This window comes from Polaribacter sp., from assembly GCF_051251875.1.
Classification (GTDB): domain Bacteria; phylum Bacteroidota; class Bacteroidia; order Flavobacteriales; family Flavobacteriaceae; genus Polaribacter.
Window position 1 is genome coordinate 1 of sequence record NZ_JBPOGL010000029.1, and the last position, 57,112, is coordinate 57,112.

General features: G+C 30.7%; 47 protein-coding genes and 1 tRNA gene. 22 read left to right on the top strand and 26 right to left on the bottom strand.

The window, feature by feature from the left end; genetic code table 11:
- Positions 1–108 precede the first annotated feature (108 nt).
- Positions 109–181: transfer RNA gene (locus ACSHW5_RS12585), tRNA-Met, on the bottom strand.
- Between the two features lie 182 nt (positions 182–363).
- Between ACSHW5_RS12585 and era the strand changes: the two genes are divergently transcribed.
- Entirely contained in the window at positions 364–1,251 is an 888-nt protein-coding gene (era, locus tag ACSHW5_RS12590; RefSeq protein ID WP_435676493.1) for a GTPase Era, read from the top strand.
- A gap of 77 nt (positions 1,252–1,328) precedes the next feature.
- On the opposite strand, the gene ACSHW5_RS12595 is transcribed toward era, so the two are convergent.
- On the bottom strand, positions 1,329–1,838 hold the full coding sequence (locus ACSHW5_RS12595; protein WP_435676494.1) for a GTP-binding protein: 510 nt from the start codon (positions 1,836–1,838) through the stop codon (positions 1,329–1,331).
- Between the two features lie 172 nt (positions 1,839–2,010).
- On the opposite strand from ACSHW5_RS12595, the gene der reads away from it, so the two are divergent.
- Entirely contained in the window at positions 2,011–3,321 is a 1,311-nt protein-coding gene (der, locus tag ACSHW5_RS12600; protein ID WP_435676495.1) for a ribosome biogenesis GTPase Der, read from the top strand.
- Positions 3,322–3,398: 77 nt separating this feature from the next.
- On the top strand, positions 3,399–5,786 hold the full coding sequence (locus ACSHW5_RS12605; RefSeq protein ID WP_435676496.1) for a GAF domain-containing protein: 2,388 nt from the start codon (positions 3,399–3,401) through the stop codon (positions 5,784–5,786).
- Between the two features lie 116 nt (positions 5,787–5,902).
- Here the strand turns inward: ACSHW5_RS12605 and ACSHW5_RS12610 are convergent, their stop codons facing one another.
- Entirely contained in the window at positions 5,903–7,111 is a 1,209-nt protein-coding gene (locus ACSHW5_RS12610) for a Pycsar system effector family protein (RefSeq protein ID WP_435676497.1), read from the bottom strand.
- A 191-nt stretch (positions 7,112–7,302) separates the two neighbouring features.
- Between ACSHW5_RS12610 and msrB the strand changes: the two genes are divergently transcribed.
- From msrB to ACSHW5_RS12675, 13 genes are all read left to right on the top strand, one after another.
- Entirely contained in the window at positions 7,303–7,746 is a 444-nt protein-coding gene (gene msrB, locus ACSHW5_RS12615) for a peptide-methionine (R)-S-oxide reductase MsrB (RefSeq protein ID WP_435676537.1), read from the top strand.
- 220 nt (positions 7,747–7,966) lie between these two features.
- Positions 7,967–8,455: a peroxiredoxin family protein gene (locus ACSHW5_RS12620; RefSeq protein WP_435676498.1), complete on the top strand. Its 489-nt coding sequence runs from the start codon at positions 7,967–7,969 to the stop codon at positions 8,453–8,455.
- Positions 8,456–8,458: 3 nt separating this feature from the next.
- Positions 8,459–8,713: a glutaredoxin domain-containing protein gene (locus ACSHW5_RS12625; protein ID WP_435676499.1), complete on the top strand. Its 255-nt coding sequence runs from the start codon at positions 8,459–8,461 to the stop codon at positions 8,711–8,713.
- Positions 8,710–10,266 (top strand): protein adenylyltransferase SelO, encoded by a 1,557-nt coding sequence (locus ACSHW5_RS12630; protein ID WP_435676500.1) that lies wholly within the window; start codon positions 8,710–8,712, stop codon positions 10,264–10,266. The genes ACSHW5_RS12625 and ACSHW5_RS12630 overlap by 4 nt, the downstream gene beginning before the upstream one ends.
- Positions 10,266–11,024, top strand: coding sequence for a peptide-methionine (S)-S-oxide reductase MsrA (msrA, locus tag ACSHW5_RS12635; protein WP_435676501.1), 759 nt, complete (start codon positions 10,266–10,268; stop codon positions 11,022–11,024). Before ACSHW5_RS12630 ends, msrA begins: the two co-directional genes overlap by 1 nt.
- Before the next feature lie 80 nt (positions 11,025–11,104).
- On the top strand, positions 11,105–12,049 hold the full coding sequence (locus ACSHW5_RS12640) for an aldo/keto reductase (protein WP_435676502.1): 945 nt from the start codon (positions 11,105–11,107) through the stop codon (positions 12,047–12,049).
- Positions 12,040–12,558: a peptide-methionine (S)-S-oxide reductase gene (locus tag ACSHW5_RS12645; protein WP_435676503.1), complete on the top strand. Its 519-nt coding sequence runs from the start codon at positions 12,040–12,042 to the stop codon at positions 12,556–12,558. The genes ACSHW5_RS12640 and ACSHW5_RS12645 overlap by 10 nt, the downstream gene beginning before the upstream one ends.
- A 14-nt stretch (positions 12,559–12,572) precedes the next feature.
- Positions 12,573–13,790 carry a bifunctional alpha/beta hydrolase/OsmC family protein gene (locus ACSHW5_RS12650; RefSeq protein ID WP_435676504.1) on the top strand — a complete coding sequence of 406 codons (1,218 nt, stop codon included), beginning with the start codon at positions 12,573–12,575 and terminating at the stop codon, positions 13,788–13,790.
- 176 nt (positions 13,791–13,966) lie between these two features.
- Entirely contained in the window at positions 13,967–19,003 is a 5,037-nt protein-coding gene (locus ACSHW5_RS12655; RefSeq protein ID WP_435676505.1) for a translocation/assembly module TamB domain-containing protein, read from the top strand.
- A gap of 7 nt (positions 19,004–19,010) precedes the next feature.
- Positions 19,011–21,314 (top strand): BamA/TamA family outer membrane protein, encoded by a 2,304-nt coding sequence (locus ACSHW5_RS12660; RefSeq protein WP_435676506.1) that lies wholly within the window; start codon positions 19,011–19,013, stop codon positions 21,312–21,314.
- Positions 21,315–21,431: 117 nt separating this feature from the next.
- A complete protein-coding gene (locus ACSHW5_RS12665; protein ID WP_435676507.1) occupies positions 21,432–22,451 on the top strand; it encodes an XdhC family protein in 1,020 nt (339 codons plus the stop codon).
- A gap of 1 nt (position 22,452) precedes the next feature.
- A complete protein-coding gene (locus tag ACSHW5_RS12670; protein ID WP_435676508.1) occupies positions 22,453–23,052 on the top strand; it encodes a nucleotidyltransferase family protein in 600 nt (199 codons plus the stop codon).
- Between the two features lie 158 nt (positions 23,053–23,210).
- Complete coding sequence (locus tag ACSHW5_RS12675; RefSeq protein ID WP_435676509.1) at positions 23,211–23,912, top strand: hypothetical protein; 702 nt, start codon at positions 23,211–23,213, stop codon at positions 23,910–23,912.
- 72 nt (positions 23,913–23,984) lie between these two features.
- On the opposite strand, the gene rsmG is transcribed toward ACSHW5_RS12675, so the two are convergent.
- Positions 23,985–24,614: a 16S rRNA (guanine(527)-N(7))-methyltransferase RsmG gene (gene rsmG / locus ACSHW5_RS12680; protein WP_435676510.1), complete on the bottom strand. Its 630-nt coding sequence runs from the start codon at positions 24,612–24,614 to the stop codon at positions 23,985–23,987.
- 124 nt (positions 24,615–24,738) lie between these two features.
- Here rsmG and ACSHW5_RS12685 point away from each other — a divergent pair, with 124 nt between their 5' ends.
- Both ACSHW5_RS12685 and ACSHW5_RS12690 read left to right on the top strand, forming a co-directional pair.
- Positions 24,739–25,830 (top strand): fatty acid desaturase family protein, encoded by a 1,092-nt coding sequence (locus ACSHW5_RS12685; RefSeq protein WP_435676511.1) that lies wholly within the window; start codon positions 24,739–24,741, stop codon positions 25,828–25,830.
- 26 nt (positions 25,831–25,856) lie between these two features.
- Complete coding sequence (locus ACSHW5_RS12690; RefSeq protein ID WP_435676512.1) at positions 25,857–27,044, top strand: pyridoxal phosphate-dependent aminotransferase; 1,188 nt, start codon at positions 25,857–25,859, stop codon at positions 27,042–27,044.
- A gap of 1,784 nt (positions 27,045–28,828) precedes the next feature.
- Here the strand turns inward: ACSHW5_RS12690 and ftsZ are convergent.
- The 13 genes from ftsZ to mraZ form a co-directional block, all read right to left on the bottom strand.
- Positions 28,829–30,733: a cell division protein FtsZ gene (ftsZ, locus tag ACSHW5_RS12695; protein WP_435676513.1), complete on the bottom strand. Its 1,905-nt coding sequence runs from the start codon at positions 30,731–30,733 to the stop codon at positions 28,829–28,831.
- Between the two features lie 68 nt (positions 30,734–30,801).
- Positions 30,802–32,154 (bottom strand): cell division protein FtsA, encoded by a 1,353-nt coding sequence (gene ftsA / locus ACSHW5_RS12700; RefSeq protein ID WP_435676514.1) that lies wholly within the window; start codon positions 32,152–32,154, stop codon positions 30,802–30,804.
- A 6-nt stretch (positions 32,155–32,160) separates the two neighbouring features.
- Positions 32,161–32,886, bottom strand: coding sequence for a cell division protein FtsQ/DivIB (locus ACSHW5_RS12705; RefSeq protein WP_435676515.1), 726 nt, complete (start codon positions 32,884–32,886; stop codon positions 32,161–32,163).
- Positions 32,876–34,228 (bottom strand): UDP-N-acetylmuramate--L-alanine ligase, encoded by a 1,353-nt coding sequence (gene murC / locus ACSHW5_RS12710; protein WP_435676516.1) that lies wholly within the window; start codon positions 34,226–34,228, stop codon positions 32,876–32,878. Before murC ends, ACSHW5_RS12705 begins: the two co-directional genes overlap by 11 nt.
- Positions 34,225–35,316 (bottom strand): undecaprenyldiphospho-muramoylpentapeptide beta-N-acetylglucosaminyltransferase, encoded by a 1,092-nt coding sequence (gene murG, locus ACSHW5_RS12715; RefSeq protein ID WP_435676517.1) that lies wholly within the window; start codon positions 35,314–35,316, stop codon positions 34,225–34,227. The genes murC and murG overlap by 4 nt, the downstream gene beginning before the upstream one ends.
- Entirely contained in the window at positions 35,303–36,493 is a 1,191-nt protein-coding gene (locus ACSHW5_RS12720; protein ID WP_435676518.1) for an FtsW/RodA/SpoVE family cell cycle protein, read from the bottom strand. The genes murG and ACSHW5_RS12720 overlap by 14 nt, the downstream gene beginning before the upstream one ends.
- Positions 36,494–36,563: 70 nt before the next feature.
- Positions 36,564–37,949, bottom strand: coding sequence for a UDP-N-acetylmuramoyl-L-alanine--D-glutamate ligase (gene murD, locus ACSHW5_RS12725; RefSeq protein WP_435676519.1), 1,386 nt, complete (start codon positions 37,947–37,949; stop codon positions 36,564–36,566).
- Between the two features lie 73 nt (positions 37,950–38,022).
- Entirely contained in the window at positions 38,023–39,249 is a 1,227-nt protein-coding gene (mraY, locus tag ACSHW5_RS12730; protein ID WP_435676520.1) for a phospho-N-acetylmuramoyl-pentapeptide-transferase, read from the bottom strand.
- A gap of 2 nt (positions 39,250–39,251) precedes the next feature.
- Positions 39,252–40,718: a UDP-N-acetylmuramoyl-L-alanyl-D-glutamate--2,6-diaminopimelate ligase gene (locus ACSHW5_RS12735; RefSeq protein ID WP_435676538.1), complete on the bottom strand. Its 1,467-nt coding sequence runs from the start codon at positions 40,716–40,718 to the stop codon at positions 39,252–39,254.
- A 1-nt stretch (position 40,719) separates the two neighbouring features.
- The gene (locus ACSHW5_RS12740) at positions 40,720–42,681 is read right to left on the bottom strand and encodes a penicillin-binding protein (RefSeq protein WP_435676539.1); all 1,962 of its coding nucleotides are present in this window, start codon (positions 42,679–42,681) and stop codon (positions 40,720–40,722) included.
- A 59-nt stretch (positions 42,682–42,740) separates the two neighbouring features.
- Positions 42,741–43,067, bottom strand: a complete 327-nt coding sequence (locus ACSHW5_RS12745) for an FtsL-like putative cell division protein (RefSeq protein WP_435676521.1) — start codon at positions 43,065–43,067, stop codon at positions 42,741–42,743.
- 79 nt (positions 43,068–43,146) lie between these two features.
- Complete coding sequence (gene rsmH / locus ACSHW5_RS12750) at positions 43,147–44,046, bottom strand: 16S rRNA (cytosine(1402)-N(4))-methyltransferase RsmH (RefSeq protein WP_435676522.1); 900 nt, start codon at positions 44,044–44,046, stop codon at positions 43,147–43,149.
- Positions 44,033–44,500 carry a division/cell wall cluster transcriptional repressor MraZ gene (gene mraZ / locus ACSHW5_RS12755; RefSeq protein WP_435676523.1) on the bottom strand — a complete coding sequence of 156 codons (468 nt, stop codon included), beginning with the start codon at positions 44,498–44,500 and terminating at the stop codon, positions 44,033–44,035. The genes rsmH and mraZ overlap by 14 nt, the downstream gene beginning before the upstream one ends.
- Before the next feature lie 202 nt (positions 44,501–44,702).
- Between mraZ and ACSHW5_RS12760 the strand changes: the two genes are divergently transcribed.
- Genes ACSHW5_RS12760 through ACSHW5_RS12770 form a run of 3 tightly spaced genes read left to right on the top strand, consistent with a single transcriptional unit; the run spans position 44,703 to position 46,829 of the window.
- A complete protein-coding gene (locus tag ACSHW5_RS12760; RefSeq protein WP_435676524.1) occupies positions 44,703–45,461 on the top strand; it encodes an alpha/beta fold hydrolase in 759 nt (252 codons plus the stop codon).
- 32 nt (positions 45,462–45,493) lie between these two features.
- Positions 45,494–46,105 carry a ribosome biogenesis GTP-binding protein YihA/YsxC gene (gene yihA / locus ACSHW5_RS12765; RefSeq protein ID WP_435676525.1) on the top strand — a complete coding sequence of 204 codons (612 nt, stop codon included), beginning with the start codon at positions 45,494–45,496 and terminating at the stop codon, positions 46,103–46,105.
- Between the two features lie 37 nt (positions 46,106–46,142).
- Positions 46,143–46,829, top strand: coding sequence for an RluA family pseudouridine synthase (locus ACSHW5_RS12770; protein ID WP_435676526.1), 687 nt, complete (start codon positions 46,143–46,145; stop codon positions 46,827–46,829).
- Here ACSHW5_RS12770 and ACSHW5_RS12775 read toward each other — a convergent pair.
- The 9 genes from ACSHW5_RS12775 to htpG form a co-directional block, all read right to left on the bottom strand.
- Complete coding sequence (locus ACSHW5_RS12775) at positions 46,826–47,341, bottom strand: GNAT family N-acetyltransferase (RefSeq protein WP_435676527.1); 516 nt, start codon at positions 47,339–47,341, stop codon at positions 46,826–46,828. The two genes, ACSHW5_RS12770 and ACSHW5_RS12775, sit on opposite strands and share 4 nt — an antisense overlap.
- A 34-nt stretch (positions 47,342–47,375) precedes the next feature.
- On the bottom strand, positions 47,376–48,614 hold the full coding sequence (locus tag ACSHW5_RS12780) for a DEAD/DEAH box helicase (RefSeq protein WP_435676528.1): 1,239 nt from the start codon (positions 48,612–48,614) through the stop codon (positions 47,376–47,378).
- 79 nt (positions 48,615–48,693) lie between these two features.
- Positions 48,694–49,593, bottom strand: coding sequence for a KPN_02809 family neutral zinc metallopeptidase (gene ypfJ, locus ACSHW5_RS12785; protein WP_435676529.1), 900 nt, complete (start codon positions 49,591–49,593; stop codon positions 48,694–48,696).
- 501 nt (positions 49,594–50,094) lie between these two features.
- A complete protein-coding gene (locus tag ACSHW5_RS12790) occupies positions 50,095–50,826 on the bottom strand; it encodes a DUF3800 domain-containing protein (RefSeq protein WP_435676530.1) in 732 nt (243 codons plus the stop codon).
- Positions 50,827–51,068: 242 nt separating this feature from the next.
- The gene (locus ACSHW5_RS12795; protein WP_435676531.1) at positions 51,069–51,830 is read right to left on the bottom strand and encodes an SMI1/KNR4 family protein; all 762 of its coding nucleotides are present in this window, start codon (positions 51,828–51,830) and stop codon (positions 51,069–51,071) included.
- 374 nt (positions 51,831–52,204) lie between these two features.
- Positions 52,205–53,017, bottom strand: a complete 813-nt coding sequence (locus ACSHW5_RS12800) for an amidohydrolase family protein (protein WP_435676532.1) — start codon at positions 53,015–53,017, stop codon at positions 52,205–52,207.
- A 110-nt stretch (positions 53,018–53,127) separates the two neighbouring features.
- Positions 53,128–53,304, bottom strand: a complete 177-nt coding sequence (locus ACSHW5_RS12805; protein WP_435676533.1) for a hypothetical protein — start codon at positions 53,302–53,304, stop codon at positions 53,128–53,130.
- Positions 53,305–53,382: 78 nt separating this feature from the next.
- Entirely contained in the window at positions 53,383–53,748 is a 366-nt protein-coding gene (locus ACSHW5_RS12810; protein ID WP_435676534.1) for a hypothetical protein, read from the bottom strand.
- 144 nt (positions 53,749–53,892) lie between these two features.
- Positions 53,893–55,797 carry a molecular chaperone HtpG gene (htpG, locus tag ACSHW5_RS12815; RefSeq protein WP_435676535.1) on the bottom strand — a complete coding sequence of 635 codons (1,905 nt, stop codon included), beginning with the start codon at positions 55,795–55,797 and terminating at the stop codon, positions 53,893–53,895.
- Between the two features lie 184 nt (positions 55,798–55,981).
- On the opposite strand from htpG, the gene ACSHW5_RS12820 reads away from it, so the two are divergent.
- Positions 55,982–56,989 (top strand): 3-oxoacyl-ACP synthase III family protein, encoded by a 1,008-nt coding sequence (locus ACSHW5_RS12820; protein WP_435676536.1) that lies wholly within the window; start codon positions 55,982–55,984, stop codon positions 56,987–56,989.
- The last annotated feature ends 123 nt before the right edge of the window (positions 56,990–57,112 follow it).

A 57,112-nucleotide genomic window follows, 5' to 3' on the forward strand; every position in this document is an offset into this window, starting at 1 on the left:
GTGTTAAAAATGTAGAATTTTTCCTATTTAGATTAACAACAATTTTTGCCTAAACACAACAATTGCGAATGATCCACTAAACTGTTGTTTTATACTGATTTAAAATAGTAGCGGGAACTGGACTCGAACCAGTGACCTTCGGGTTATGAGCCCGACGAGCTACCTACTGCTCTATCCCGCGTTGTAATTTCAGAAATAATGACTTAGCTTTTAACTTTCGACTCATAAACTCGACACGTTATTTCCGGGTTGCAAATATACAACATAAAGAAACTTCTAACCAAACTTTTTACTACTTATTTTTTCAATATTTTTTAATGCACTAAATTCTAATCAAATATAAAAAGGAATTATCTTTGCAGCATGACGCATAAAGCAGGTTTTGTAAATATTATCGGAAATCCTAACGTAGGTAAATCAACATTAATGAATGCCCTTGTAGGCGAAAAACTGTCTATTATTACAGCAAAAGCACAAACTACCAGGCATAGAATCTTAGGAATTGTGAATGAAGACGACTTTCAGATTGTCTTTTCTGACACTCCTGGTATTTTAAAACCCGCCTACGAGTTGCAATCTTCTATGATGGATTTTGTAAAATCTGCCTTTGAAGATGCAGATGTACTTATTTATATGGTAGAAGTTGGCGAAAAAGAATTAAAAAACGAAGCCTTCTTTAAGAGAATCATACACAGTGAAATTCCTGTTATGCTACTTTTAAATAAAATTGATAAATCTTCTCAAGAAGAAGTGGAAGAAAAAATTGAATACTGGAAAAATAAAGTTCCTAATGCAGAAGTGTTTGTAATTTCTGCACTAGAAAAATTTAATGTTCCTGCGGTTTTTGAAAAAATAAAAGAATTACTACCAGAAGGTCCTCCTTTTTACCCAAAAGATCAATTAACAGACAAACCAGAACGTTTTTTTGTAAACGAAAAAATTAGAGAAAAAATTCTAATGCATTACAAAAAAGAAATTCCGTATGCTGTAGAAGTAGAAACTGAAGAGTTTGTTGAAGAAGAAAACATAGTTAGAATTAGATCTATTATTATGGTAGAAAGAGAAACTCAAAAAGGTATTATCATTGGCCATAAAGGATCTGCTTTAAAACGAGTTGGCGCAGAAGCTAGAAAAGATTTAGAAAAGTTTTTCGAGAAAAAAGTATTTATAGAATTGTATGTAAAGGTGAATAAGAATTGGCGAAGCGATAAAATTCAACTGAAACGTTTTGGTTACAATCAAGGTACCTAAAAAAAATTAAAAGTTACTAGTTAAATAATCATTCCCGTTACGCTACCCAATTGAGTAACGGGAATTTATTTTATATCTTATTGCTCAATAATACGTATTAAAAAATCATGTAGTTCTTTCATTTGGTTTTTCCCAGTTTCTTTTCCTATACTTCCTAAAAAGTACAACAATACCCAAATTAAAGGCAGTACAACCAACATTGCTATCGGAAAAACCAAACTTTCATCTAAACGATAACGAACATAGGCGAATACCCCAAATCCTAAAAATAAAGTGGCTACCACAAAATGGACAAACATAAAAAGAGTCCAAACTTGTGATTTAGGACCAAATAATCCTTTTAATGTTGATGCGTTTTCACCAACTTCTACAACTTCAAAATGCAATTGAGGCGACCAAAAATGACTTTTCTTAGCAGGAATATCAATAAAAACATGCCTATCTACTATGCTACTTTTAAACTCACAATCATCGGTTTTTAAAAAAACCTTAATTCTGTGCAGCAATACTTCAGCATTTTCTTCCAAATCAATAGAAAACCTCGGGCGTAGAAAGAATTCACTATTTCTTTTTTCTTTAACAGTCATTATTCGAATATCATTTTTTAAATGTACTAAAAAATTACGTTTTGTTAACAAAACAATTAAAAACAGTTTGTTTTCATAATAATTTAGTACTAATTATTAGTGATTTAAAGACTTTCTTTTTTACATCTTTCTTAAAAGTGTATGTTGTATCTTTGCAAAAATTTCAATTCAAATGAATAGTATTGTTGCCATTGTAGGAAGACCAAACGTAGGAAAGTCAACACTTTTTAACCGTTTAGTTCAAAGAAGAGAAGCTATTGTAGATTCCGTAAGCGGAGTTACAAGAGATAGACATTATGGAAAATCTGACTGGAATGGAAAAGAATTTTCTGTAATTGATACTGGTGGATATATTACTGGTTCTGATGATATTTTTGAAGGTGAAATTAGAAAACAAGTAAACCTTGCTATAGAAGAAGCAGATTTAATTGTTTTTGTTGTAAATGTTGAAGATGGTATTACTCCTATGGATGCAGAAGTTGCCAAACTTTTGCGCAAAGTAAAAAAACCAATTTTTACTGTAGTTAATAAAGTTGATAACGCAATGCGTGAACCTGATGCCGTAGAATTCTACAATTTAGGTTTGGGAGAATATTTTACAATTGCATCAATTAACGGTAGTGGAACTGGAGATTTATTAGACGCGTTAGCAGAAAAAATGCCAGCGCCAGAAGAAGTAGATTTAGAAAAAGAAGAATTACCAAGATTTGCTGTTGTAGGAAGACCCAATGCCGGAAAATCTTCTTTTATAAACGCTTTAATAGGTAAAGATAGAAATATTGTTACCGATATTGCTGGTACAACAAGAGATTCTATAGACACAAAATACAACAGGTTTGGATTCGATTTTAACTTGGTTGATACCGCTGGTATTCGTAAAAAATCGAGAGTAAAAGAAGATTTAGAATTCTACTCAGTAATGCGCGCTGTACGTACCATTGAGTATGCAGATGTAATTCTTTTAGTAGTTGATGCCACTCGTGGTTTTGAAGGTCAAGATCAAAATATTTTTTGGTTGGCAGAAAAAAACAGAAAAGGAATTGTAATCTTAATCAATAAATGGGATTTAATTGAAAAAGAAACAAATACCATGCGAGATTTTGAAGCTATGGTTAGAAAACAAATAGAACCTTTTACAGATGTGCCAATTGTATTTATTTCTGCATTAACCAAACAACGTTTACTAAAAGCGATGGAAACCGCTGTGGAAGTTTTTGAAAACAGAAAAAACAAAATACAAACTAGCAAGTTTAACGAAACAATGCTAGAGATTGTAAAAAGCTATCCGCCACCTGCTACAAAAGGGAAATTTGTAAAAATAAAATACTGTATGCAATTGCCAACGCAAACACCTCAATTTGCATTTTTCTGTAATTTACCGCAGTACGTTAGAGATCCATACAGACGTTTTGTAGAAAACAAATTAAGAGACATTTATAACTTTACAGGCGTACCAATTACTATTTATTTTAGACAGAAATAACACTATTCTGTAACTTTTGTTACTTTAATACGTCTAAGCTATTAGTAGTATTGTAATTTATTTACTATTTTTAAGACATGAAAATTATAGAATCAAGGTTAGTTTCAGAAGTTGAATTACCATTGCAACTAAACGTATCTTTTAACAAGGTTTTTAACTTGTTTCAAAAATATGCGCAAAAAGAATATGCAAATCACCCATTTCACAGTTCTGCAAAAGAAATGGTGGTGCTAATTAACAAATACCCAGAACTAAATGAAGGATTTTCAGATTATACTTTATTAGAAAAATATAAAGAACAAATAAACCTATTATTAAACCCTTTATTTCCAGAACCTTTATTATTAAATGAGATAAAAGCAGCAAGCATACCTTTCTCTTTTACCTCTTTTAAATTTACAGAACGTTTTGAAAATATATTAAAAAATGCCGGCGAAGATTTTCAACTAAGTGTTCGTAATTTTGAAGATGATGGTATGTACATTATGGCATGTACATTTATTTTAGGGTATGTTTATAACTTTAATGTGGATGTAAAAAGACCTTTTTATTTTGATATTCCAGACACCAACACTGGAACAATGAAATATTATAGAACCACTTTTAATGCAGATTTTTCTGAAATTACACCTGCAGAAAATGCACCAAAATTAACAGAAAAAGACTTTAAAGAATTACTAAACAATTTTGACAATATAGCTTTATGGAGAGAAAAATTCCCTCCAAATAGTTATATTTTTAAAGGCTTCGGACTTATCAGTTTGTTTGACGTTACCTCAGAAGAAATGCTTTCTTCTATAAAAGCCAATTTATTAGCTGGTGGCGCTAATCTTATTCCGAAACTTCAAAGTAATATAAGAGATTTTTACAGCATCAAAGATTTAAGATTAGGGTATTCTATTTTTGATAATAATAACATTAAAGTTTGTGAAACAAAATTAAATAAGTCTAATAGTTTAATCTTAAATCATGGAGCTGAAGTAAATTGTGAGTCAGAGTATTTTTGTAATGCAATTATGGAAAAAGTATTTCATAAACATGAGACTTTTATCATTTCTGATGTATCTCAATATGGCCTAAACACCAATCACAATCTTTTTTCTCAAAACCTTCAAGAAAATGGCATTCAAAGTATTATTTTAATACCTATAAAAGCTACCAATAATGGAGATTTAGCACTATTAGAAATTGCATCGCCAAGACCTTATGATTTAAACTCTGTAAACATTAACAAATTAAAAGACATTATTCCTGTATTTGAAGCTGCTGTTAAAAGAAGTTCAGAAGAAAGACAAAATATATTAGAAGCAACCATACAAGAAAACTACACCTCTATACACAGTGCTGTAAAATGGCGTTTTTATGAAGCTGCAGAAAAATATTTTGTAGCATCTGAGAACGACAAAAATGCAAAATTAGATGAAATTGTTTTTAATGATGTTTATCCTTTATTTGGACAAAGTGATATAAAAGGATCTTCTGTAGCTAGAAATAAAGCCATTAAAGAAGATTTAATTACTCAACTTACACTCGCAATTTCTGTATTAAAAGATGCATGTAAATCAGAAAAATTATCTATTTATGATGAGTTAATGTATCGTGTTTCCACCTATTTAATTGAAGTAAAAAAAGGCTTAAATGCAGGTGATGAAGTAAATATATTAAATTTTCTAAAAAGAGAAATATATCCTGTTTTTAAACATATTAAAGAAATCAACAAAGAACTTGATACCAAAGTTACCATTTACATGAACCGTTTAGATAAGGATTTAAACGTTGTTTATGAAAAACGAAAAGAGTATGAAGATAGTGTTATGCACCTTAATGATAAACTAGCAAATTTTTTAGACTTTAAACAAAAAGAAGCGCAAGAAATGTTTCCTCATTACTTTGAGAGATACAAAACGGATGGCGTAGAATACAACATGTACATTGGTAAATCTATTACCAATAGTAAAAAATTTGACAGCATCTATTTATACAATCTTCGTTTGTGGCAATTACAAACCACCTCTGAAATGGAAAACATAGCTTTTTATGAGCGTGAAAATATGACCAACGATTTACGCGTTGCCTCATTAATATTAGTGCACAGCAACCCCATGGCTATTAAATTTAGAATGGATGAAAAACAATTTGATGTAGATGGTGCTTATAATATTAGATACGAAATAATAAAAAAGAGAATAGATAAAGCACATATAAAAGGCACTAATGAGCGTTTAACCATTCCTGGGAAAATTGCTATTGTGTATTCTCAAGAAAAAGATGCATTAGAATACGCAAAATACATTTCTTATTTGCAATCTAAAAATGTACTTGGAAAATTAGAATATCTAGATTTAGAAGATTTACAAGGTGTTGCTGGATTAAAAGCTATGCGTGTAGAAGTTATATATCAAAAAGAATTTAATGAACATAAAACCTTCACTTTTAACGAATTAATTAAAGAAATTGAAGCGTAAAAACATGTTCTTTTCAAGGATACATTCTTAAAAAAACACATCCTTTTTCAGAAATTATTAAGCTGATAATCATTGGTTTATTAGTGCTAAATATCCTATTAAATAAAATAGCATTCCTACAAGATATTAACGGCACCTTGTACTTTAAAAGCAATTGCAAACGCAATTACGCTAACTAAAATACCTACCATAAAAACGGTATATGTTAATCTTAAAATGCTGTATTTTCTATTCAACACCAAGCCCAAAAAGTATAAATCTTTGGTTAAAGAACTATATAAATAATCTTTATCTTTCATCATTTCTATCATAGCCCATTCAAATTCTGGTAAACTCATTTTATGAAAATTACCAAAAAACAAAAGGTTTACTTTTTTGTTAGCAACGTCTTCTTTTGTAAACTTTCCTTGCGTAACATTTGGTCTGGTAGCAATCACAGATAAAACAATAGATGCCACCGTAAATAATATAAAAATGATAGATGGTGTTATTAAATACGTGTTAGAAGGATTGTCTAATTTTGGTATTAATGTAGACAAGGTCATAGAAATTATAATGGCATTTACAGATAGTAAAATATTTGCTTTTGTATCTGCTATATCACTAAGTGTTATATGGTTACGCAAAGCAACCCTAAACATAGTTTCTATACCACGTTCTGGCGCATCAACTTTTTCTTTCTTTAATTCTAGCGCTTCTTGTTTCTGATTAAACTTTTTAAGATCGTCTTTTAAACTTTTTTGATTTTTAAGCAATTTTGCTAAATTTTTGCCTTTGGTTTTCGTCCAATTTTTTAAAGCATAATCCGTATTAAATTTATGTTGTTCAGTAAAAAAATTAATATTATCTACAATCCATTCTGTATCAGAAAACTTTTTTAAACCTGTTAATTCCCATTCCTTTCTTAAAAGCGCAGTATAATCGAAAAAATTCTTAGATGCCAAATGAGCGCAATCTGCGTCTGTAATTATTTTTTCTAATTCGGTTTTAGGAGTACATCCCAATTTAGTTGCTAAAATTAAACTTGTAATTTTCTCAATTCTATCCTCAGCAACTTGCTCCTTTTGTAAAAAACTACTTACAATTTTAGCACTTTCTTCTTCATGGTTTTCTCCTCCTTTTATAAAACCGGTATCATGAAACCAAGCTGCAACTTGTAAGTTTTCAGCATCTAATTCATCAACTTTTAAGTTGGTAATTAACTCATTGGTTTTTTCAACTACCCTTTGAGTATGCTGTAAATTATGATATACATAAATGGTATCTAATTCTCTATTTAATAAATCGAAAACAAATTTTTCTGCGTTTACTAATATTGTACTCATGGAAATGTAATTTTAAAAACAAAAATAGTTAAAATATAATTTGTTTTATTCTTTGTGTCTTTTGTCGTAAATTGAAGCATAACTTTCAGCCACACAAGTTAAAGATAATTTGTAAGGTAAAAGGTATTTTTGCGTCTAAAAATAGATTGGATATTATCATTAATAATTTTAAAATAGGAAATGTAAACAATATGCTAACATGGAAAGAAGTGATTAAATTCACTACAAAAGGAAATCCAATTCCAGACAAAAAGGTTGAGAAATCAGAAACAGAATGGAAAGCGCTATTAACTCCAGAACAGTTTAGAATTACCAGGAAAAAAGGCACAGAACACCCACATACTGGCGCTTTATGTAGTATTTATGATGAAGGACAATACAATTGTATTTGTTGCAATACACCGTTGTTTGATTCTACTATTAAGTTTGATTCTAGCTCTGGATGGCCAAGTTTTACGCAACCAATTAAGGAAAATGCAATAAAATATCATAAAGATGTTTCTTTAGGAATGATTAGAGTTGAAGTAATGTGCAACACTTGCGATGCTCATTTAGGCCATATTTTTCCTGATGGTCCAGAACCAAGTGGATTGAGATATTGTATTAATTCTGAATCTATGCAATTAGAAAAGTAACCATAGAAATACAAATGCTGCTATCCCTATTTTTTAAATCAATATAAAATAGCAATTCCTATAATATAGTGATAAAACATTATTAAAAACACTTCATTTGTATAAAGCATTTTTAGGTATTAGACAAAATGAAACTTTTTCTAAAGAAATTACGTAATTTGTAAGAGCATAGGAAATTGAATTATGAATGTAGGTTTATTAAAGACAAAATCATTAGAATATGCCAGATTATGCCCATAACCAGCAAATGTTTAAAGCTCCAGAGTTTCTTGTTAAACGCTGGGTTGATAGCAATGGAAATGAGACTGAAACCGTAAAATTATCAGATTTTAAAGGCAAATTCAAAATAATATTCTGTTATCAAAGTTGGTGTCGTGGTTGTCACAGTAAAGGTTTACCTCAACTAAAGAGAATGGTAGATGCTTTACAAGAAAATGATACTGTTATTTTTTTAGCCATTCAAACGGTTTTTGAAGGTTTCGAAGCCAATACGTATGAAAAAATGCTAGAAATTCAAAAGTGGTACAACTTAAAAATACCTTTTGGACACGATGCAGGAAATGATGGGAAATCAAAATCAAATATAATTACAAACTATAAAACAGAAGGAACACCTTGGTTTATTTTTATTGATAAACAGGATTACGTTGTATTTTCAGATTTTTATATGTATCCTAATGCCGCAATCAAATTTCTGAAAACGCTTTAAAAAATGAATAAACCTCCAATTATAAAATTATATGGCGCAGAAAAATGTCATAAAACTCAATATTACAAATCATTTTTAGAAGCGCGTAATTTAGATTACGCGTTTTTAGATGTAAAAGAAAGCGAAGAAAATGCCCAAGAATTACGTAATTTGTATGAAAGTAGAAAATTAAATTTCCCTACTATTTTAATGAACAATAAAAAATTAAGAAATCCTTCTGATAGAAACCTTCAAAAATGGATTGATAAAGAATTATGAAACTCAATATAAAAAACACATTTACATCAGAAAACCCAGCAGATACAAACCTTGAAAACTCAAGAAGACAAGTTACCGAAGCAGTTTTTTCTTTTGCAAAACCCAAAAAAACCAAAGCCCCAAAAGTGCTACATGTTTCTCTAGAAATGGCTACGGAGTTAGGTATTTCTGAAGAAGAAATACAATCTGAGTTTTTTAAAAACATTGTTACAGGTAATGAAATTTATCCGAATACAAAACCTTTTGCAATGTGTTATGGCGGACATCAATTTGGAAATTGGGCAGGACAATTAGGAGACGGTAGAGCTATTAATTTGTTTGAAGTTGAGCATCAAAATAAAAACTGGAAAGTACAATTAAAAGGCGCTGGAGAAACTCCCTATTCTAGAACTGCAGATGGTTTGGCGGTTTTACGTTCTTCAATAAGAGAATATTTATGTGCAGAAGCAATGTTTCATCTAGGCGTTCCAACTACAAGATCTTTATCCTTAAGTTTATCTGGCGATGAAGTTTTACGCGATGTTTTATACGATGGAAATCCTGCGTATGAAAAAGGCGCAATTGTGTCTAGAATTTCACCTTCTTTTTTACGTTTCGGAAATTATGAAATTTTTGCTGCTAGAAAAGACGTAAAAAATCTAAAAAATTTGGTGAATTACACCATCAAACATCATTTTTCTCATTTAGGTGAACCATCCAAAGAAAATTATATCAACTTTTTTAAAGAGGTTTCTGAAAGCACTTTAGTCATGATTATTCATTGGCAACGCATTGGTTTTGTACACGGAGTAATGAATACAGATAACATGTCTATCTTAGGTTTAACCATAGATTATGGTCCTTATGGTTGGTTAGAAGGTTTTGATTTTAGCTGGACACCCAATACAACCGACAGGCAACAGAGACGATATCGTTTCGGAAATCAGCCAAATATTGGTTTGTGGAATTTGTATCAATTAGCAAATGCATTGTATCCAATTATAGAAGAAGTTGCTCCTTTAAATGCTATTTTAGAGCAATATAAAATAGATTTTGAACAGCAATCTTTGCAGATGATGAAATCTAAATTAGGTTTATTTGTAACGGAAGAAAATGATACAAAACTAATTCAAGAGTTAGAAGATGCGTTACAATTAGTAGAGACGGACATGACTATTTTCTTTAGAAATTTAAGTAATTTTACAAATGAAAAAACAGGCTTAGAATTGATAAAAAACTCGTTTTATAACTTTGAAAATATTTCTGATGAAGTAAAAAACAATTGGAATATTTGGTTTAAAAAATATGAGAAAAGACTTCAGATAGAAAGAGTTTTACCCAAAGAACGAAAAGAAAAAATGAACGCTGTAAACCCTAAATATGTATTGCGAAACTACATGGCACAATTAGCTATTGACGCTGCTAATGAAGGTAATTATACTGTAATAGATGAATTATTTCAACTTTTAAAAAAACCGTATGCAGAACAACCAGAAAATGAAAAGTGGTTTGCAAAAAGACCAGAATGGGCACGGAATAAAGTGGGTTGCTCTATGCTTTCTTGTAGTTCTTAATGGAAGTTTTAGCAGCTATTTTACAAATTCCTGAAGGATTTTCTACAGGAATATACAAAAACAAAAAGTACAGCATTACAAAAGAAATATTTAACAACGGAAAATCTTTTAAAATCTTTGGCAAAGCGTTAGAAGACACAGATTTTATCAGTTTAAATTATTATATCACCTCAAAAAATGAATACTTAAAACCTTGCGAAATGCCACAAGAAAAAGTAATTCACTTTTTAAAAAACGTACAATTAATCAATAGAACATTAAAAATGAACACACATAAAAAAGCATATATTGCGGGCGGATGTTTCTGGGGAATGGAAGATTTATTTAGAGTGAGACCAGGAATTATAGACACAGAAGTTGGATACATTGGCGGGCAAAATGAGAATCCTACCTACAGAAATCATCCTGGGCATGCAGAAGGAATAGAAATAATCTATAATTCTGAAGAAACAAATTTTAAAGAAATTTTAGATTATTTCTTTAGAATTCACAATCCTACAACTATAGACAGACAAGGAAACGATATTGGATCTAGTTATAGATCGGCAATTTTTTATCAAAATGAAGAAGAATTAAAAGCCGCTAAAGAAATAATAGCACTTGTAAATAATTCTGGAAAATGGGAAGGAAATGTAGCAACAACTTTAGAAGCATATTCTAAATTCTGGGACGCAGAACCTGAACATCAAGATTATTTGGTAAAAAAACCTGACGGATATACCTGTCATTTTGAAAGATTTAGTGAACCATTTATTTAATAAAAGTATCATTTAAAATTTTCGCTAAATGCTAAAAAGGTGTTAGTATTTAGCGAAATTTAATTTAAAATAAAAACAACATGCAATTAGGATTAGGAACCGCAGCTTTAGGAAGACCACAATACATTAATGTTAGAACAGAAACTTGTGACAACTCAAATTTAGCTGAATTTAGAAAACAAAGTTTTGCTGTTTTAGAAGAAGCATATCACTTAGGAATTAGATATTTTGATACGGCTCCTGGTTATGGTTTGGCAGAAGAATTAGTACTAGAATGGTTGCAAACAAAAAATGATAAATCCATTGAAATTGCTACAAAATGGGGGTACACATATACTGCAAATTTTGATGCAAATGCAACAATACACGAAGTAAAAGAACATAGTGTATCTAAATTAAAAGAGCAATGGAATTTTTCTAAAAAGCTCCTACCCTATTTAAAAGTGTATCAAATTCATTCGGCAACTTTAGAAACGGGTGTTTTAGAAAACCAAGAAGTCTTAGCGCAATTAGCATTTTTGAAAAAAGAATTTAACATTAAAATTGGGTTAACTACTACGGGTACAAATCAGGTTGAAGTAATTAAAAAAGCGTTAACTGTTTTGGTTGATGAAGATACCGTTTTTGATCTATTTCAAGTAACTTATAATTTTTTAGATCAAAGTTTAAAAGAAATTTTAGACGAATTAATCAGTAAAAATAAATCGATTGTAATTAAAGAGGCTTTGGCCAATGGAAGAGTTTTTAAAAATGAAAACTATCCTCATTATAAAGACATGTATGCAACCTTAGAAAAAATTTCTAAAAACCACAAGGTGGGTGTAGATGCCATTTCTTTAAAGTATTGCGAGCAAACAATTCCGAAAGCCAAAGTTTTAAGCGGAGCAAGTACTACAGCACAATTGAAAGAAAATTTAAAATTAAATAATTTTTCGCTTTCTCTTGAAGAAATTGAAATCTTAAATTCGTTAAAAGTATCGCCAAATTCTTATTGGGCAGAAAGGAAAAATTTAGCATGGAATTAACCAAAATAGCTTTTGGTGGTGGTTGTCATTGGTGCACAGAAGCTGTTTTTCAATCCTTAATAGGAGTAGAAAAAGTAGCGCAAGGTTGGGTTTCATCAACCGCTAAAAACAAACCATTTTCTGAAGCCGTTATTGTTTATTTTAATATGGAAAAGATTGATTTAAAAACACTTATCGAAATCCACTTAGTAACTCATAAAAGCACTAGTAATCATGCTATGAGAACAAAATATCGTTCTGCTATTTATTATTTTTCTCATCAACAAAAAATAGAAATTTTACAAATAGTTACAAAACTACAAAAGAGTTTTAAGGAGAAAATTATTACAAAAACATTAGAGTTTAAAGACTTTAAACCATCAACAGCAGCCTTTCAAAATTATTATCAATCAAACCCTGATAAACCTTTTTGTAAGAATTACATCAACCCTAAATTAAAGTTTTTAGTACAACAATTTTCTAAAAGCATAGACTCAAGTAAAGTTCCACATCTTATTTCGACTATTTAAAAAATAAAAATATAATGAACACCGTTAGATTAGAAATTGAAAATAAAAAAGGCTTAAAATTACAAGCATATTTAGAATTACCAGCGAATGAGAAACCAAATGAATTTGCCATTTTTGCACATTGTTTTTCTTGTAATAGTAATTTTAATGCGGTAAAAAATATCAGTCGTTCTTTATCTAATCATGGTTTTGGAGTTTTACGTTTCGATTTTACAGGCTTAGGAAGAAGTGAAGGCGAATTTGCTGAAAGTCATTTTTCTGCCAATGTAGAAGATTTAATAGCGGTAAATGCTTTTTTAGAAAAAAACTACAAAGCACCTTCATTATTAGTTGGTCATTCATTAGGTGGCGCTGCCGTAATTGTTGCTGCTTCAAAATTAGAAAACATAAAAGCAGTAGCTACTGTTGGCGCACCAGCAAACGTAGATCATGTAACACATTTATTTTCTCACGGAATAGAATCAATACCAGAAAAAGGAGATGTTGAAGTAAAAATTGGAGGTCGTCCTTTTAAAATAAATCAAGAATTTGTGAATGATTTTCACAAAACAGATTTACCTACAATTATTAAAGGTTTACGCAAACCAATATTGGTAATGCACGCTCCTTTTGATAAAGTTGTAGGTATAGAAAATGCACATGAAATTTATCACAATGCCATACATCCAAAGAGTTTTGTTAGCTTAGACGATGCAGATCATTTATTATCAAACCCAAAAGATAGTCTCTATGTTGGAAATATGATTGGTACTTGGGTAGAACGTTATTTTGAACCCCAAGAAAACAACATGATTTCTACGGAAGGTGAACAATTGGTTGGACATTTAAACTTGTTAGAAGATAATTTTACAACATCCATTCAAACTAAAAAACATTCTTTTATTGCCGATGAACCTACAAGTGTTGGTGGTGATGATTTTGGTCCTTCTCCGTATGATTTTTTAAGCACAGGATTAGCCGCTTGTACAGTAATGACCTTAAAACTATATGCAGAACGTAAAAAATGGGATTTACAAGAAGTCTTTGTGTACATTACCTATTCTAAAAAACATAGTGACGATTTAGATATTGCTATAGAAAAACCAACCCGCTTTGATCATTTACAGAAAAAATTAAAATTTATAGGGAATTTAGATGAAAAACAAACGCAACGTTTAAAAGAAATTGCGGCTAAATGTCCGGTGCACAAAACATTACAAAGTGAAGTAATTATAGAAACGGAAATCATTTAATTTTAACTGGTAAATCATCGGTCTTACCCAAAACAGTAAAAAAACAATTTCAAAAAAAATTTTCTTCTGGTTTAAAAATAGTTAAATTTTAGCAAAAGAGTCAAAAGAATAGTATATAATGACAATTTGAATAGCATTAGCAAGTTACATTTGCAATACTAAAATTGTCTGCTAAAGTGATTAAAAAAATAAAGAATAAAAAATATCGATTTTTAAGAAGATTCTTACGGGTGTTTTTAGGGATTTTTATTCTTATGACCTTGCTAATTTTGTTTATTAAAAGCCCATGGGGACAACGCATTATTGTTGATAATGCTGTAAACTATGTTACTAACAAAACCAACACAAAAATTGCAATAGACAAGTTATTCTTAACTTTTAGTGGAAACTTACAACTAAACGGATTGTATGTAGAAGACGTTAAAGGAGACACGTTGGTATATTCTAAATCTTTAGAAGCAAACCTTCCACTTTGGGCAATGATGAAAGGCGATGCTGTTGGCATTGACAATTTAAAATGGGACGGATTACGCGCTAACATTATAAGAAAAGACTCCATTTCTGGATATAATTTCCAATTTTTAATGGATGCTTTTGCCGCCAAAGAAACTACACCTGTTGCTAAGGATACTATTTCGGAACCTTTAAATATTGTTCTCGGAAACCTAAATTTAAAAAATATAAATGTTGTTTTTAATGATGAAGTATTAGGAATTGACAGTCATTTTAAAATCGGAAATTTAACGGCAACTATGGATAGAGTTGATTTACAGAAAATGGTTTTTAATGCTGATGAAATATCACTTTCTGATTCAAACATTACGCTGATTCAGCAACCTGTAATTTCAAACACCGCAGCTACAGAAACCCTTTTACCTACAGTATCCGTACAAAAATTATCATTAAAAAATGTACACTCTTATTTTGAAAATCCGCAAGATAAATTAATTGCCAATGTACATATTAATGAGTTTTACACAGAAATTCCTGAACTTAATTTAGCTACAAATACCATTCATCTTACAACAGTACAACTTAAAAATTCTAATATTCTTTTAAAATCAGTTTCCAACAATGCTATATCAGCTAAAAAACCAGTTCTAAATACTACTAAAAATACAGGATTTATTTGGCCAAATTTTAATGTACACCTAACTGATATTGATTTAGAAAACAACAAGATTCAATATTTTGTAGATAACCAAAAAGTTGTGAAAAATGTTTTTAACCCCAATGCGTTAGTTTTAGAAGGATTCACAATAAAAGCATCAAACATTTTCTTAAAAGACAAAAAAGCAGGTTTGCAATTGTCTGCATTTAATTTTAAAGAAAAATCAGGATTTAGTTTAAGAAAACTCGCATTAAATACCGAAATTACAGATACAGAAGTAAACGTTTCTGATCTTAAAATCAACATAAATAAAAGTATGATTTCTGGTGCTGCAAATGCAAAATACGAATCTATTTCTCAATTAATAGCATCACCAGAAAACACAAGAATTGACGTTCGTATTCCGTATTTTTCATTCTTTTTAAATGAGTTTTTTACGTTTCAACCTAGTTTAAAACAAAACCAATACGTTTACCAATTAAGTAAAGAAGAACTTTATGGAAAAGTAAATGTTCGTGGAATTTTAGCCGATTTAAATATTGCGAACACCAACCTCAATTGGGGATATCACTCTAAAATATCTTTAGATGGAAATATCAAAAACAGTACAAATACAGAAAAACTACAACTGAACATTTCTAATTTTAAAGTAAAAACAACCAGAAATGATCTTTTAAAAATGATGGATGAAAAAGCATTTGGCATTCAATTACCCGAAGATATTTTAATAACTAGTAACGCAAAAGGTACTTTAAGCAACATTTTTACAAACACTAAAATAAATACATCACAAGGAATTGCAACAATTAAAGGAAACCTTAAAAACAAAGCTAAACTTAGTTACAATACAGAAGTACAACTTGTAAATTACAATGTTGGTGCGCTATTAATGAACCCTAATTTTGGAGAAATAAGTAGCACCATAAACTCAGAAGGAACTGGCACAAACCTTCAGGATTTAGACGCTACATTAAAAACAACCATTGCTAAATTTCAATTAAAAAAATATGAAATTAAAGACTTACAAATAGCAGGAGATTTAAAAAATGGCAAGGGACAAATATCTTCAAACTATAAAGATAAAAATGTAAACTTAAATATAAATTCGATTGTAAATTTAGATTCTTTACTTACAAAAGCAACTGTTAATGTAAACGTAATTGGCGCAGATTTAGAAGGACTTGGTATCATGCAACGTAAAGTAAAAACGGGCATGGAACTTTCTTTAGATTTTATCGGAAACCCTAAAAAATTCAATATAAAAAGCAACTTAAAAAATGGTGTAGTTGTGTATAATAATCAAACCTATTTATTAGGTTCTTTAGCGGCAAATGCATTTGTAGACAAAGACACTACGGCAGTTTCTATACAAAATAAAATGCTTGAAGTAAATTTAGAATCCAACACAGATCCGCAAACTTTTAGTACTGCTTTACAACGCCATGTTGCAAGTTATTTTTATAGAGATGTTACTCTTTCTGACAGCATTAAAAATCCTGTAAATTTAACATTAAAAGCTAAAATTGCTCAAACGCCACTTTTAAAAGATGTCTTTTTAGTCAATTTAAAAGATTTAGACACCATACATATTGATGTAAAATTTAAAGAAAAAAAACAATTATTAATTGCCAATATTACAGCCCCACATATCAATTTTATGGACAATGAATTAGACAGTTTGTCTTTTTCTATGAATACAGATAAAAACGATTTCAACTTTAATTTAGGTTTTAAAGAAATTATAGCAGGCCCTTTAAACATCCCCAAAACAAGTATTACTGGTATTCAAAAAAACAATGAATTATCACTTAATTTTTTAGGTTATCACGAAGGGAAAAAATTAATGAATGTAAACACTACCATTTCTGGAAACAGTGATATACTACGATTTACAGTACAACACGATAGTTTGTTATTGAATAGTAATACATGGAAAATATCTAAAAACAATGAAGTTATTTTAGAGAACAACAAGCTATCTTTTTCCGATTTTAAAATCAGCAAAGACAATCAATCTATAGAAATTACAGATAAAATTGCTCGCATTTCTAAAGATCATATTGCTCTAAATTATAAAAATTTTGAAATTAATGAAGTTTTTAATTATTTAAGTCCAGAAAATGAAATTGCAACAGGAATTTTAAATGGAGATTTTATTTTAGAACAACCGTTTGAAGATACAGGTATTATTGCCAATTTAAATATTAGTCAACTACAAGTATTAAAAATAGATTTTGGTAAATTAAGTTTAGACGCCAAATCTTTAGAAAATGAAAAGTATGATTTTAATGCAGCTTTAAAAGGAGGTGCTATAGATTTAGATTTAAAAGGAGATTATTTGGTAGATAATAACAACGCCAATTTGAATTTAGACTTAGCCATAAATTCATTTAAAATGGAAGCTTTAAACACACTTTCATTAGGTGAAATTAAAGAAACATCTGGCAGTTTTTCAGGAGATTTTAAAGTAACCGGTAAAACAACTGACCCCAAATATAAAGGTAGTTTACATTTTACAAATGCCGCTTTTAATGTTACCAAGTTAAACGCAAAATTCAACTTAAAAGATGAAACTTTAGTTATTGACAATAGTGGTCTTAGCATGAATAATTTTACAGTTTTAGATGCTGAAAAAAATTCACTGGTACTTTCTGGAGATGTTAAAACCAAAAGTTATATAAATCCTACCTTTAATTTAGACATCAAAGCCAATAACTTTAGAGTGCTTAATGCCACCAAAGAAGACAATGAATCTCTTTATGGCAAAGTTTCTTTTGATGCAAATGCTAAATTAACGGGAGATTTACAAATTCCTAAGTTAAATGCTAAATTAACAGTTGGTTCAGACACAAATATTACCTACGTAATGCCTTCCAGCTACGCTGATATTGAAGAAAGAGAAGGTGTGGTAGCTTTTGTGAATAGAAAAAATCCTGATGCAATCTTAACTCAAAAAGAAGAACAAACTGCCGTGATTACGGGCTTTGATTTAAAGGCATTCTTAAAAATTGATAAACAAGCCGTTGTAACTGTTATTATTGATAAAGAAACTGGTGATAATTTTAAGATTTCTGGTGCTGGAGATTTTGTTTTTTTAATGAATCCAAATGGACGATTATCTTTAACAGGAGCCTATGAAGTTTCCAGCGGACATTATAAACTTAATTTATACAAAATTGTTGATAGAAAATTTAATTTAGCCCCTGGAAGTCGTATTTCATGGGCAGGAGATCCTTTTGACGCAAAGTTAGATTTACAAGCAATTTACACCTTAAAAACCGCTGCTTTACCCTTAATGGCTTCACAAATTTCTGGTGAAGACTCAAGTATAAAAAACAAGTACAAACAAGTATTACCTTTTAATGTGTACTTGAATATTAACGGAGAATTGTTGCAACCAAAAATAACATTCAATTTAGACATGCCAGAAGAGCAACAAGGTGCAATTAGTGGTCAAGTTTACGCACGTGTGCAACAAGTGAACCAACAAGAAGATGAATTAAATAGACAAGTTTTTTCTTTGTTGGTTTTAAATAGGTTTTATCCAGATGCTGGTAGCGATGGAAGCTCTGGAGGCTTTGCTACCATTGCTAGAAACAATTTAAATGATGCCGTTTCCGGACAATTGAATTCTTTTTCTGATAAAATATTAGGCAATTCTGGAATCGAATTAGATTTCGGTTTAAATAGCTATACTGATTACCAAGGAGATACACCAACAGAAAGAATGCAATTAGATGTAGCTGCTCAAAAAAAATTGTTTAATGATAGGTTAACGGTAAGAGTTGGTAGCGAAGTAGATTTGCAAGGAAGTAGCCAAACAGAAGAAAAATCTCCATTAATAGGCAATGTTAGTTTAGAATATAAAATTACAGAAGATGGTAGATATCGTTTAAGAGGTTTTAGAAAAAGTGAATTTGAAAATGTAATTGACGGACAAACAATTGTAAATGGAGTTGCATTGATTTTTACAAAAGAATTTAATGAGTTTCATCAACTTTGGAATGCCATCTTACGTTCTGAAAAATCTAAAGAAGACATTGATAAAAAGAAAGACAATACAGCAACAAAAACCAATAAAATTGATCCATTAGAAAAGTAACTAAATTTTGAAAACATTCTATAAAAAGCATCTCATTTTAATCTTTGTATTCCTACTTTTTTACAATTGCGGAATAAAAAAACACATTCCAGAAAACCAACGTTTGTACACAGGTGCATCCATAGAAATTATAGCAAACGATACTGTAGAAAATTTACAAGATTTAAAACAAGGTTTAACTACGGTTTTAAGACCACAACCAAACACCAAGTTTCTGGGCATGCATCTTGGATTGTATTATTACTATAAAAACCAAAAAGAAAGCCCAAGTCTCTTAAGTAAATGGCTGTACAAAAAAATAGGTCAAAAACCTATGTATCAATCAGATGTAAACAAACTAGAAAACGAAAGAGTATTAAAAAATAAATTAGAAAACAATGGCTTTTTCTATAGCACTATTGCTTCTAGTTTTAAAGAAAAGAAAAAAGAAGCGTCTATTGAATATCGCTTAAAAATTCCTACGCCTTATAAAATGGAAACCTATCAAATAGATAGTATAGTTGCCCCGTTGTATGAAGAGGTAAAAGGGCTGACTAAAAAACATCCATTTCAAAAAAATATGCGTTTTGATCTAGAGAGTTTAAAGTTAGAAAGAGAACGACTAGATACTGCCTTAAAAAACAAAGGATATTATAATTTCAATCCAGGGTTTTTACTTTTTGAAGCAGACACAAATCAATACAAAAATAACAGTAAAAAATTCGATTTATTTTTAAAACTGAAAGCCCAAGTTCCAAAAAAAGCTACGGTTCCATATAAAATTAAACAAATAAATGTCTTTCCAAATTATAATTTAAATGATTCTACAGAAGTAAAAACCATTCGTTTTCATAACAAAACCTATCATCAAGATACGCTCTTTTTTGAACCAAAATATTTAGATGAATTTATCACGCTTAAAGAAAATGATTTTTACAATCCAATAACTTCTAAAAATACTGCAAGAAGATTATCTACCATTGGTATTTATAAGTTTGTAAACATTCAATACAAAGAAATAAAAGACTCGCTTACAGAAAACTTAGGTCATTTAGAAGCCAATATTTTTTTATCGCCATTAACAAAACGGGCCGTACGAGCAGAATTGCAAGCAGTAACAAAGTCAAACAATTTTGCCGGACCAAAATTAGCACTAACCTACAGTAATAGAAATGTATTTAACGGAGGAGAAACTTTAAACATCAGTACAAATATTGGTTATGAAACACAAATTTCTAGTGGCAGTACTTCTGGTTTAAGTAGTTTAGAATTGGGACTAAAAGGCGAACTCGTTTTTCCAAGAGTAATTTTTCCTTTTCCCCTAAATAAAGATCTTTTTGATTACTCTATTCCAAAAACAAAGGTTAGTTTAAGTGCAACCTATTTAAATAGAAGTCAGCTTTATACACTATTATCTAGCAGTGCTCTTTTTGGCTATACTTGGAATGCAAATAAATATATAACCTATGAATTTAATCCTATTTCTGTAAATTATACCAATCTATCTAATACTACCGCGGCATTTCAAGAAATTTTAGATAATAACTCGTTTTTACAGAGTAGTTTTGATCAACAATTTATAAGCGGACTTACCTTTTCTTTTACCTATAATGAAATGATGAATGCTAGCAAAACACAACAATTTTATTTACAATCTACCTTAGATGTTGCTGGTAATTCTATTAGTTTACTAGGCAAAGAAAAAACAGCAGGTGAACCCAAACAATTTTTAGGATTGGAATACGCACAATATGCAAAAGCAGATGTTGATGCTAGATATCATTATAATTTTGGAGCTAAAAAGGAACAAACAATTGCTGCTAGAATCTTTGCGGGTTATGGGTATGCTTATGGCAATTCTGATGTAATTCCTTTTGTAAAACAATACTATTCCGGCGGGCCTTACAGTGTAAGAGCATTTAATATTCGGTCTTTAGGACCGGGAACTTATGACGGTAATAATACAGATGATAATAGTTCTTATTTTGATAAAACAGGTAATGTTAGAATAGAAGCAAATATAGAATATCGTTTTCCAATTTATTCGTTCTTTAAAGGAGCTGTTTTTGCAGATGCAGGAAATGTTTGGAATACCGTTTCTAATTCAGATTTTAATGATGATAATGGTAATGTTACAGATAAATTTACATCAAACTTTATAAATGAATTGGGTATGGGAGCAGGTGTTGGTTTGCGTGTAGATGTACAAGGTTTTGTAATTCGTTTTGATTTTGCTGCACCTTTTCACGACCCTTCTTTAGAAGAAGAAAAACGTTGGGATTTTAGAGCAGATGAACCTGTTTTTAACTTCGCTATTGGATATTCTTTTTAAGTTAATTCAGATTTTTACACCTCTAAAAGTGATCTAAATTTTTAGAACACTTTATAAAATCATCAAAAATAATAACTTTAAAAGTTTTATATTTAAGCCTTAATTGTAATTATATAAATGATTCACGAACTGAAAGAAATTATAAGCCAAGCTGTAATCAATCAACAAAAAGGATTGAAAAACGTACTGGCAACTGTGGTACATTTAGAAGGTTCTTCTTACAGAAAACCAGGTGTTAGAATGTTAATTTCTGAAGATTTTAACTCTGTGGGAGCCGTAAGTGGTGGTTGTGTAGAAAAGGAAATTATACACAGAGCAAAAAGTATTTTTGCTGATAACACCCCCAAAATAATTACCTACGACGGACGATACAAGTTGGGCTGCGAAGGTATTTTATACATCTTAATAGAGCCTTTCTTTCTTACCAATGATTTTATAAAAACTTTTTCAAAAGCCAATAGTAAAAGAGAAACCGTAAAACTAGAAAGTTATTTTATAAAAGAAGATGAAAGCTATGGCAATTTTGGTACTGTAATTACTTTTGAAAACAACAAATCATTTCAATTTTCTAAATTCTTTAAGCAGCAACAAAAAGCTAATGTGGGTCTTTTTTCTCAAATCTTACAACCAAGTTTTAAATTGATAATTATTGGTGGTGAACACGATGCTGTAAAATTATGTAAAATTGCAGCTACTTTGGGATGGGAAGTTGATGTGATAACCTCCGTAAAAGACAGCAAACAGCTTACAGATTTTCCTGGAGCAAATACTGTAATTGGCAATGCTCCAGAAACCATTCAATTTACAAATATTACAGAAAATACTGCCATTGTAATTATGAATCATAGTTATGTTCAAGATCTTAAGTATGTTGTAAAACTAACTGAATACACTCCTAAATATATCGGAATTTTAGGTGCTCCGAACAGAAGAGAACGATTGTTTAACGAACTTTTTGAACTTGTTCCAGAAATTTCTGATGAATTTCTAGACAATATTTATACACCGGCAGGTTTGCATATTGGCGCTCAAACCCCAGAAGAGATTGCGCTTTCTATTGTTGCTGAAATTTTATCTGTAATCAGAGAAAAAAAGCCATTTTCCTTACGAGAAATTAACGGTAAAATTCATTACTAGCATGACTTCAATTGCTATATTAGTGTTAGCTGCAGGAAAATCATCTAGAATGAAAACCATAAAGCAACTTTTAAAAACAAACAATAAAACACTACTAGACAACACTTTAGAAAACGCAAAAAAATCTAAAGCTATAATTACATTTTGTGTTTTAGGAGCAAATGCAGAAAAAATTAAAAACGAAATTTCAACCAAAAGCATTCCGTTTATTTTCAATAAAAACCATGCATCTGGTTTAAGTTCTAGCATTGTTGCCGGAATAAAATTTATAGAAAAAGAGAAACAGAGATTTGATGCCGTTTTAATTATGTTGGCAGATCAACCAGAAGTAAATACCACTTATTTAAACATGTTAATTGATGTGTATCAAGAAAACACTTCTAAAATTATTGCTTCTAATTACGACACAAAACCTGGAGTTCCGGCCGTTTTTCCAAAGAAATATTTTTCAGAATTAAAATTATTAAAAGGAGATAAAGGCGCCAAAGAATTTTTGCAGAAAAATAGAGAAACCACACTTTTAATTACAAGTAAAAAGGGGCCTATTGATTTAGATTCTCCTGAAGACTATCAAAAATATATTACTTCCATTAAAAAGTAGCGCTTACCTTATTTAAACCTCCATTTATTTCAGTAGACCAAAAAATAATTGAATCACTTATATTTTTTAGCCAGAATTTAAAAGAAAAAAACGAACTTCGCTACTTGCTGATTTAAATTAAAAACTAATTACATATCAGTATAAAGAGGTACACTTTTATGAGCAAATTATCTCCTTCCGAGCATCAAATTAAACAAGTATCAAGTTTTGACCAATTGATTGCAACTTCTTTTCACGGAAATGTGAATGCCCTTTGTTGGAACCGTAAATTAAAAGGTGATTTTTCTGAGATTGTTCATAAAATAACGCTGACTGAGAATATGGTTGAGATTCATCCAAAAGAGCTTCTAGCTCTTCAATTAAGTGAACAAGGACAAGTTGCACGCAATATTCTTTTAAACGACTTTAAGCTATTAAAAAATAACGGAAAATCTCCAACAATAAACATCATTAAGCATTATGAAAGAGATGATGCCTTTCCGTTTTTTCCAACCGATGTGTATTCTTTTCATGTAGACCGTTCTCCTATAGCAACCGATACTTTTTTATGCACGTATTACGGAGCAACTAGTGACATTTTACCAAACGCACAAGCCACGCAAAAAATCCTTATTCCCGAAATACGAGCAGAACTCAAAAAACTATATGCCGAGGAATGTGAAGAAGGTTTTGAATCTTTTTTAAGTGAATTTTTCTTTGATTTGCACTATCAAGAAAATCCAGAAGCACAAATTATCAACTTAGGTATTGGTCAATTATGGAAATTAGCCATCGATCATCCAGAAAGTAACGTACTTCCTTGCCTTCACAGAGCGCCAAAAGAAAAAAAAGGAGAAACTAGATTGATGATCATTTGTTAAATACAAAAGACGCACTGTGTAGTACGTCTTTTGTGGTTATAATGTTCTTATTTTTATAAAATACGGTAAAACTTACCCTTTAAACTTCATTCCTAAATGTACTACTTTTTTAGTTTCGTAGAAATCTTCGTCAAAATAATCTGGTATATTATAAATAGTTGCAGAAGTATACAATTTTAATTCTTCAGACAAATCGCCTCCTTTTAAATATAAAATTCCATTTTTTAAGTCGTGATTTTGTTTTTTGGCAATTCTACCTTTCGTCCATCCCACAAAAGTTTCCATTTGTGCTACAGCTCTACTCACTATAAAATCATACGTATCTTTTACTTCTTCTACTCTACCGTTTGTTGTCTTTACGTTTTCTAAACCCAAACCTTCAACAACTTCATTTACTACTTTTATTTTTTTACCAATAGAATCTACCAAATGAAACTGTGTTTCTGGAAATAAAATGGCTAACGGAATTCCAGGAAAACCACCACCAGTACCAACATCTAACACTTTAGAACCCGGTTTAAATTGTACTACCTTTGCTATTGCTAAAGAATGCAAAACATGACGGAGATACAACTCATCAATATCTTTTCTAGAAACAACATTTATTTTCAAATTCCAATCTTCATATAAATCTTGTAATTTTGCAAATTGTGCAATTTGTTTTTCTGATAAATTTTTAAAATATTTGTGTATTATTTCCATCAATATTCATTTTTGAGCGACAAAAATAGTGTTTGTTGACAAACAATATGCAACAAAATATGACGTTTATCATAAAAGACTATGTTCAAATGCGTATTTTTGTAACTTATTTTTAAAACATTAAATGAAAACAATAAACTTTTCTAGGGTAGATAAAGCTAAATTCTTTAGAACTCTAAACAAAAGAGTAAATAATTATTTTAAAGAAAACAACATAAAAAGAACAGGAAACTGGAAATTGTATACAAAAGCAATTATCATGTTTTCTTTATTCTTAGTACCTTTCATATTAATTTTAACGGTAACAATGCCACAATGGTTAATGGCACTTTTAATGGTAGTTACGGGTGTAGGTATGGCTGGTGTTGGTATGAATGTAATGCACGATGCAAATCATGAATCTTTTTCTAAAAGAAAATGGGTTAACAAATTAATGGGTAGCAGTATTTATATTCTTGCAGGTAATGTGTATAACTGGAAAGTACAACACAACGTTTTACACCATACATTTACCAATGTAAAAGACCATGATGAAGATATAGATGCTGGTAGAATTATTCGTTTTTCTCAACATTCTAAATGGTTGCCAATTCATAAAATACAGAAATTTTATTCTATATTTTTATACGGATTATTAACCATTAACTGGGCAATTACTACAGATATTAAACAAATGCACCGTTATTTAAAACGCAAACTATCTTATGGTAAATTTCCAAATCCGGCAACAGAATGGACTAAATTAGTCATTTCTAAAATAGCCTATTACGCACTTTGGATTCTTTTACCTTTATTGGTTTTAGACGTAGCCTGGTGGAAAATTTTAATCGGTTTTTTTGTAATGCATTATACTGCCGGTATGATTTTAAGTTTGGTTTTTCAATTAGCGCACATTGTACCAAATACAGTGATGCCAATACCAGATAAAAATGGAAATTTAGAACACACTTGGGCAGTCCATCAATTATACACAACATCTAACTTTGCGCCTAGCAATTGGTTGGTAAACTTTTATACAGGTGGCTTAAATCATCAAGTTGAACATCATATTTTTCCACATATTTCTCATGTACATTATGGAAAATTGGCTAAAATTGTAAAAGAAACCGCCAAGGAATTTAACTTGCCTTATAATGAGTACAAAACAACACGTAAAGCAATTATAGAGCACTTTAGACACTTAGGTGTTTTAGGGCAAAAACCTGAAATAGCATAAATAAACATCAACAACTAACAGTAGAAATGACACATCCATTATCGGACAGAATTAACAGTTTACCTGTGTCTCAAACTTTAGCAATGGCTGCTAAAGCAAGAGAATTAAGAGCAGAAGGAAAAGATATTATTGGTTTAAGTTTAGGAGAACCAGACTTTAATACACCAGATTTTATCAAAGACGCTGCCATTGAAGCTATCAATCAAAATTACAATTCGTATTCTCCAGTAGATGGATATGCAGATTTAAAAGAAGCTATTTGCACAAAGTTTAAACGTGATAACGATTTAGTTTACAAACCTAGTCAAGTAGTAGTTTCTACAGGGGCAAAACAATCTATTGCAAACATTGCACAAGTATTATTAAACCCAGGTGACGAAGTTTTATTACCAGCACCTTATTGGGTAAGTTACTCTGCAATTGCAATTTTATGCGAAGCAACCTATGTAGAAATTCCTTCTTCTATAGAGACTGATTTTAAAATCACTCCAGAACAATTAGAGGCTTCTATTACGCCTAAAACAAAAATGATTTTCTTTAACTCGCCAAACAACCCAAGCGGTACTATTTATAGCGAAGCAGAATACAGAGCCTTGGCAGCAGTTTTAGAAAAACATCCACAGATCTTTATCTTATCAGATGAAATCTATGAACACATTAATTACGACACAAAACCATTTAGTTTTGCGGCCATAGAAAGCATGTACGACAGAACCATTACCGTTAACGGTTTGGCAAAAGCATTTGCTATGACAGGTTGGAGAATTGGTTATATTGGCGCTCCAGAATGGATTGCAAAAGCATGTACAAAAATGCAAGGTCAGATTACTTCTGGTACAAATTGTATTGCTCAAAGAGCAGCAATTACTGCAGTTTTAGCACCTATTTCTAAAATTCAATACATGGTAGATGAGTTTAAAACTCGTAGAGATATCATAATTGATTTGTTAAGAGAAATTGATGGCTTTAAAGTAAATGTTCCTGAAGGCGCTTTTTACGTTTTTCCTGATGTTTCTGCTTTCTTCGGAAAAACGATCAACGGATATAAAATTGAAACTGCAAGTGATTTTTCTTTATTCATTTTAGAAAGAGCAAATGTTGCCACGGTAACTGGTGATGCTTTTGGTACGCCAAACTGTATCCGTTTATCGTATGCAGCTTCTGAGTTACAAATAAGAGAAGCAATCAAAAGAATTAAAGAAGCTTTAAGCTAAACTTTAAAACATTTTACATATTAAAATCCATCTTTTTTAGATGGATTTTTTTTTGTTTTGGGCGTGCCCTTGCAGGTCAGGCTTTCCGCACTCGCTTTTTTGTAAAAACAAAAAGAGCTCAAACAATTGCTTCAATCCTTCACGCGTACGTATTTACCAATTAATTTCTTATATAAAAAGAGTCTCTAAAAATTAAACAAGGCTTATTTTTATTGCGTTAAGCAGTGTAAATTCTCTAAAAGCAAAAAAACCATATCTATAAATAAATATGGTTTAAATAAAATTGGGGGACTAAATTAGGGGAAATATGAATTATAAGTAATAAACTTTTCTCTTTTGTTACTACAAATATACAATCAATTAAAACCTAATACTTATACTTTCAGACCACTAACCATTATCCAAGGATAAACAGCAACTTTAAACTGTTCATTAAACAATTCTTAAAAAATAGAACAGCACACATACTTACAAACAGACAACAACTTTTCTATCTTTTAAAAATCATTACTAATTTTCACCATATAAACAACCGCTTTTCAACTGTATAAATGGAAAATCTTTATTGTTTACAATGGTGGTATTTTTCTTCTATTTTGCCAATCAAAGCACCTGTAATAGTATAAACTTTAATTCTTGAATAAGAATTTGTATCCACATAAAAACCTAAATGAGTTTTAGGTTATAAAACACCTTCTTTTAAAATTGTTATTTCTAAATTTTTTGCTTTATTTATAGCTTTAATTCAATTTTCTTAAATTGAACTCATGTTAGTAAGCGTTGTAAATTCTCTAAAAGCAAAAAAACCATATCTATAAATAAATATGGTTTTAAGATAATTGGGGGATTAAATTAAGGGAAACATGAATTTTAATTAGTATACTTTTCTCTTTTGTTACTACAAATATACAATCAATTAAAACCTAATACTTATACTTTCAGACCACTAACCATTATCTAAGGATAAACAGCAACTTTAAACTGTTCATTAAACAATTCTTAAAAAATAGAACAACACACATACTTACAAACAGACAACAACTTTTCTATCTTTTAAAAATCATTACTAATTTTTACCATATAAACAACCCCTTTTCAACTGTACAAATGGAAAATCTTTATTGTTTACATTGGTGGTATTTTTCTTTTATTTTACCAATCAAAACACCTGTAATAGTATAAACTTTAATTCTTGAATAAGAATTTGTTTCCACATAAAAACCTAAATGAGTTTTAGGTTATAAAACACCTTCTTTTACAATTGTTATTTCTAAATTTTTTGCTTTATTCATAGCTTTAATTCAATTTTATTAAATTGAACTCATGTTAGTAAGCGTTGTAAATTCTCTAAAAGCAAAAAAACCATATCTATAAATAAATATGGTTTTAAGATAATTGTAGGGATTAAATTAGGGGCAATATGAATTTTAAGTAGTATACTTTTCTCTTTTGTTACTACAAATATACAATCAATTAAAACCTAATACTTACACTTTCAGACCATTAACCATTATCTAAAGACAAACAGCAACTTTAAGCTGTTCATTAAACAATTCTTAAAAAATAGAACAACACACTTATTTACAGATAGATAACAACTTTTCTATCTATTAAAAATCATTAACGTACAGAATTATTTAAACGATAAAGCACCACATATATGAATAAAAATAAAAAACCTCATAATTAAAAATTTTAGCACTATCACATAAAGTGTTATAAGTAAAAAGCCATATCTATAAACAGATATGGCTTTTTATTCTAAGAAATTAAGATTTTAATCTCTAATCTACATTATCATGTAAAAAAGTATTATTAGATCTAAAATCAATATCATCATCATCCTTTTTAAGAGACGTTTGAGTCTTACTAATAGATGCTTTTTGGTCTAAGTTTACACCAAGTCTTTTATACGCAGGCTGACGCTCAATTTCATCAATATTCTTATTTAACTGGTCGTTAAATTTATAGTTAAAACCTTTCATTGTTTTACGTCTTTCTGCTGCTCTTATTTGCAATTCAGAAATTGTTAAACTCAAAGGAGAAACCTCTTCACTATCTGCTACAATATTATTTATTTGCGAAGTAGTTTTTGTTGTTTTTAGCTCAAAGCCAAAATCTTCTTCTTCATTTTTTTTCTCTTTAATATGAGAACTTTTACCAATTGTTGGTTTTGCATCAAAATCTTCTAAGACGTATCTAGTCTCTTTTTCTTGAGGTTTAGCCGTTACTTTCTGAGCGTTAAAAACTTCAATCTCATGTAAAGCTGCTGCTTCCTCTTCTTTGCGTAATAAAGCCGCTCTTTCTTCAGCCTCCTTTTCTGCAGTTGCTTTTAAAGGAAATTCAAACAACAAGTCTCCTTGCAATTGAGTTTCTTGCTCTTCTATAACTCTAGTATCAACTTCCTTTTTAGTAACATTGGTTATAATAAAATCTGTTTCAGAGATATTTTCTTTATGAATTTCATCATAAATTACAGGCATGTTGGCAATCACCTTAGATGTAGAAATTAAACTCATTTTAGGCTTTATATCTTCTACATCATCTTCTAAAACATGTACAATATTTTCCTTAACCTCAGGAGAAATTGGCTCGTTTATATTTGTTGATCTGATAATTGTTTTATCAGAAAAATTATACGTAGCTTTTTGATCATCTTCTAAAGTGTGAACAATTTTTTTAACTTCTGTATTGGTAATTGTACTTTGTTGATCTGCTGCAAAACCTGTAGCTACAATAGTTACAGCAATTGCGTCTCCTAAGTTTTCATCTTCACCAACACCCATAATAATATTAGCTTCGTAACCTGCTTCATCTTGAATATGGTCATTAATTTCACCAATTTCATCTAAAGTAACTTCGTTTTTCCCTGAAACAATTAACAACAAAACGTTTTTTGCACCTGTAATTTTGTTATCGTTTAACAACGGCGAATCTAACGCCTTTACAATAGCATTTTTAGCTCTATTTGTACCTTCTTCTTTTGCAGATCCCATAATGGCTGTACCACTATTAGAAAGTACAGTTTTTGCATCATGCAAGTCAATATTTTGTTTGTAGTGATGCGTTATTACTTCGGCAATTCCTTTAGAAGCGGTAGATAAAACTTCATCAGCTTTAGAAAAACCTGCTTTAAAACCAAGGTTTCCATAAACTTCTCTAAGTTTATTATTATTAATCACAATTAAAGAATCAACATTTTTGCGCAGCTGATCAATTCCTATTTGTGCTTGTTTAGAACGCATTCTACCTTCAAACTGAAAAGGCATGGTTACAATACCAACAGTTAAAATATCCATATCTTTTGCAATCTTTGCAATTATTGGTGCTGCTCCTGTACCAGTTCCACCACCCATACCAGCAGTTATAAATACCATTTTTGTTTGGGTATTTAACATTTGCTGTATCTCTTGCATGCTTTCTTTAGCTGCTTGTGCACCAACCTCTGGATTTGCACCTGCACCTAAACCAGATGTTAAGTTTGCTCCTAATTGAATTTTATTAGGAACAGCACTGTTTTCTAAAGCTTGTGCATCTGTATTACAGATTACAAAATCTACTCCTTTAATGTTTTGTGTAAACATGTGGTTTACTGCGTTGCTTCCTCCGCCACCAACACCTATTACCTTAATAGTATTAGATTGTGTTTTGGGCATGTCAAACGAAATGTTATCAAATTCTGCGCTCATAATAACCTATTTTTTAATTCTTTTTATTTTTTTTATTTTTCTATTTTCTGCAATTTTTAGCTTCAGCTTTATTCAGCATTATCTAAAAAATCTTTTAAACCTTCTGTAAATTTTTCGAAAAACGATTTCCGCTTTGGTTTCGGTTTCTGTTTTTTTTTAACTTCCGGTACCACCTCTTCTATTTCTTCTATTTCTTCTTTTGGTTTTAATACCTCATCTACTATTTCTTCAATTATTTCTTCCTCTTCTTCTTCTTTTGAACCTCTATTTAAACCTTCCATTAACAAACCAACTGCGGTTGCGTATGCTGGGCTAGACAAGCTTTCATCTGATTCTCCTGCCAAATGCTCATTAGGATATCCTATTCTTGCATCCATACCTGTGATATATTCTACCAATTGACGTAAGTGATTCAGCTGAGCCCCACCACCGGTTAAAACAATACCTGCAATTAATTTTCCTTTGGCCGTTTCATGACCGTAATTTTTAATCTCTAAATATACATGCTCAATTATTTCTTGTACTCTAGCATGAATAATTTTGGATAAATTTTTAAGCGTAATCTCTTTTGGCTCTCTACCTCTTAACCCAGGAATAGAAACAATTTCTGATTCTTTATTTTCACCAGGCCATGCAGAACCAAATTTAATTTTCAGTAATTCTGCTTGTTTTTCTATAATTGAACAGCCTTCTTTTATATCATCAGTAATTACATTTCCACCAAAAGGAATTACAGCAGTATGTCTAATAATTCCGTCTTTAAAAATGGCCAAATCTGTAGTTCCTCCTCCAATATCAATCAAAGCAACACCTGCTTCTTTTTCTTCTTGACTTAAAACTGCGGCTGCTGAAGCCAACGGCTCTAATGTTATTTCTGATAAATCTAAACCAGCACTTTTTACACAACGACCAATATTTCTGATAGAGGAAACTTGCCCAACAACTACGTGAAAATTTGCTTCTAAACGCCCGCCATACATACCAATTGGTTCTTTAATATCTGACTGAGAATCTACCTTAAATTCTTGCGGTAAAACATGAATAATCTCCTCTCCAGGAAGCATTACCAATTTATGTACTTGATTGACTAGGTTGTCTATATCTATATCATTTATGACCTCTTCTGCATTATTTCTTGTAATATAATCGCTATGATGTAAACTTCTAATATGCTGGCCGGCAATACCAACAACAACATTTAAAATTTTAACACCAGAAACACTTTCTGCTTCATCTACAGCTTGCTGTATAGATTGTATTGTTTGAGTAATATTACTTACCACACCACGTTTTACGCCCAAGCTTTTTGCCTTACCAATACCAATAATTTCTATTTTATCGTATTCGTTTTTACGGCCTATCATGGCAACAATTTTAGTAGTACCAATATCTAAGCCAACTGCAATTTTATTGTTTTCCATAATAATTTATTTTGTGCACACCACTTGGTTGTGATATTTTACAGTAATCTTTTTATAATTTTCTATTGTTTTATCTTCAAATGCTATGTTATAAAACGCTTTTAATTTATTAATTTTGATAGCTACATTCATAAATTCTCCAAAATCTATTTTATGATTTCCACTTCTAGTAGAAAATTGATACTCATTATGACCATATTTCTCTATTCCTACAATCTCTTTTTTTAGAAAAGCATCATTCAAAATTAAGGAAACCAAAGACACTAATTCTTTAATTTCACTATCTTTTTCCACTCCTGAAACCAGCAAAACTCTTGCAGAATAATTATCTGATAAAGGTATTTTAATTCCTTGCTTATCAATATAATAAGAATCATTTTTATTGACAATTCTAGCAATTGGGCTACGTTGTTTAACGCTTGTTTTTAAGGTTCCTTCAATGGTTAAAAACACTGCTGCTTCTTCTACATAAGGGTTCTGTAAAACATTATTCTCTAAACCGTATAAATTTATTACAGATTTTGGTAAGTTTTGTATAGAATCGTTTTTTTGTATTAACAATTTATTAACCATTGCATGGGTTAAAAAATTATTATCTCCATCACTAAATTCCACTTGAATTTCATGTACTTTTTTTTGTAAATTTCTTTTTGAAGTAAAACTATACAAAAACATCAAACCTATTGTTAATGCTACAAATAACAGGTATTTTATCAACTTCTTATATTTCATTTTTGTCCATTTTTAATAGTTGATACGCAACCTCTTCACAAAGCCTTCCAATGTCTCCTGCTCCTAGAAATGCCACAATATTTGATGTGGAATTCTTAATATCTTTTAGTATTTTATTTGTTTCGGTTATTTTTTTATGTTCAACATCAATTTTGCCCAACAGCCATTCAGAATTTACGCCAGTAATAGGCATTTCTCTTGCCGGATAAATTGGCAACAACAGTACTTCATCAAATTTTGATAAAGCCAAGGCAAAATCATCGATAAAATCTCTGGTTCTAGAAAATAAATGAGGTTGAAAAACAACCATTACTTTTTCATTTGGATACATTTCTCGTATCGCTTTTTCTACCGCAACTATTTCTGTAGGATGATGTGCATAATCATCTATCAATACAAAATCATTGGTTTTGATTTTATATGAAAATCTTCTTTTTACGCCTTTAAAAGTTTCCAAACGATTTTTTATTTGCTCTAAAGAAACTCCGTAAACATCTGCCATAGCCAATGCCGCTAAAGCATTCATTATGTTGTGTTGTCCTGGAAGGTGAAAATCTATATTTTTAATTTCTGATGTAGGTGTTTTTACATCAAAAACATACGTTCCATTTTTAATTTTTAAATTAAAAGCGTTGTAATCTGCACTATCATTAATTGCATAAGTTAATCCTTTTAAAGGCAATCCTTTGGCAACAATTAACGTATCTGAAACTTTTTGAGTAAACTCTAAGAATGATTCTTGCAATGCTTCTGAACTGCCGTAAATATCTAAATGATCTGCATCCATAGAAGTTACACAAGCAATATTAGGACTTAATTTTAGAAAGGATCTATCAAATTCATCGGCTTCTACAACAGTAACTTTGTCTTCTCCTAAGATTAAGTTAGAATTATAATTTTCTGCAATTCCACCTAAAAAAGAAGTAGCACCAACCTCTGCCATAATATGACCTAAAATAGCCGAAGTTGTAGTTTTACCGTGAGTACCAGCAACCGCCAAACAAACCGTATTTTCAGTAATTTTACCTAAAATTTCAGATCTTTTTAACACGGTAAAATTAGAATCTACAAAATAATTGTATTCCAAATGGTTCTTAGGAATTGCTGGCGTATACACCACCAATGTTTTATTTGTATCTAAAAACGAAATTGGGATATTTTTTACGTTGTCTTCAAAATGCACGTCAACACCAAGCCCTTCTAAATCAGAAGTTACTTGAGAAGGCGTTTTATCATAACCCGCCACGTTTTTACCAGTAGACACAAAGTAACGAGCAATTGCGCTCATTCCTATGCCACCAATTCCGACAAAATAGACGTTATGTATGGATTTCAAATTCACTTTTTTAATAATTTTTCAACTTCATTTACAATATCTGTTGTTGCTCCTGGCAACGCTAATTCCTTTATATTTTCTGATAAATGTTCTTGTTTTCCTTTATCTTTTAAAAGGGTTTCAAAAACAATAGGAAAGGTATTTAAATCATTTTCCTTTAATAAAATAGCACCATGTTTGTCTGCAATAGATTTTGCATTTTTTGTTTGATGATCTTCAGACACATTTGGTGATGGCACAAATATTACGGGTTTGCCAACAATACACAATTCAGAAACAGAACTAGCTCCCGCTCTTGAGATAATAAAATCTGCAGCTGCATAGGCTAAATCCATTCTATTTAAAAACTGATGAACTTGAATATTTTCTAATTCATCGTATTTTTTAAATTCATCAACATATAGCTTTCCACATTGCCAAACAACTTGAACCTCTTGCTTTTTAAAAAAATCTAAATTTGTTTCTATTAACTCATTTATTTTTCTTGCGCCTAAACTTCCACCTAAAACTAAAACAGTTTTCTTTTTAGCATTCAATTTAAAAAAGTCTATTCCTTCTGCTGTTTTGCCATGAATAGACAATAAATCTTGACGTACAGGATTGCCTGTTTTTACAATTTTATCAATAGGAAAAAAACGTTCTAAATGATCATAGGCAACACAAATTTTATGTGCTTTCTTACTTAATAATTTATTTGTAATTCCAGGAAAAGAATTCTGTTCTTGTATCAAGGTAGGAATCCCTTTTCTATTTGCCATAATTAACGTTGGCCCACTAGCAAACCCACCGGTACCAATAGCAATATCTGGTTTAAATTTTTTAATTATAGAATTTGCTTTCCACAAACTATGCATCAACTTAAAAGGAAATGATAAATTATCTATGGTTAGTTTTCTTTGTAAACCAGCTATCCACAATCCTTTTATGTCATATCCCGCTTGCGGAACTTTTTCCATTTCCATTTTATCTTTTGCACCCACAAACAAAAACTTTGCATCAGGATAACGCAATTTTAATTCGTTTGCAATAGCAATTGCCGGATAAATATGTCCGCCAGTTCCTCCTCCAGAAATAAGTATGTTATATGGTTTCATGTAAAATATCTAAAGGATTATCATCTAAAATTTCTTCTTCTGTAATATCTTTGGTGGCACTAACACTTAAAATCATTCCCAAGGCAAAACAAGTCATCCAAACAGATGTACCTCCACTACTAATTAACGGCAAAGTTTGTCCTGTAACAGGAAATAAATTGGTGGCAACTGCCATGTTAATAATCGCTTGAAAAATAATTGGAAATCCAACCCCAATGACTAATAATGTTCCAAAAATGGTAGTTGTTTTTCTAACAACAACAAATATTCTGAACAGCAATAAAAAATAAATAAACACAATTACAACTGCACCCATCAAACCAAATTCTTCAATAATTATAGCAAAAATAAAGTCTGATGACGATTGTGGTAAAAAGTTTTTCTGATTACTTTTTCCTGGTCCTAAACCTAAAGGTCCGCCAGTAGCAATCGCTATTTTTGCTTTTTCTACTTGATATGCTTCTTGACCTCCCTTATCTGAAAAATTCTCTATTCTATTTTGCCATGTTTGAACTCTATTTGGCATGGCTTCCGGGAATGCCTTTGCTGCCAAAATAAAAAGGGTAAGCGCTACAATAGATGCACCAATAATAAAACCGATATATTTTAATGGATAACCACCAATAAAAGACAAGACCAATATCATTACAAAAAATATTGCCGTTGTAGAAAAATTTGCTGGTAAAATTAATATTAAAATAGCTGCAACAGGCAACCATAATTGCCATAAACTTTCTTTAAATTTTATTTCCTTTTCTTTATTTCTGGCTAAATATCTTGCTACATACACCATTAAAACCAATCCCGCCAATGTTGATGTCTGAAAACCAATACCAACAAACGGTATCCGAATCCATCTACTTGCATTTGCCCCGCCAATGGTGGTTCCTTGCATCATTGTAAAAATTAACAAAACAAGTACAATAGGAATCATGATCACAGCACCTCCAGAAAAATATCTATACGGTATTTTATGAACAACATAAATAATGATAAAGCCCATAATTAACAAAAAGGCATGCTTCATTAAATACCCAAAAGTAGATCCTCCAGACCCCACTACATACACCAAGTTTGTGCTTGCGCTATACACAGGCATAAACGAAAACACCGCCAAGACCGCTACAATAGCCCAAATGGTTTTATCTCCTTTTATGTGTTGTAAAATGGTTTTCATTTTTTAATTTCTAGATTTTTATATAAATACTTTAAATTTTACTATAATAAAATGCTTTATACGAAACAATTTATAGGCTACGTACTGCTTTTTTAAATTGACGACCTCTGTCTTCATAGCTCTCAAACAAATCGAAACTTGCACAAGCCGGTGACAACAACACTACTTCTCCTCTTTCTGCCAATTTATGCGAAACTTTTACCGCTTCTTCTGCTCCTGCAGTTTCAACAATTATATCTACAACATTGCCAAAGACGTTTTTAATTTTTTCATTATCAACCCCTAAACAAACAATTGCCTTTACCTTCTCTCTAACCAATGGTAATAAATCATTATAATCATTGCCTTTATCAACACCACCTACAATCCAAATTGTAGTTTTTTCCATACATTCTAGCGCATAAAAAGTTGCATTTACATTGGTTGCTTTAGAATCATTTATATATTCTACATCCCTAACTTTTGCCACATTTTCTAAACGGTGTTCTGCCCCTTCAAAATCTTCTAAACTTTCTTTTATATTTTGCCTTCTAACATTTAATAATTGCGCAGCCAATGTTGCCGCCATTGCATTTTTTGTATTGTGTTTTCCTTTAATTGATAAAGCTGTTAATGGCATAATAAATGTGTCTTTATTTATGTTGATAATAATATTATTGTCTTTTAAAAATGCTCCATATTCTAATTCTTTTTCAATTGAGAATGGAACTAATTTTGCTTTGATTGTGTGCTCTTTTAACCAATTACAGATTGCTGAATCATCTGCATCATAAATTAAATAATCGGTTGCTTTTTGGTTTTTTGTAATTCTAAATTTTGATGCTATATAGTTATTAAAATCATATTCATATCTATCTAAATGATCTGGTGTAATATTGGTTAAAATGGCAATATGACTATTAAATTTTTCTATACCGTCTAATTGAAAACTACTCAGTTCTAATACATAATTTTCGTAAGAATTTTCTGCCACTTGTTGCGCAAAACTATCTCCTATATTCCCTGCGACACCCACATTTAAACCAGCATTTTTTAAAATATGATGCAATAACATTGTGGTGGTGGTTTTTCCATTTGACCCCGTAATTCCTATAATTGTAGCCTCTGTAAACTGTGCCGCAAACTCTATTTCTGAAATAACAGGAATTGAGCTTTCTTTTAACTTCTGAATTAAAGCAACCTTATCTGGAATACCCGGACTCTTCATCACAACATCAGCTTGTAAAACTTTACTTTCTGTATGATTTTTTTCCTCGAAATCTATATTATGATGTACAAGAACTTCTTTGTATTTTTTCGATATTTCTCCTTTATCAGAAACAAAAACCTCATATCCTTTTTGTTTTCCTAAAAGAGCCGTACCTACACCACTTTCACCTCCGCCAAGAATAACAAGCCTCCTAAATCCTCCAAAGGAGGACTTTTTCTCACTCGTATGTTTATCTTGGTTGTTCATTTTTCTTAATAAATATATATTTTCAAAAACTTGCTAATCTCTTCCCTTTGGGAAGGTTAGGATGGGCTTTTTATTACCTCAATTTCAATGTTACAATTGCAAACACTGCCAGTAAAATTCCTACAATCCAAAATCGAACTACAATTTTACTTTCATGATAATTTAATTTTTGATAATGATGATGCAATGGCGACATTCTAAAAATTCTTCTTCCTTCTCCAAATTTCTTCCTGGTATATTTAAACCAAGACACTTGTAAAATCACCGAAAGATTTTCTACCACAAAGATTCCTGCTAAAATTGGCAGTAATAATTCTTTACGAATTGCAATGGCAATAACCGCTATAATTCCGCCAATTGTTAAACTCCCCGTATCTCCCATAAAAACTTGGGCAGGATACGTATTGTACCATAAAAACCCAATTAACGCACCCGCAAACGCCATTATAAAAACGGTCATCTCACCAGAATTAGGAATGTACATGACATCTAAATAATCGGCAAAAATGATGTTACCAGAAACCCAAGCAAAAACCGCCAATGTAAGCACCATAATTGCTGAAGAACCTGCTGCTAAACCATCTATTCCGTCTGTTAAATTGGCGCCATTTGAAATTCCTGTTACAATAAAAACAGTAATAAAAATAAAAACGATCCATCCATATTTTTCGTAACCTTCACCTAAAAAACTCAATGCTTTTGAGTAATCTAATTCATTATCTTTTACAAAAGGAACTGTCGTTTTTGTTGATTTATGTGCTTCACCAAAAACAACCTTTCTACCATTTTCTTGCACAACTTGCTGGTCTTTTGGCAATTGTTCTTTTATAGTTACATTCTCATTAAAGTACAGCATAGACCCTACAATAATTCCCAAACCAACTTGTCCTAAAATTTTAAACTTTCCACTTAAGCCGTCTTTATCTTTCTTAAAAACTTTAATATAATCATCTACAAAGCCAATAAAACCCATCCATACGGTGGCAATTATTAAAATAATAACATATATATTATCTAGTTTGGTTAATAAAAAAACAGGAATCAATGTTGCCAAAATAATGATAACTCCTCCCATTGTGGGTGTTCCTTTTTTTTCTACTTGACCTACCAAACCTAAATCTCTTACAGTTTCTCCAACCTGTTGTTTCTGCAAAAAGTTAATAATTCTCTTACCATAAATGGTAGAAATTAATAAGGACAAAATAAATGCTGCCGCTGCTCTAAATGTGATAAACTGAAACACACCAGCGCCCGGAACATTAAAATGACTATCTAAATATTGAAATAAATAATACAGCATCTTTAACTCTTTTTTAATTGATTAAAACAACTTGTTACCTCTTCTAAATCATTAAAATGAGTTCGAATTCCTTTAATTTCTTGATAATCTTCATGTCCTTTTCCTGCAATCAATATTATATCTCCACTTTCAGAAAACTTACATGCCGTTTTTATAGCTTGTCTTCTATCTAAAATTGACAATGTTTTTTTATAGTTTTCTGCAGAAACACCAGTTTCCATTTCGTCTAAAATTGCCTGTGCATTTTCTGTTCTAGGATTGTCTGATGTAAATATGGCTTGCGTACTTAATTGAGACGCAATATGTGCCATTTTTGGTCTTTTAGTCTTATCTCTATCACCACCACAACCAACAACTGTAATCAGTTTTTCATTCCCTTTTCTGATATCATTAATAGTCTCTAAAACATTTTTTAATGCATCTGGCGTATGTGCATAATCTACAATTGCCGTTACATTATCTTCAGAAACTAAATATTCAAAACGCCCACTTACACTCTCTAACTGACTAATTATTGTTAAAACCTCTAACTTTTCTAAACCTAACAATTCTGCCGTAGCATAAATTGCTAATAAATTGTATCCATTAAACTCACCAATTAATTTGGTCCAAAGCTCTGTTTCATTAATTTTTAATAAAGTTCCAGAAAACTGCTTTTCCAAAATCTTTACTTTGTAATCTGCCAATGTTTTTAAAGCATAGCTATATTTTTTCGCCTTGGTGTTTTGCAACATAAAACCACCATTTTTATCATCTATATTGGTGAGTGCAAAAGCAGATTTAGGCAAACCATCAAAAAACATTTTTTTGACATTTCTATATTCTGCAAACGTTGCGTGATAATCTAAATGATCATGCGATAAATTGGTGAAAATGCCACCAGCAAAAACCAAACCTTCTGTTCTTTTTTGATGAATTCCATGAGAACTAACTTCCATAAAACAATAATCGACACCTGCTTCTACCATTTTATCTAAATAATTATTAATGGTAACTGAATCTGGCGTTGTATGCGTAGCTTTATAAACGGTTTCATCAACCAAAATTTTTACGGTAGACAACAATCCTACTTTATATCCTGCTTTTTTAAATAACTGATACAAAAGCGATGCTACCGTTGTTTTTCCGTTAGTTCCTGTAACACCAATAAGCGGTATTTTGCTTGAAGGATTCTCATAAAAATTAGAAGCCATTACAGCTAAAGCAACATTTGCATCCGCAACTTGTATGTATGTAATTCCTATTTTTTTATCAACAGGAAAATCTTCACAAATAATTGCAATTGCACCCAATTCAATGGCTTTATCTATATACAAATGCCCATCTACAGTCACTCCTTTTTGAGCAATAAAAACATCACCTTTTCTTACGCTACGCGAATCAAAAACAATATTCTTTACCTCAATATTTGTAACTCCAAATACATTAAGAATAGAAACCTGATATAATATGTCTTTTAAATTTTTCAGTTTACGAAAGTTTTAAAATTATGGTTGTTCCTTTTACTAATTTTTGTCCTTTTTTTAGTGATTGGGTTCTTACTTTACCAACCCCATATATTTTTACTTTTAATCCAATATTTTCTAACAAAGACAAAGCATCCATACCAGACATTCCTGTAACATTTGGAACTTCTGTATAACTTTTTGCCAACAAATTATTATAGTTAGAAAATTGATTATCTAAAGATTCAAACGCTATTTCATCATCTACATTCTGATTATCTACTGGCGTGGTTGTATATATCTTTTGTGCTATTTCTTTAAACACAGGCCCCGCAACAGTAGCACCATAATATCCTTTTTCTTTCTTAGGATCATGAATAACCACAATGCAAGAATATTTTGGATTATCCGCAGGAAAAAAACCAGCAAATGAAGCTACATAATGCTTGGTAGAATAATGTCCAGATATCGTTTGTCCTTTTTCATTTACATGTCTAGGAATGTACTTTTTGGCAGTTCCTGTTTTACCCGCCATAGAAAAATTTGGAGAATAAATATTACGTGCAGTTCCTTTTACAACTACGTTCTCCATCACTTTTCTCATCTTCTTTATCGTTTCTTCTGATGCTATAGCAGGATTCACAACTACAGTTTCAAATACTTTTTCAACTTTATTCTGACTTCTTACCTCTTTTACAAACCTAGGTTTTACCATAACACCATTGTTTGCAACCGCATTGTAAAACATTAATGTTTGCATTGGTGTAATAGCAATACCGTAACCCCAAGACATCCATTCTAAAGAAATTTTACTCCATTCTTTGTCTTTTGGCATAGGTATATAAGGAGTTCCTTCACCTTTAATTGAAAAACCAATTGGTTTTGTAAAACCATATTTCTCTATTTTATCGATAAATTTTTGAGGTTGATGATCATAATATTTCTTAATTATTTTAACCACTCCTACGTTAGAAGAAACTTCAAAAACTCTTGCAGCAGAAATTTTACCATAACCACCTCTATGAGAATCCTCTACCTTACTTCTATTAATATAAATACGTCCTTTTTCTGTATCAACAACGGTAGAAGTATCTATCAATTTATCATCTAAAGCCGCCATTAAACTTGCCAACTTAAAAGTAGAGCCTGGCTCATGACTTTCCCAAACCGCATAATTTCTTTTCTCGTAATATTTTCCTTTAGAAGTTCTTCCTAAATTGGCAATTGCTTTTACCTCTCCTGTAGCTGTTTCCATAACCACCGCACAACCATGTTCTGCTTCAAATTTTTCTAACTGACCTAACAATGCATGATGTGTAATATCTTGAATATTCACATTTATGGTTGTTACAATATCATGACCATCTATAGGTTCTTTTTCATTCCCTTCATTAATGGGCTTCCATTGATTCTGAGCAATTTTTTGTTTCCATCGCAATCCGTTCTCTCCCTCTAAATCATCTGCAAAAGCACCTTCTATTCCTGCCTCTCCTCTATAATCATCGTAACCAATTGTACGTTCTGCAATTTTACCAATAGGATGCGCACGTACAGTTTTATGCTCTGCTATAAAACCACCTTTATAAACACCCAAATTAAAAATTGGAAATGTTTTCATTTTTAGGTAATCATTATACCCAATGTTTCTTGCAATTAACAAGTATCTTTTCTTCCTCTTTTTTGCCGTTCGTAATTTATTCTGATAATAGCTCGAAGATTTACCCAACATTTTAGACAATTCTTTACACAAGCCACTGATGTTTTTTTCAAAAGCAGCATTCTCTACAGCAACCAAATCCATTCTAATAGTAAATTTAGACATTGATGTTGCTAACAAATTACCATCTTCGCCATACACATTTCCTTTGTTTGCGTAAATAGTATCTTGCCTGATTGTTAAATCTGTTGAAAGTTTTCTATACTTATCTCCTTGTACGTGCTGAATATGAACAACTCTTACTATTACCGCTATTAAAAACAGCGTCATAAAAGCAGCTACCATGTAGAATTTTGTAAGTATGCTTTTTTTCTGAGTTGCCAATTTTATTAAATTTTAATAGTTACTTTTATTTTCTTTGGAGGAGATTCCGAAGGTTTTAAACCTCTTATTTTTGCTTTTTCCCTAATGTTAGATTCCATTTCCATCCTTGTTAAAATGGTTTCAGTATCTATATACACTGCTTTTAATTCTCTTTTCTTTTTATTTAATACTGATATTTTAATCACTTTCTTATCAGCACTATGCGCACTAGCTATTACAATTAACAACAGCGCAACCACAAAAAGGATTATCCGCCAATTTTTTAAAGCCGAATCATCCGTTAGGAAACTTCCCCGTAAAAAATCATATACTCCTTTTTTTACTTTTGACATTTTTAAAATCTATATATAAGGTTCTAAATTCAAAATTTTGTAATCCAAACACGCTACGTTAATCACAAAACACAAAACCTTAAACTTTTAATGTTGCTATTCTTAATTTTGCACTTCTTGCTCTATTATTTACGCTAATTTCAGCCGCTGGCGGAACAATTAATTTACCAACTTTCTCAAGCGGAACGGTAATATTCCCAAAAACATCCTTCTCTGGCTCTCCACTAAACATACCCGTTCTAATAAATCTTTTCACCAACCTATCTTCTAATGAATGGTAAGAAATTACACTTAACCTTCCGTCCTCCTTTAACAAACTAGGCACCTGTAACAAAAATTCTTTTAACACTTCTAACTCTTCATTCACTTCAATTCTAATAGCCTGAAAAATTTGTGCTAATATTTTATGCTCTCTTGCCTTTGGCAAATACTTTTGCAACACCTGTTTTAACTGAAAACTTGTTACTATTTTTTCATTTTCTCTAGCCTCTACAATTGTTTTTGCAATATTTCTAGAATTTCTTAACTCGCCGTACAAAAACAAAATTTCAGCCAGTTTCTCTTCTGTATACTCATTAATTATTTCTTTAGCAGATATTTTAGACTTTTGATTCATCCTCATATCTAAATCACCATCAAAACGAATAGAAAAACCTCTTTCTGCTTCATCAAATTGATGCGATGAAACCCCTAAATCAGCCAAAATTCCATCTACTTTTTTAATACCGTGAAAACGTAAAAACCTCGATATAAATCGAAAATTTTCTGGAATCAACACAAAACGCTCATCATCAATTACATTTCCTAACGCATCCGGATCTTGATCAAACCCAAACAACTTACCGTCTGGCCCTAATTGTTTTAGAATTTCTCTAGAATGACCACCTCCACCAAAGGTTACATCTACATAAACACCAGCTTTTTTAATTGCCAACGCATCTACACTTTCATGCAATAAAACCGGATTATGATATTTCATCTTCTTCTGTATTTCCCATTACTTCTTCGGCCAAATCAGCAAAATCTAACGCCGCATCATCAATTGCCTTTTCGTACTTATCTTTATCCCAAATCTCAATAATATTTACTGATGATGACATAACTACTTGTTTTTGTATCCCTGCAAAATCAATTAAATCCTTTGGAATTAAAACTCTACCAGTAGCATCTACATCTACCATTTTAACACCGGCAGTAAATCTTCTAATAAAATCATTATTCTTTTTTACAAACCGATTTAATTTGTTAATTTTCGCCATCATTAAATTCCACTCTGCCATCGGATACAACTCCAAACAAGGTTGAAAAACAGCTCTTTTTATTACAAACCCATCTTGCAAAACACTAGACAACTGCTTTTTAAAGGCTGATGAAATCATCAATCTTCCTTTAGCATCTGCCTTACATTCGTATGTTCCAATTAGGTTTATCACTTATTAAACGTCTTATAGATATCAAAAATATACAAAAAATACCACTTTTTACCACTTTTTACCACTTTGTTAATAAATAACAGATTTATTAACAAAAAAGTATTTATTAAACCTAAATAATTTTAAACTTGGGTTTTACGCAAACGATATTTTATTCATAAAAAAGGGTTACATTTGCCTTGAAGTGAAATAAAAAAATTCGATGACTAAAAAGTTAACAACAGAAGGAAAATACACATACGCAGAAGCTGGCGAAGGCCCTGCAATCATTATTTTACATGGATTAATGGGAGCTTTAAGTAATTTTGACACTACCTTTAATCACTTTTCTTCCAATGGCTACAAAGTTTTAATACCAGAATTGCCTTTATACAAATTGCCACTATTAAAAACAAATGTGAAACAATTATCTAAGTTCTTAAAAGATTTTTTAGAACATAAAAAAATAGATAAAGCCATTCTTTTAGGGAACTCATTAGGAGGTCATATAGCCCTATATTTTACAAAGCAATATCCAGAAAATGTAAGCTCACTTGTACTTACCGGAAGTTCTGGTTTGTATGAAAAAGCAATGGGAGATAGTTTTCCGAAGAGAGGAAATTATGAATACATAGAACAAAAAGCAAAAGATGTTTTTTACGATCCTAAAATAGCCACAAAAGAGTTGGTTGATGATGTTTACAACACTGTTAACGACAGAGTAAAAGCGCTAAAAACTATCTATATTGCAAAAAGCGCTATCAGACATAATATGGCCAAAGATTTACCAGAAATGCAACAAGCTACTTGTTTAATTTGGGGGAAACAAGATAATGTAACACCCCCAGAAGCTGCTTTGGATTTTCATAAATTACTACCAAATTCTGATTTATTTTGGATAGACAAATGTGGCCATGCTGCCATGATGGAACAACCAGAAGAATTCAATAAAATACTAGCTAGCTGGCTAGCATCTAAATAGCAAAAAATTCTTGCAAAAATTGCAAAATTCTTATGAAAATAAAATCTGCAGAGTTTATAATGAGTAACAGTAATGTTACCAAAGCACCCAAAGACAGAAAGCCAGAATACGCATTTATCGGACGTTCTAACGTTGGTAAATCTTCATTAATAAACATGTTAATGGAGCGCAAAGATTTGGCCAAAGTTTCTGGTAAACCTGGTAAAACACAACTTATTAATCACTTTTTAATAAATGAAGATTGGTTTTTAGTTGATTTACCTGGTTATGGTTACGCTTCTGTTTCAAAGAAAAAAAGAGTTATTTTTCAATATTTTATAGAAAACTATTTTAAAGAAAGAGAGCAATTAGTATGTACTTTTGTTTTGATAGATTCTAGACATGATCCTCAAAAAATAGATCTCGAATTTATGCAATTCTTAGGAGAAAATCAGATTCCGTTTTGTATCGTTTTTACAAAAGCAGACAAATTAGGAAGCTCTAAATTAAACCAACATATAACCAAATATAAAAAGAAATTACTGCAATTTTGGGAAGCAGTACCAACATCATTTTTAACATCTTCTTCTACAAGTTTAGGAAGAAAAGAACTCTTAGATTTTATTGATGGTGTAAACCAAGATGTGGCAAAAGATTTTAAATAATCATTAAACACCTAAAGCTCAAAGTAATTTTCACTTCATGAATTCTACAAAAGAAAATTTACAGGTTTTATTTGAAGATAATCATATTATTATTATCAATAAAAGAGCAGGTGATATTACGCAAGGCGATAAAACCGGAGACAAACCTTTAAGTGATGTTGTAAAAGAATACGTTAAAGACAAATACAACAAACCTGGCAATGTTTTTATAGGTACGGTTCACCGGTTAGACAGACCAACCTCTGGCATTGTAATTTTTGCAAGAACCAGCAAGGCTTTAGAGCGTTTAAATAAAATGTTACGCGATAAAACCATTCACAAAACTTACTGGGCAATTGTAAAAAACGCTCCAAAAATAAAAAGTAATACTTTAACCAATTTCTTAAAAAAAGACACGAAAAAGAATAAATCTTTTGTCTACAAAAAAGAAATTGAAGGAAGCAAAAAAGCAACGCTTCATTATGTTGTCATAAAAAAACTAGACAATTATTCTTTAGTAGAAATTGATTTAGAAACCGGAAGACATCATCAAATTAGAACGCAACTTTCTCATATTGGTAGCCCTATTAAAGGCGACTTAAAATATGGTTTTGACAGAAGCAACAAAGACGGCAGCATTAGTTTGCATGCTAGAAAAATTGAATTTATTCATCCTGTTTCTAAAGAAAAAATTACACTTACAGCCCCTACACCTAAAGATGTAATCTGGAATGCGTGTAACTAAAATTCTAAATATAAAATATAATTTGGATTGTAATGTGTTTCAGAAATCTTAAAATCATAGGTTCCCACTTTAACAAAACCTCTTTTTTCATAAAAGTTAATAGCCCTTTTATTCTCTACCCAAACCGCTAACCACATTCCTTTTTGATGGTTTTGTTTTGATAGTTCTATACAAAATTTAAACATTTCTTTGCCTAAATTTAAGCCATAACACTCTTCTAACAAATACAACCTACTTAATAAAGTAATATTTTTATCAGTAATATTTTCATTAATTGCATTTAAAACAACCTTTGCATAACCAACTATATTATTTTTATTTTCAATTAAATAATATAGATTTTCTTTATTTTGTAATTCTTTTACAAAGTTATTTTCGCTAAAATTATCAGCCACATAATTAAGAATGTCTTCATGAGATGCAGAATGTCCGTGAGACGATATAAATGAAGCTTTGCCTATCTTAGATAAAAGTTTAGCATCTTTAACTGTGGCTTTTTTTATAGGATGCAAATGCTAAAGTATTTTAGATTGATAAAAAAAAAGCTTAATACCAACGTTTTTTATTCTTCTTAGAATTATCAGATTTTCTACCCTTTTTATTCTTACTAACTGTATTTGGTTGTAGTTTTTTGTGCTTGGGTTTATTAATAATAAAAGGATGATCTGTAATTATTTTAATTGGCTTTTCTATTAAAGCTTCTATGGTTTTAATATATGCGTTCTCATCCGGAGAACAAAAAGAAAATGCAATTCCAGATTTACCAGCTCTACCCGTTCTACCAATTCTATGCACATAAGTTTCCGGAACATTCGGAATATCAAAATTAATAATAGCATCTACATTGCTAATATCAATTCCACGTGCTGCAACATCGGTAGCAATTAAAATGTTGGCTTTTTTATTTTTAAAATCTTCAATAGCTTTATTTCTGATTGCCTGAGACTTATCACCATGAATACTTGTTACTTTGTAATCATTTTTCAGCAAAGTTTGTTCTAACTTATCAACACCAACCTTTGTGCGTCTAAAAATTAAAATTCGTCCATTTATGGTGTTTCTTAACAAAAGTAAACACAAATCAGTTTTGTTCTTTTTAGGAAGGTAATACAATAACTGACCAATATTTTTTGCCGTAGTCTGTTCTGGGTTAATTTCAATTTTGGTAGAATGTTTTACAATCGTTTTTGCAAGCTCATCTATTTTTTCTGGAATGGTTGCTGAAAAAAGTAAAGTTTGCTTTTTTCTAGGACATAATTTCTCTATCTTTTTTACATCGTTGATAAAGCCCATGTCTAGCATTAAATCAGCTTCATCTAACACAAAAATTTCAACAGCGCTTAAATCTATATCTCCTTGCATTTGCAAGTCTATTAACCTTCCTGGTGTAGCAATTAAAACATCTACTCCATTTGCAAGTTCTTCTTTTTGAGGCTCTAAAGAAACACCTCCAAAAACAGCTGTAGTTTTTAAATTTGTGTATTTGCTATAACTTTTAAAGTTTTCTAAAATTTGTATCGCTAACTCACGCGTTGGAGTAACCACCAACGATTTTATTTTTTTCTCCTTTTGTTTTTCTTCAACTTGTGCATCAAACAACAATTGAATAATTGGCAACGCAAAAGCAGCTGTTTTCCCAGTACCTGTTTGGGCAGAAACAATCACATTCTTTTTTGCTAAAACTAAGGGAATTGCTTTTTGTTGAACAATGGTTGCTGTATGGTATCTCTCTTCAGCAACTGCTTTTAAGATTGATTTATTGAAAGGAAATTCAGAAAACTGCATGAAGTATTTTTCTTGCAAAGATAGTTTAAAAGCGACTATGGTTTTACAAGTTTTTACAATTACAATTTCGGTAAAAAAACTACAAAGAACTAGCGTTAAAAGTATCTCCTTGATTTACATCACCTGTATCAAAACCTTTTTTAAACCAACGCATTCTTTGAGCAGAAGTTCCGTGGGTAAAAGAATCTGGTACTACTCTACCAGTAGAATTCTTTTGCAAACGATCATCACCAATTGCATGTGCTGCGTTTAATGCTTCTTCTAAATCGCCATTTTCCATCATTTTGTTAATTCTTTGAGAATGATGCGCCCAAACACCTGCATAAAAATCGGCTTGTAATTCTAACATCACAGAATATTTGTTGTATTCCGTTTGACTAACACGCCCTCTTAAGTCTTGTACTTTTCTATTAATTCCTGTAATATTCTGAATATGATGCCCAACTTCATGCGCAATTACATAGGCCTGCGCAAAATCTCCAGGAGCATTTAGTTTACTTTCCATTTCTTGAAAAAAACTTAAATCGATGTATAGTTTTTCATCTCCAGGACAATAAAAAGGACCGGTAGAACTTGACGCACTTCCACAAGCAGAGTTTACACTTCCAGAGAAAATAACCAAAGTGGGCTCTCTATAATTCGATATTATTTGATTCCAAATATCTTCTGTATTGGCTAAAATAGTTGCACTAAAATCTGCCAATTCATTTTCTTTTGCTGTGCCTTTATAAGTAGATGAAGTTTGCACTTGATTACTTGTATTTCCGCTAAGTAATTGCAGCGGATTGTTGCCTGTAAAATACATAACAGCCAAAATAATACCCACAATAATTAATCCTTTTTTAGAAGTAACTAATTTTAAAACAAGCCCTATTATCATCGGACTTAAACTTCCTAAAACTCCACCTGAACTACCGCCAGAAGAGGCACCTCTTCTATCTTCTACATTAGAACTTTTTCTATTTCCTTGCCATTTCATACTTCTCTATTTAAAAAAGATAAATTTACTGTTTATTTTTTAGTTTAAAAAATACATACTTCGTGAAATATAATTTAGTTTTTAGAAGTAAGTATGTTTTTATGATTTCTTTTTCTAACGTTAAATTTTAGAGTTACAAAAGTAAAGTAGGTAGATACTAGTTTTGTGTTTGAAATAAAGTTGTAAAAAAGTTCGTTTAACGTGTTTGGCTAGGATTAGTGGTGGATAAATAAACACTCACTTTTCGAATTTAGCATGAGCCGAATTTTTAAATTTATGTCTAATTTTCTTTTATAAATATAACCAATTAAAAAAAATAACCTAGTTTATAAATAAACAAAAAACTTTCGGAAAGCCTGTAATAGCTATATTTTATGCACCTTGTTATGCTTTCGTACTTTACTCTTTTTTTGTAATTACAAATATATTATGTATATTTGTATACGGATTGGGCTTTTCCCGGTCGGCATTTTTCCTCGGTCTATACTGGGGATTTTGTTTTTATGGGAATATCTTGTACCCATATTTTTTACTTTCTATTATATCATAAGCTCTATTTAATTGTGTTGGCTTTAAATATTTCAATCCAATTGGACGTGCTGTTAAGTCAGCTAATTGTAGTCCACTAGAATTAGTCTTCTTATCTGCTATAAGAAAATTATAAACCATTTTGCCAAAGTTTATATTTTTGTATCCAAATTGTTCATTTTCAGTACAAATTCTCAAAAATTCAAGTTCTAAATCTTTATCTTCATTATTTCCTCTTTTTTCAAAAATTAAAGAAATTTTTTTTCCTTCTTGACCATTATATATCAACAACTGATTAAGTTTCTCTAATCCAAAACGTAAACCTAAGTGATATGGATTAAATGGCTTGTTATATTTCGATGTAAGTTTTCTTTTGTCAATAACTATTGGGACAATCTTAAAAGGTATGTCTTCTATAATTTTTGACAAATCTGCCATAAAGTTTCCCCTTAAATCTCTGTCTGTTCTTAAAAATTTAAATGGTTCTTTTGTTTTTCTAATATCTATTTCGTGTAAAACTATTTGGTCATGACCAAAATATTTAAATTTAAAGTGTTGAAGTTTAGGAACAGCCTTTTCTATATAATCAGATATTTTGAAACAACAAAAAGTCAAAACAAATATTGGATAGTTGGTGTCTATGTTTTTTAATCCGTGGTCTCCTGATTCATCAACGTAAACAATATAATCCCCTTTTTCTGTCATAAATTTTAATGTGTGTTAGTCTTTTTTGAGTATGAATCACAACACTAACAATATGAAACATTATAACGTTTCTTATCAGAAGTGAAACCAAGTTAGTTGATTTTTTTGACAAAATCAAACAATAAACCTCCTTAAATTAACAAAGTATTTGCAAACTGTACAGGTTTAAAAGACTAATTTTCAATCCCTTATATCTTGTAGATCAATTTTAGATATAATTGAAAATAAACTAAAGGTGATACTTATTTTTTTAATTCTGTAATGGAGTTATTCAACCAACTTAAATACCATTCGGTGAAACTATATCTCTTTTCTGTATTATTATAATTGTTCACAGGATAAATACCGCCTTCAGAGACTCTATCATCAATCCAAATAGTACCTTTTTCTTTTCCTGTAACAATTATATTTGCAAAAGCACCACAGCCAATATGGCAAATACGCAACATTCCATCGGCCCATTTAGAATTATCATATTCTTCCTCTTTAAAATCGAGAGTGCCTTTTATGCTATCCATATTCCATATAGTTTTAAACCTAAAAGGCTTAGAAAGTTTTATGATGTCTGACTGTTTAGGATTTTGTGGAAGGTCTAAAATTCCTTTTTCTAAACTAAATAAACCATAGTGTGGTCCACAACCGCCATTTCCAAATTCCAACATAAATTCACGATAATCTTTAGGTAACGTAAAACTGTGTTTCTTTTCGAAACTTATAATTTCCTTTTCAGAAATAAGAGAATCAAATTTATACCTATGATGTTCCGAACCAAAAATGCTAAAGTTTTTGTCGAGATTTTTTAGTTCAGATAACTTCTCTTTTAAAACCTCTATGCTTGTGTCATTTTCTGTCGATTTATATAGGTTACTCTCCTTTACCTCGTTTTTAATCATTGTCTTTTCAGCAAATCGTTCTTTCTTCCAAAAAAAACGTTTTCCAAATTTGCGAAGATGTTTCGCCCATTCGGATGCTGCTGTTAACTGACCTTTCTTTTTGTTAGACATTATCTTGTCTTATTATATAATTTCTTTTAATTCTTGTTTTGTAGAGGCTTCAAATTAATCATGAGTAACCGAAGTTGTCTTTTAACCAAGCTTCGATTCCGTAACCAGCTAAAAGTCTTTTAATAATTTTATTCTGCTTTAGAATGAGACTTACCGGAATACGTGTCAAAATTATTTGTTTTTTTCAATTCTGAGTACGTTCTGCAATGAATGCTAATTATAATGATAAAGTAAAATTTCATTCATTTTATCAGAAGTGAAACGAAGTTAATTCAATTTTTTGACAAAATCAAACCAAAAATCTTTCTGTTTTCACAAGTAGGATTAGGTATCATAAAAAAAAATGCTGAAGTAAATTCAGCATGACAAAATAATTATTTTAAATCATTAACATCAATCTTAAATAATTCTGCTGCATTTTTCCAAAGAATTAATTCTTTTTTATCATCTGCTAAATCTAATTGATTCATGAATTTTAAATAGGATTTCATGTTAGAAATTGGCCAATCTGTACCATATAATAAATATTTAGGATCGCCTGCATAGGTTATCATTTCTTCGATTTCTTTTTTCATGTAGCGTTCAAACTTATCGTTAAAATCACCTAAAACCAAACCAGAGATATCGGCAAAAACGTTTTTGTTTTTATAAACAACTTCCATGCAATCTTTTATCCAAGGATTACCAACATGACAAATTACAATTTTTAAATCTGGGTAATCTACCGCTAAATCATCAATATGTAAAGGATGCGAATATTTTACTTTTCCTGTTGGCGCATAGGTATCTCCAGAATGAAACATTACAGGAACATCATATTCTATAGCCATTTCATACATCAACTTAAAACGAATATCATTCGGATAAAAAGGCTCGTAACCCGGATAAAATTTTAATCCTTTAATATGACCATCTTTTAAATATTGACTAATTTCAATAACATCTTTGTAATTATAATGTAGGTAACTAATACCAGCAACAACACCTATATCTTTATATCCTTTTACAGCTTCTACAACTTGTTTTGTACTTGGTCTATGCTCGTTTACTTTGTAAGAAGATAACACCAAAGAATAATCTACATTGTTGTCTTTCATTGTTTTTGAAAGTAAATCTAAACTCTCTTTAATAGAAGTTACTCTGTCTTCGTGATAATTGTTGAGGTGGGTATGTACGTCTATAATCATTGTAAATAATGTGTTATTTAATTAGCCAAAGTAACAAAATTAAAATAAATAAGTCTCTTTGTTTTAATAAAGAGGCTTTGAGGTAATTTTATTTTTTTGATGTTATTCTATCAATTTTTTTTATCTCTTTGTTCAATAATATTTTGACTTCCAAAAACCGATTTATCTTCGTTGTTTAAAGAGTTTGACATTCCTAACATAAATGCAGAAATAATTAAAAGTAATTTCTTTTTTATCCAATATATTGTTTGTTTAGATTCTTCTAAACATTTTTTATTTTTATACATATTAATAATGATAAATGATGAGACAATTGTTTTATCATCTGATGCATTTTCAGCATTTGCTAAGAAAAAAATGTAGTTCTAAGCTATATAAAAATTAGAAATTGAATTACTAGCAGTAATTTTATTGATTAAGAAAATATGTTGATTATACAGTAAAGCAATATTTTGATACAATTGCTTTTGTAGTTTTAAAGTAAGTTTCATTTGTTTTTGAAAAGCATTTTTTAAACAAATGGTAGGAAAGAAAAGAGTAAGAAAATATGCACTAGATAATAAGTCTTTATTAAAAACAACATATTTAGTGTTTTTATATCGAAGCTTTTTATTCTGAATTATTTTTGTTGATTGGTAATAATTAGACGTGTTTTCTTGAGCATAAATAGTAGATTCTGCAACCGAAAGGAAGAATATCAGTAGAAAAACAAAAAGATGTTTTAGTTGCATTTTAAATCTATTTATAAAAATAATATGTTAAAAAGAAAGCCTCTTTGAAAATAACAAAGAGGCTTTTATTTGTGATTGCGATTTTACGAATCAATATACTAAATACCTGCAGATTGCTTCGCAAACTCGCAATGACGTTTTTTTTTATTTAATCAATTCGTAAGAACGCTTAATAAAGTTTGTTAACTCTTCACCATGTAACAAGTTTTGAGATAATTTAGCCAAATCAAAAGCTTGAGAAATTAAACCTTTCTGAGTAGCTTCATCTTTATTATTTAAAATATCAGAAACCAATGGGCTATTTGTGTTTACCACTAAGTTATACATGTCTGGAAAATTACCCATTCCCATCATTCCGCCACCACCAGAAGCTTGCATTTCTTTCATTCTACGCATAAATTCTGGCACTGTAATCATAAACGGAGAAGCAGCAGAATCCATTGCTTCTAATTGAACTGTATATGTTTTAGAATTTACAGCACCTTCAATAATTGGTTTTAACGTTGCAATTTCTTCCTCAGATAATTTAGAAATTACATTATCGTCTTTCTTAATTAAATTATCTACATGATCAGCATCAACTCTAGAGAATTTTATTTTTTCTCCAGATCCTTCTAATTTCTGCATTAAATGCGAAATAATAGGCGAATCTAATAACAATACTTCATATCCTTTTGCTGTTGCATCTTGAATATAACCGTGTTGTGCTTCTTTGTTTGATGTATATAAAATAACGTGATTTCCTTCTTTATCAGTCTGAGAATCTTTTGTTTTTTCTAGTAATTCATCAAAGGTAAAATACGTATCAGCCACTGTTGGGTACAATGCAAATTTCTTTGCTTTGTCAAAGAATTTATCTTCAGACAACATTCCGTACTCAATAATTACTTTAATATCATTCCATTTTTGCTCAAAATCTGGTCTGTCTTTTTTAAATAAAGAAGTTAATTTATCGGCTACTTTTTTAGTAATATAACCAGAAATTTTCTTTACGGCTCCGTCTGCTTGTAAACCAGAACGAGAAACGTTTAAAGGAATGTCTGGAGAATCAATCACACCTTTTAACATTTGTAAGAAATCTGGAACAATTCCTTCTACATTATCCGTTACAAAAACTTGGTTTTGGTATAATTGAATCTTGTCCTTTTGTACATCCATTGATGGAGATAACTTGGGAAAGAATAAAATTCCTGTTAAGTTAAAAGGATAATCTACATTTAAATGAATGTGAAATAAAGACTCTTCAAATTGCATTGGATACAATTCTCTGTAAAAGTTTTCATAATCTTCATCACTTAAATCTGCAGGCGCTTTTGTCCAAGCAGGTTCTGTGTTGTTGATAATTTTATCAACTGTAATTTGTTTGTGCGCCTCTGTTGTTTCTTTACCTTCAGCATCTGTTGTAGTTGCTGGTGTAAACTCAGGATCGTTAATTTCTTTTGTTCCAAATTTAATTGGCACTTGGTTAAAACGATTGTATTTGTTTAATAAACCTTCAATTTTACTTTCTTCTAAAAACTCTAAAGAATCTTCTGCAATGTGTAAAACAATTTCTGTTCCTCTGTCTGCTTTATCGCTTTCGACTAAGGTAAACTCCGGAGAACCATCACATGTCCAATGAGCAGCTGGTGCATCTTTAAAAGATTTTGTAATTAATTCTACTTTTTCTGCAACCATAAAAGCAGAGTAAAAACCAAGTCCAAAATGACCAATAATTCCTGCTTCATTGTCTTTATACTTATCTAAAAACTCTTCAGCTCCAGAAAATGCAATTTGGTTGATGTATTTTTCAACCTCATCGGCAGTCATTCCTAAACCTTGATCTTTAATGGTAATTGTTTTCGCATCTTTATCTATGCTGATTTCAATTTTAGCATCACCCAATTCGGTTTTTGCTTCACCAATAGCAATTAAGTGCTTTAGTTTAGAAGTTGCATCTGTTCCGTTAGAAATTAATTCACGTAAAAATATTTCGTGATCTGAGTACAAGAATTTTTTAATAAGTGGAAAAATATTTTCTACTGATACATTAATATTTCCTTTTGCCATTTTATGTTTGTGTTTTTTTAATTTATTAATTCTGATTAAGATTAGTCAAAAAAAATACCAAAGCGCTTTTTATGACAAGATGACAGAAATATTTTTTTATTGACAACTATCTTTATTGTTTTTGTAAATTAGTACTTTTACGTATTACAAGTTTGCAAATAATCAAAATAAACAATATTTAATTATGTATAATTCAAAAATCACCGGACTTGGTTATTATGTTCCAGAGAATGTTGTTACCAATAACGACTTAAAAGAGTTTATGGACACTTCTGATGAATGGATTCAGGAAAGAACAGGAATAAAAGAAAGACGTTGGATAGATCCTAAAACAGAAGATACTACGGCTGTTATGGGCGCAAAAGCAGCAAGAATTGCTATTGAAAGAGCAGGTTTAACAAAAGATGATATCGATTTTATTGTGTTTGCAACTTTAAGTCCGGATATGTATTTTCCAGGAGGTGGCGTTCAAGTGCAAGACATGTTAGAGATGCCAACTATTGGCGCTTTAGATGTGCGTAACCAATGTTCTGGTTTTATTTATGCAATGTCTGTAGCAGACCAGTTTGTAAAAACAGGCATGTACAAAAATGTTTTAGTAATTGGCGCAGAAAACCATTCTGGCGGCTTAGAACGCTCTACAAGAGGAAGAAATGTTTCTGTTATTTTTGGTGATGGCGCAGGAGCCGCAGTTTTATCACGAAGTGAAGAAAAAGGCAAAGGTATTTTATCTTCTCATTTACATTCGGAAGGAAAACACGCCAAAGAATTGGTTTTAGAAGGACCATCTACCCAACGTTGGGTGCCAGAAATTTTAGAAAAAAATGATCCAGATGATGTTTCTTATTTTCCTTATATGAATGGTCAGTTTGTATTTAAACACGCCATAACCCGTTTTTCTGAAGCCATTGTAGAAGGTTTAAAAGCAAATAATTTGCAGAAAGACGATATTGATATGTTAATTCCGCATCAAGCAAATTTACGTATTGCTCAATTTATACAACGTAAATTTAGATTACCCGATGATAAAGTATATAACAATATTATGAAATATGGAAACACTACCGCTGCTTCTGTAATTATAGCATTAACAGAAGCTTGGGAATTGGGTAAAATAAAAGACAATGATTTGGTTGTTTTAGCTGCCTTTGGTAGTGGTTTTACTTGGGGAAGTGTAATTATACGTTGGTAATTTTTTTACTTTCCTAATATAATTAAAAAGGTCTTCGACAAGCTCTGACTGACATCCGTTTGGTAAATTGTTCTTTGGAATGAGCATCAAAAAAAAGTAATTTTAAAACTAAAATATTACCAA

Coding starts and splice junctions, on each gene's coding strand:
- era (WP_435676493.1), top strand. CDS start 364: ATGACGCATAAAGCAGGTTTTGTAAATATTATCGGAAATCCTAACGTA.
- ACSHW5_RS12595 (WP_435676494.1), bottom strand. CDS start 1,838: ATGACTGTTAAAGAAAAAAGAAATAGTGAATTCTTTCTACGCCCGAGG.
- der (WP_435676495.1), top strand. CDS start 2,011: ATGAATAGTATTGTTGCCATTGTAGGAAGACCAAACGTAGGAAAGTCA.
- ACSHW5_RS12605 (WP_435676496.1), top strand. CDS start 3,399: ATGAAAATTATAGAATCAAGGTTAGTTTCAGAAGTTGAATTACCATTG.
- ACSHW5_RS12610 (WP_435676497.1), bottom strand. CDS start 7,111: ATGAGTACAATATTAGTAAACGCAGAAAAATTTGTTTTCGATTTATTA.
- msrB (WP_435676537.1), top strand. CDS start 7,303: ATGCTAACATGGAAAGAAGTGATTAAATTCACTACAAAAGGAAATCCA.
- ACSHW5_RS12620 (WP_435676498.1), top strand. CDS start 7,967: ATGCCAGATTATGCCCATAACCAGCAAATGTTTAAAGCTCCAGAGTTT.
- ACSHW5_RS12625 (WP_435676499.1), top strand. CDS start 8,459: ATGAATAAACCTCCAATTATAAAATTATATGGCGCAGAAAAATGTCAT.
- ACSHW5_RS12630 (WP_435676500.1), top strand. CDS start 8,710: ATGAAACTCAATATAAAAAACACATTTACATCAGAAAACCCAGCAGAT.
- msrA (WP_435676501.1), top strand. CDS start 10,266: ATGGAAGTTTTAGCAGCTATTTTACAAATTCCTGAAGGATTTTCTACA.
- ACSHW5_RS12640 (WP_435676502.1), top strand. CDS start 11,105: ATGCAATTAGGATTAGGAACCGCAGCTTTAGGAAGACCACAATACATT.
- ACSHW5_RS12645 (WP_435676503.1), top strand. CDS start 12,040: ATGGAATTAACCAAAATAGCTTTTGGTGGTGGTTGTCATTGGTGCACA.
- ACSHW5_RS12650 (WP_435676504.1), top strand. CDS start 12,573: ATGAACACCGTTAGATTAGAAATTGAAAATAAAAAAGGCTTAAAATTA.
- ACSHW5_RS12665 (WP_435676507.1), top strand. CDS start 21,432: ATGATTCACGAACTGAAAGAAATTATAAGCCAAGCTGTAATCAATCAA.
- ACSHW5_RS12670 (WP_435676508.1), top strand. CDS start 22,453: ATGACTTCAATTGCTATATTAGTGTTAGCTGCAGGAAAATCATCTAGA.
- ACSHW5_RS12675 (WP_435676509.1), top strand. CDS start 23,211: ATGAGCAAATTATCTCCTTCCGAGCATCAAATTAAACAAGTATCAAGT.
- rsmG (WP_435676510.1), bottom strand. CDS start 24,614: ATGGAAATAATACACAAATATTTTAAAAATTTATCAGAAAAACAAATT.
- ACSHW5_RS12685 (WP_435676511.1), top strand. CDS start 24,739: ATGAAAACAATAAACTTTTCTAGGGTAGATAAAGCTAAATTCTTTAGA.
- ACSHW5_RS12690 (WP_435676512.1), top strand. CDS start 25,857: ATGACACATCCATTATCGGACAGAATTAACAGTTTACCTGTGTCTCAA.
- ftsZ (WP_435676513.1), bottom strand. CDS start 30,733: ATGAGCGCAGAATTTGATAACATTTCGTTTGACATGCCCAAAACACAA.
- ftsA (WP_435676514.1), bottom strand. CDS start 32,154: ATGGAAAACAATAAAATTGCAGTTGGCTTAGATATTGGTACTACTAAA.
- ACSHW5_RS12705 (WP_435676515.1), bottom strand. CDS start 32,886: ATGAAATATAAGAAGTTGATAAAATACCTGTTATTTGTAGCATTAACA.
- murG (WP_435676517.1), bottom strand. CDS start 35,316: ATGAAACCATATAACATACTTATTTCTGGAGGAGGAACTGGCGGACAT.
- ACSHW5_RS12720 (WP_435676518.1), bottom strand. CDS start 36,493: ATGAAAACCATTTTACAACACATAAAAGGAGATAAAACCATTTGGGCT.
- murD (WP_435676519.1), bottom strand. CDS start 37,949: ATGAACAACCAAGATAAACATACGAGTGAGAAAAAGTCCTCCTTTGGA.
- mraY (WP_435676520.1), bottom strand. CDS start 39,249: ATGCTGTATTATTTATTTCAATATTTAGATAGTCATTTTAATGTTCCG.
- ACSHW5_RS12740 (WP_435676539.1), bottom strand. CDS start 42,681: ATGACGCTGTTTTTAATAGCGGTAATAGTAAGAGTTGTTCATATTCAG.
- ACSHW5_RS12745 (WP_435676521.1), bottom strand. CDS start 43,067: ATGTCAAAAGTAAAAAAAGGAGTATATGATTTTTTACGGGGAAGTTTC.
- rsmH (WP_435676522.1), bottom strand. CDS start 44,046: ATGAAATATCATAATCCGGTTTTATTGCATGAAAGTGTAGATGCGTTG.
- ACSHW5_RS12760 (WP_435676524.1), top strand. CDS start 44,703: ATGACTAAAAAGTTAACAACAGAAGGAAAATACACATACGCAGAAGCT.
- yihA (WP_435676525.1), top strand. CDS start 45,494: ATGAAAATAAAATCTGCAGAGTTTATAATGAGTAACAGTAATGTTACC.
- ACSHW5_RS12770 (WP_435676526.1), top strand. CDS start 46,143: ATGAATTCTACAAAAGAAAATTTACAGGTTTTATTTGAAGATAATCAT.
- ACSHW5_RS12780 (WP_435676528.1), bottom strand. CDS start 48,614: ATGCAGTTTTCTGAATTTCCTTTCAATAAATCAATCTTAAAAGCAGTT.
- ypfJ (WP_435676529.1), bottom strand. CDS start 49,593: ATGAAATGGCAAGGAAATAGAAAAAGTTCTAATGTAGAAGATAGAAGA.
- ACSHW5_RS12790 (WP_435676530.1), bottom strand. CDS start 50,826: ATGACAGAAAAAGGGGATTATATTGTTTACGTTGATGAATCAGGAGAC.
- ACSHW5_RS12795 (WP_435676531.1), bottom strand. CDS start 51,830: ATGTCTAACAAAAAGAAAGGTCAGTTAACAGCAGCATCCGAATGGGCG.
- ACSHW5_RS12800 (WP_435676532.1), bottom strand. CDS start 53,017: ATGATTATAGACGTACATACCCACCTCAACAATTATCACGAAGACAGA.
- ACSHW5_RS12805 (WP_435676533.1), bottom strand. CDS start 53,304: ATGTATAAAAATAAAAAATGTTTAGAAGAATCTAAACAAACAATATAT.
- ACSHW5_RS12810 (WP_435676534.1), bottom strand. CDS start 53,748: ATGCAACTAAAACATCTTTTTGTTTTTCTACTGATATTCTTCCTTTCG.
- htpG (WP_435676535.1), bottom strand. CDS start 55,797: ATGGCAAAAGGAAATATTAATGTATCAGTAGAAAATATTTTTCCACTT.
- ACSHW5_RS12820 (WP_435676536.1), top strand. CDS start 55,982: ATGTATAATTCAAAAATCACCGGACTTGGTTATTATGTTCCAGAGAAT.